Annotated in this window: 81 protein-coding genes and 1 pseudogene (2 of these 82 only partly in view); 18 read left to right on the plus strand and 64 right to left on the minus strand. The window is 41.3% G+C overall.

Annotation, left to right across the window (positions count from 1 at the left end):
• The 11 genes from ACVHUV_RS14395 to ACVHUV_RS14445 form a co-directional block, all read right to left on the minus strand.
• Nucleotides 1–431, minus strand: partial view of an AAA family ATPase gene (locus tag ACVHUV_RS14395; protein WP_462085065.1) — the start only. The gene continues 997 nt to the left of window position 1, outside the view; the window shows 431 of its 1428 coding nt (coding positions 1–431); the start codon lies at nucleotides 429–431; its stop codon lies beyond the left edge, outside the window.
• Nucleotides 421–1335 carry a terminase small subunit gene (locus tag ACVHUV_RS14400; RefSeq protein WP_462085066.1) on the minus strand — a complete coding sequence of 305 codons (915 nt, stop codon included), beginning with the start codon at nucleotides 1333–1335 and terminating at the stop codon, nucleotides 421–423. The genes ACVHUV_RS14395 and ACVHUV_RS14400 overlap by 11 nt, the downstream gene beginning before the upstream one ends.
• Nucleotides 1336–1374: 39 nt before the next feature.
• Entirely contained in the window at nucleotides 1375–1527 is a 153-nt protein-coding gene (locus ACVHUV_RS14405; RefSeq protein ID WP_462085067.1) for a hypothetical protein, read from the minus strand.
• A gap of 37 nt (nucleotides 1528–1564) precedes the next feature.
• Complete coding sequence (locus ACVHUV_RS14410; protein ID WP_462085068.1) at nucleotides 1565–1831, minus strand: hypothetical protein; 267 nt, start codon at nucleotides 1829–1831, stop codon at nucleotides 1565–1567.
• A 170-nt stretch (nucleotides 1832–2001) separates the two neighbouring features.
• Nucleotides 2002–2502: a sigma-70 family RNA polymerase sigma factor gene (locus tag ACVHUV_RS14415; protein ID WP_462085069.1), complete on the minus strand. Its 501-nt coding sequence runs from the start codon at nucleotides 2500–2502 to the stop codon at nucleotides 2002–2004.
• Between the two features lie 290 nt (nucleotides 2503–2792).
• Complete coding sequence (locus ACVHUV_RS14420) at nucleotides 2793–2966, minus strand: hypothetical protein (RefSeq protein ID WP_462085070.1); 174 nt, start codon at nucleotides 2964–2966, stop codon at nucleotides 2793–2795.
• Nucleotides 2967–3152: a hypothetical protein gene (locus ACVHUV_RS14425; RefSeq protein WP_462085071.1), complete on the minus strand. Its 186-nt coding sequence runs from the start codon at nucleotides 3150–3152 to the stop codon at nucleotides 2967–2969.
• Between the two features lie 60 nt (nucleotides 3153–3212).
• The gene (locus ACVHUV_RS14430; protein WP_462085072.1) at nucleotides 3213–3413 is read right to left on the minus strand and encodes a hypothetical protein; all 201 of its coding nucleotides are present in this window, start codon (nucleotides 3411–3413) and stop codon (nucleotides 3213–3215) included.
• 4 nt (nucleotides 3414–3417) lie between these two features.
• The gene (locus ACVHUV_RS14435) at nucleotides 3418–3651 is read right to left on the minus strand and encodes a helix-turn-helix domain containing protein (protein ID WP_462085073.1); all 234 of its coding nucleotides are present in this window, start codon (nucleotides 3649–3651) and stop codon (nucleotides 3418–3420) included.
• Entirely contained in the window at nucleotides 3632–3985 is a 354-nt protein-coding gene (locus ACVHUV_RS14440) for a hypothetical protein (protein WP_462085074.1), read from the minus strand. The genes ACVHUV_RS14435 and ACVHUV_RS14440 overlap by 20 nt, the downstream gene beginning before the upstream one ends.
• The gene (locus tag ACVHUV_RS14445; protein WP_462085075.1) at nucleotides 3982–4161 is read right to left on the minus strand and encodes a DUF6877 family protein; all 180 of its coding nucleotides are present in this window, start codon (nucleotides 4159–4161) and stop codon (nucleotides 3982–3984) included. The genes ACVHUV_RS14440 and ACVHUV_RS14445 overlap by 4 nt, the downstream gene beginning before the upstream one ends.
• Before the next feature lie 109 nt (nucleotides 4162–4270).
• Here ACVHUV_RS14445 and ACVHUV_RS14450 point away from each other — a divergent pair, with 109 nt between their 5' ends.
• Nucleotides 4271–4492: a hypothetical protein gene (locus tag ACVHUV_RS14450; RefSeq protein ID WP_462085076.1), complete on the plus strand. Its 222-nt coding sequence runs from the start codon at nucleotides 4271–4273 to the stop codon at nucleotides 4490–4492.
• 375 nt (nucleotides 4493–4867) lie between these two features.
• On the opposite strand, the gene ACVHUV_RS14455 is transcribed toward ACVHUV_RS14450, so the two are convergent.
• The 28 genes from ACVHUV_RS14455 to relB (ACVHUV_RS14590) all read right to left on the minus strand — a co-directional run bounded on the left by ACVHUV_RS14455 (nucleotide 4868) and on the right by relB (ACVHUV_RS14590) (nucleotide 18387).
• Nucleotides 4868–5293: a class I SAM-dependent methyltransferase gene (locus ACVHUV_RS14455; protein ID WP_462086920.1), complete on the minus strand. Its 426-nt coding sequence runs from the start codon at nucleotides 5291–5293 to the stop codon at nucleotides 4868–4870.
• A 40-nt stretch (nucleotides 5294–5333) separates the two neighbouring features.
• Nucleotides 5334–5849 carry a Holliday junction resolvase RecU gene (locus ACVHUV_RS14460; RefSeq protein ID WP_462085077.1) on the minus strand — a complete coding sequence of 172 codons (516 nt, stop codon included), beginning with the start codon at nucleotides 5847–5849 and terminating at the stop codon, nucleotides 5334–5336.
• The gene (locus tag ACVHUV_RS14465) at nucleotides 5846–6013 is read right to left on the minus strand and encodes a DUF6011 domain-containing protein (protein ID WP_462085078.1); all 168 of its coding nucleotides are present in this window, start codon (nucleotides 6011–6013) and stop codon (nucleotides 5846–5848) included. Before ACVHUV_RS14465 ends, ACVHUV_RS14460 begins: the two co-directional genes overlap by 4 nt.
• On the minus strand, nucleotides 6013–6183 hold the full coding sequence (locus tag ACVHUV_RS14470; RefSeq protein ID WP_462085079.1) for a hypothetical protein: 171 nt from the start codon (nucleotides 6181–6183) through the stop codon (nucleotides 6013–6015). The genes ACVHUV_RS14465 and ACVHUV_RS14470 overlap by 1 nt, the downstream gene beginning before the upstream one ends.
• A gap of 14 nt (nucleotides 6184–6197) precedes the next feature.
• Entirely contained in the window at nucleotides 6198–6377 is a 180-nt protein-coding gene (locus ACVHUV_RS14475; protein ID WP_462085080.1) for a hypothetical protein, read from the minus strand.
• A gap of 208 nt (nucleotides 6378–6585) precedes the next feature.
• Nucleotides 6586–6894 carry a MazG-like family protein gene (locus ACVHUV_RS14480; RefSeq protein ID WP_462085081.1) on the minus strand — a complete coding sequence of 103 codons (309 nt, stop codon included), beginning with the start codon at nucleotides 6892–6894 and terminating at the stop codon, nucleotides 6586–6588.
• Nucleotides 6878–7063, minus strand: coding sequence for a hypothetical protein (locus ACVHUV_RS14485; protein WP_462085082.1), 186 nt, complete (start codon nucleotides 7061–7063; stop codon nucleotides 6878–6880). The genes ACVHUV_RS14480 and ACVHUV_RS14485 overlap by 17 nt, the downstream gene beginning before the upstream one ends.
• Before the next feature lie 35 nt (nucleotides 7064–7098).
• Entirely contained in the window at nucleotides 7099–7542 is a 444-nt protein-coding gene (gene ssb / locus ACVHUV_RS14490) for a single-stranded DNA-binding protein (RefSeq protein ID WP_462085083.1), read from the minus strand.
• Nucleotides 7543–7746: 204 nt separating this feature from the next.
• On the minus strand, nucleotides 7747–8364 hold the full coding sequence (locus ACVHUV_RS14495; RefSeq protein ID WP_462085084.1) for a hypothetical protein: 618 nt from the start codon (nucleotides 8362–8364) through the stop codon (nucleotides 7747–7749).
• Complete coding sequence (locus ACVHUV_RS14500) at nucleotides 8361–8528, minus strand: hypothetical protein (protein WP_462085085.1); 168 nt, start codon at nucleotides 8526–8528, stop codon at nucleotides 8361–8363. Before ACVHUV_RS14500 ends, ACVHUV_RS14495 begins: the two co-directional genes overlap by 4 nt.
• A complete protein-coding gene (locus ACVHUV_RS14505; RefSeq protein ID WP_462085086.1) occupies nucleotides 8525–8668 on the minus strand; it encodes a hypothetical protein in 144 nt (47 codons plus the stop codon). The genes ACVHUV_RS14500 and ACVHUV_RS14505 overlap by 4 nt, the downstream gene beginning before the upstream one ends.
• Nucleotides 8661–8975, minus strand: coding sequence for a hypothetical protein (locus tag ACVHUV_RS14510; protein ID WP_462085087.1), 315 nt, complete (start codon nucleotides 8973–8975; stop codon nucleotides 8661–8663). The genes ACVHUV_RS14505 and ACVHUV_RS14510 overlap by 8 nt, the downstream gene beginning before the upstream one ends.
• A gap of 105 nt (nucleotides 8976–9080) precedes the next feature.
• Nucleotides 9081–9635, minus strand: a complete 555-nt coding sequence (locus ACVHUV_RS14515) for a hypothetical protein (RefSeq protein WP_462085088.1) — start codon at nucleotides 9633–9635, stop codon at nucleotides 9081–9083.
• Nucleotides 9636–9646: 11 nt separating this feature from the next.
• Nucleotides 9647–10492: an ATP-binding protein gene (locus ACVHUV_RS14520; RefSeq protein WP_462085089.1), complete on the minus strand. Its 846-nt coding sequence runs from the start codon at nucleotides 10490–10492 to the stop codon at nucleotides 9647–9649.
• The gene (locus tag ACVHUV_RS14525) at nucleotides 10431–11408 is read right to left on the minus strand and encodes a Lin1244/Lin1753 domain-containing protein (protein ID WP_462085090.1); all 978 of its coding nucleotides are present in this window, start codon (nucleotides 11406–11408) and stop codon (nucleotides 10431–10433) included. Before ACVHUV_RS14525 ends, ACVHUV_RS14520 begins: the two co-directional genes overlap by 62 nt.
• 19 nt (nucleotides 11409–11427) lie before the next feature.
• Complete coding sequence (locus tag ACVHUV_RS14530; protein WP_462085091.1) at nucleotides 11428–12129, minus strand: MBL fold metallo-hydrolase; 702 nt, start codon at nucleotides 12127–12129, stop codon at nucleotides 11428–11430.
• Complete coding sequence (locus tag ACVHUV_RS14535) at nucleotides 12129–13019, minus strand: recombinase RecT (protein WP_462085092.1); 891 nt, start codon at nucleotides 13017–13019, stop codon at nucleotides 12129–12131. The genes ACVHUV_RS14530 and ACVHUV_RS14535 overlap by 1 nt, the downstream gene beginning before the upstream one ends.
• Entirely contained in the window at nucleotides 13019–13198 is a 180-nt protein-coding gene (locus tag ACVHUV_RS14540; protein WP_462085093.1) for a hypothetical protein, read from the minus strand. Before ACVHUV_RS14540 ends, ACVHUV_RS14535 begins: the two co-directional genes overlap by 1 nt.
• Complete coding sequence (locus tag ACVHUV_RS14545) at nucleotides 13199–15178, minus strand: hypothetical protein (protein WP_462085094.1); 1980 nt, start codon at nucleotides 15176–15178, stop codon at nucleotides 13199–13201.
• The gene (locus ACVHUV_RS14550) at nucleotides 15178–15405 is read right to left on the minus strand and encodes a hypothetical protein (RefSeq protein WP_462085095.1); all 228 of its coding nucleotides are present in this window, start codon (nucleotides 15403–15405) and stop codon (nucleotides 15178–15180) included. Before ACVHUV_RS14550 ends, ACVHUV_RS14545 begins: the two co-directional genes overlap by 1 nt.
• A 93-nt stretch (nucleotides 15406–15498) precedes the next feature.
• Nucleotides 15499–15651, minus strand: coding sequence for a hypothetical protein (locus tag ACVHUV_RS14555; RefSeq protein WP_462085096.1), 153 nt, complete (start codon nucleotides 15649–15651; stop codon nucleotides 15499–15501).
• Entirely contained in the window at nucleotides 15651–15830 is a 180-nt protein-coding gene (locus ACVHUV_RS14560; RefSeq protein ID WP_462085097.1) for a hypothetical protein, read from the minus strand. The genes ACVHUV_RS14555 and ACVHUV_RS14560 overlap by 1 nt, the downstream gene beginning before the upstream one ends.
• Nucleotides 15823–16005 carry a hypothetical protein gene (locus ACVHUV_RS14565; RefSeq protein ID WP_462085098.1) on the minus strand — a complete coding sequence of 61 codons (183 nt, stop codon included), beginning with the start codon at nucleotides 16003–16005 and terminating at the stop codon, nucleotides 15823–15825. Before ACVHUV_RS14565 ends, ACVHUV_RS14560 begins: the two co-directional genes overlap by 8 nt.
• Nucleotides 16006–16292: 287 nt before the next feature.
• Nucleotides 16293–16571, minus strand: coding sequence for a hypothetical protein (locus ACVHUV_RS14570; RefSeq protein ID WP_462085099.1), 279 nt, complete (start codon nucleotides 16569–16571; stop codon nucleotides 16293–16295).
• Nucleotides 16568–16852, minus strand: coding sequence for a type II toxin-antitoxin system RelB family anti-toxin (gene relB, locus ACVHUV_RS14575; protein WP_462085100.1), 285 nt, complete (start codon nucleotides 16850–16852; stop codon nucleotides 16568–16570). The genes ACVHUV_RS14570 and relB (ACVHUV_RS14575) overlap by 4 nt, the downstream gene beginning before the upstream one ends.
• Before the next feature lie 150 nt (nucleotides 16853–17002).
• Nucleotides 17003–17671, minus strand: a complete 669-nt coding sequence (locus ACVHUV_RS14580) for a Rha family transcriptional regulator (RefSeq protein ID WP_462085101.1) — start codon at nucleotides 17669–17671, stop codon at nucleotides 17003–17005.
• A gap of 11 nt (nucleotides 17672–17682) precedes the next feature.
• The gene (locus ACVHUV_RS14585) at nucleotides 17683–17973 is read right to left on the minus strand and encodes a helix-turn-helix domain-containing protein (protein WP_462085102.1); all 291 of its coding nucleotides are present in this window, start codon (nucleotides 17971–17973) and stop codon (nucleotides 17683–17685) included.
• Between the two features lie 159 nt (nucleotides 17974–18132).
• Nucleotides 18133–18387, minus strand: coding sequence for a type II toxin-antitoxin system RelB family anti-toxin (relB, locus tag ACVHUV_RS14590; RefSeq protein WP_462086921.1), 255 nt, complete (start codon nucleotides 18385–18387; stop codon nucleotides 18133–18135).
• A 140-nt stretch (nucleotides 18388–18527) separates the two neighbouring features.
• Here relB (ACVHUV_RS14590) and ACVHUV_RS14595 point away from each other — a divergent pair, with 140 nt between their 5' ends.
• From ACVHUV_RS14595 to ACVHUV_RS14610, 4 genes are read left to right on the plus strand one after another with little or no spacing between them, the layout of a single operon-like run.
• Nucleotides 18528–18887 carry a helix-turn-helix domain-containing protein gene (locus ACVHUV_RS14595; RefSeq protein ID WP_462086922.1) on the plus strand — a complete coding sequence of 120 codons (360 nt, stop codon included), beginning with the start codon at nucleotides 18528–18530 and terminating at the stop codon, nucleotides 18885–18887.
• Nucleotides 18888–18894: 7 nt separating this feature from the next.
• On the plus strand, nucleotides 18895–19707 hold the full coding sequence (locus ACVHUV_RS14600; protein ID WP_462085103.1) for a hypothetical protein: 813 nt from the start codon (nucleotides 18895–18897) through the stop codon (nucleotides 19705–19707).
• Between the two features lie 55 nt (nucleotides 19708–19762).
• Nucleotides 19763–20233, plus strand: a complete 471-nt coding sequence (locus ACVHUV_RS14605; RefSeq protein ID WP_462085104.1) for a hypothetical protein — start codon at nucleotides 19763–19765, stop codon at nucleotides 20231–20233.
• Nucleotides 20211–20630, plus strand: a complete 420-nt coding sequence (locus ACVHUV_RS14610; RefSeq protein WP_462085105.1) for a hypothetical protein — start codon at nucleotides 20211–20213, stop codon at nucleotides 20628–20630. The genes ACVHUV_RS14605 and ACVHUV_RS14610 overlap by 23 nt, the downstream gene beginning before the upstream one ends.
• Here the strand turns inward: ACVHUV_RS14610 and ACVHUV_RS14615 are convergent.
• Nucleotides 20627–20923 carry a hypothetical protein gene (locus ACVHUV_RS14615; RefSeq protein ID WP_462085106.1) on the minus strand — a complete coding sequence of 99 codons (297 nt, stop codon included), beginning with the start codon at nucleotides 20921–20923 and terminating at the stop codon, nucleotides 20627–20629. The two genes, ACVHUV_RS14610 and ACVHUV_RS14615, sit on opposite strands and share 4 nt — an antisense overlap.
• 132 nt (nucleotides 20924–21055) lie before the next feature.
• Between ACVHUV_RS14615 and ACVHUV_RS14620 the strand changes: the two genes are divergently transcribed.
• Both ACVHUV_RS14620 and ACVHUV_RS14625 read left to right on the plus strand, forming a co-directional pair.
• Nucleotides 21056–21565, plus strand: a complete 510-nt coding sequence (locus ACVHUV_RS14620) for an ImmA/IrrE family metallo-endopeptidase (protein ID WP_462085107.1) — start codon at nucleotides 21056–21058, stop codon at nucleotides 21563–21565.
• Between the two features lie 15 nt (nucleotides 21566–21580).
• Nucleotides 21581–22735 (plus strand): tyrosine-type recombinase/integrase, encoded by a 1155-nt coding sequence (locus tag ACVHUV_RS14625; protein ID WP_462085108.1) that lies wholly within the window; start codon nucleotides 21581–21583, stop codon nucleotides 22733–22735.
• Between the two features lie 52 nt (nucleotides 22736–22787).
• Here ACVHUV_RS14625 and ACVHUV_RS14630 read toward each other — a convergent pair whose 3' ends face one another.
• From ACVHUV_RS14630 to comGA, 3 genes are read right to left on the minus strand one after another with little or no spacing between them, the layout of a single operon-like run.
• Nucleotides 22788–22892: a prepilin-type N-terminal cleavage/methylation domain-containing protein gene (locus ACVHUV_RS14630; protein WP_462085109.1), complete on the minus strand. Its 105-nt coding sequence runs from the start codon at nucleotides 22890–22892 to the stop codon at nucleotides 22788–22790.
• A gap of 12 nt (nucleotides 22893–22904) precedes the next feature.
• A complete protein-coding gene (gene comGB, locus ACVHUV_RS14635) occupies nucleotides 22905–23960 on the minus strand; it encodes a competence type IV pilus assembly protein ComGB (protein WP_462085110.1) in 1056 nt (351 codons plus the stop codon).
• A complete protein-coding gene (gene comGA, locus ACVHUV_RS14640) occupies nucleotides 23953–24960 on the minus strand; it encodes a competence type IV pilus ATPase ComGA (RefSeq protein ID WP_462085111.1) in 1008 nt (335 codons plus the stop codon). Before comGA ends, comGB begins: the two co-directional genes overlap by 8 nt.
• A gap of 279 nt (nucleotides 24961–25239) precedes the next feature.
• Between comGA and ACVHUV_RS14645 the strand changes: the two genes are divergently transcribed.
• On the plus strand, nucleotides 25240–25482 hold the full coding sequence (locus tag ACVHUV_RS14645) for a DUF2626 family protein (RefSeq protein WP_317942143.1): 243 nt from the start codon (nucleotides 25240–25242) through the stop codon (nucleotides 25480–25482).
• A 43-nt stretch (nucleotides 25483–25525) separates the two neighbouring features.
• On the opposite strand, the gene ACVHUV_RS14650 is transcribed toward ACVHUV_RS14645, so the two are convergent.
• Entirely contained in the window at nucleotides 25526–26161 is a 636-nt protein-coding gene (locus ACVHUV_RS14650) for an MBL fold metallo-hydrolase (protein ID WP_462085112.1), read from the minus strand.
• A gap of 162 nt (nucleotides 26162–26323) precedes the next feature.
• Between ACVHUV_RS14650 and ACVHUV_RS14655 the strand changes: the two genes are divergently transcribed.
• The gene (locus ACVHUV_RS14655; protein WP_317942145.1) at nucleotides 26324–26506 is read left to right on the plus strand and encodes a DUF2759 domain-containing protein; all 183 of its coding nucleotides are present in this window, start codon (nucleotides 26324–26326) and stop codon (nucleotides 26504–26506) included.
• Nucleotides 26507–26555: 49 nt separating this feature from the next.
• On the opposite strand, the gene ACVHUV_RS14660 is transcribed toward ACVHUV_RS14655, so the two are convergent.
• The 5 genes from ACVHUV_RS14660 to rpmG form a co-directional block, all read right to left on the minus strand.
• Nucleotides 26556–27656, minus strand: a complete 1101-nt coding sequence (locus ACVHUV_RS14660; protein ID WP_462085113.1) for a YqgU-like beta propeller domain-containing protein — start codon at nucleotides 27654–27656, stop codon at nucleotides 26556–26558.
• A 137-nt stretch (nucleotides 27657–27793) separates the two neighbouring features.
• Entirely contained in the window at nucleotides 27794–29659 is a 1866-nt protein-coding gene (locus ACVHUV_RS14665) for an LTA synthase family protein (protein ID WP_462085114.1), read from the minus strand.
• 326 nt (nucleotides 29660–29985) lie between these two features.
• The gene (locus tag ACVHUV_RS14670; RefSeq protein WP_371389536.1) at nucleotides 29986–30180 is read right to left on the minus strand and encodes a YqgQ family protein; all 195 of its coding nucleotides are present in this window, start codon (nucleotides 30178–30180) and stop codon (nucleotides 29986–29988) included.
• Nucleotides 30173–30757 (minus strand): 5-formyltetrahydrofolate cyclo-ligase, encoded by a 585-nt coding sequence (locus ACVHUV_RS14675; protein WP_317942149.1) that lies wholly within the window; start codon nucleotides 30755–30757, stop codon nucleotides 30173–30175. The genes ACVHUV_RS14670 and ACVHUV_RS14675 overlap by 8 nt, the downstream gene beginning before the upstream one ends.
• Nucleotides 30758–30817: 60 nt before the next feature.
• Nucleotides 30818–30967, minus strand: a complete 150-nt coding sequence (gene rpmG / locus ACVHUV_RS14680) for a 50S ribosomal protein L33 (RefSeq protein ID WP_317942150.1) — start codon at nucleotides 30965–30967, stop codon at nucleotides 30818–30820.
• 173 nt (nucleotides 30968–31140) lie between these two features.
• Here rpmG and ACVHUV_RS14685 point away from each other — a divergent pair, with 173 nt between their 5' ends.
• Both ACVHUV_RS14685 and ACVHUV_RS14690 read left to right on the plus strand, forming a co-directional pair.
• The gene (locus tag ACVHUV_RS14685; protein ID WP_462085115.1) at nucleotides 31141–31497 is read left to right on the plus strand and encodes a hypothetical protein; all 357 of its coding nucleotides are present in this window, start codon (nucleotides 31141–31143) and stop codon (nucleotides 31495–31497) included.
• Nucleotides 31494–31952 carry a hypothetical protein gene (locus ACVHUV_RS14690; protein WP_462085116.1) on the plus strand — a complete coding sequence of 153 codons (459 nt, stop codon included), beginning with the start codon at nucleotides 31494–31496 and terminating at the stop codon, nucleotides 31950–31952. The genes ACVHUV_RS14685 and ACVHUV_RS14690 overlap by 4 nt, the downstream gene beginning before the upstream one ends.
• A 124-nt stretch (nucleotides 31953–32076) precedes the next feature.
• Here the strand turns inward: ACVHUV_RS14690 and ACVHUV_RS14695 are convergent, their stop codons facing one another.
• The 4 genes from ACVHUV_RS14695 to ACVHUV_RS14710 form a co-directional block, all read right to left on the minus strand.
• On the minus strand, nucleotides 32077–34263 hold the full coding sequence (locus ACVHUV_RS14695; protein WP_462085117.1) for a peptidoglycan D,D-transpeptidase FtsI family protein: 2187 nt from the start codon (nucleotides 34261–34263) through the stop codon (nucleotides 32077–32079).
• Nucleotides 34264–34368: 105 nt separating this feature from the next.
• A complete protein-coding gene (gene sodA, locus ACVHUV_RS14700) occupies nucleotides 34369–34971 on the minus strand; it encodes a superoxide dismutase SodA (RefSeq protein ID WP_317942154.1) in 603 nt (200 codons plus the stop codon).
• An 84-nt stretch (nucleotides 34972–35055) separates the two neighbouring features.
• Nucleotides 35056–35541, minus strand: a complete 486-nt coding sequence (locus ACVHUV_RS14705) for a DUF456 domain-containing protein (protein ID WP_317942155.1) — start codon at nucleotides 35539–35541, stop codon at nucleotides 35056–35058.
• 6 nt (nucleotides 35542–35547) lie between these two features.
• Nucleotides 35548–37179, minus strand: a complete 1632-nt coding sequence (locus tag ACVHUV_RS14710) for a Na/Pi cotransporter family protein (RefSeq protein WP_462086923.1) — start codon at nucleotides 37177–37179, stop codon at nucleotides 35548–35550.
• Between the two features lie 204 nt (nucleotides 37180–37383).
• On the opposite strand from ACVHUV_RS14710, the gene ACVHUV_RS14715 reads away from it, so the two are divergent.
• The 4 genes and pseudogenes from ACVHUV_RS14715 to ACVHUV_RS14730 all read left to right on the plus strand — a co-directional run bounded on the left by ACVHUV_RS14715 (nucleotide 37384) and on the right by ACVHUV_RS14730 (nucleotide 40055).
• Nucleotides 37384–37887, plus strand: a complete 504-nt coding sequence (locus ACVHUV_RS14715; protein ID WP_462085118.1) for a DUF1189 family protein — start codon at nucleotides 37384–37386, stop codon at nucleotides 37885–37887.
• A gap of 44 nt (nucleotides 37888–37931) precedes the next feature.
• Nucleotides 37932–38258 (plus strand): protein YqfZ, encoded by a 327-nt coding sequence (gene yqfZ / locus ACVHUV_RS14720; protein WP_317942157.1) that lies wholly within the window; start codon nucleotides 37932–37934, stop codon nucleotides 38256–38258.
• 89 nt (nucleotides 38259–38347) lie between these two features.
• Nucleotides 38348–39471 (plus strand): annotated as a pseudogene (ispG, locus tag ACVHUV_RS14725) (flavodoxin-dependent (E)-4-hydroxy-3-methylbut-2-enyl-diphosphate synthase).
• Nucleotides 39468–40055: a 5' nucleotidase, NT5C type gene (locus tag ACVHUV_RS14730; protein ID WP_462085119.1), complete on the plus strand. Its 588-nt coding sequence runs from the start codon at nucleotides 39468–39470 to the stop codon at nucleotides 40053–40055. The pseudogene ispG and the gene ACVHUV_RS14730 overlap by 4 nt, the downstream one beginning before the upstream one ends.
• A gap of 53 nt (nucleotides 40056–40108) precedes the next feature.
• Here the strand turns inward: ACVHUV_RS14730 and ACVHUV_RS14735 are convergent, their stop codons facing one another.
• From ACVHUV_RS14735 to ACVHUV_RS14745, 3 genes are read right to left on the minus strand one after another with little or no spacing between them, the layout of a single operon-like run.
• Nucleotides 40109–40525 (minus strand): Fur family transcriptional regulator, encoded by a 417-nt coding sequence (locus ACVHUV_RS14735; protein ID WP_462085120.1) that lies wholly within the window; start codon nucleotides 40523–40525, stop codon nucleotides 40109–40111.
• Nucleotides 40522–41388: a metal ABC transporter permease gene (locus ACVHUV_RS14740; RefSeq protein ID WP_462085121.1), complete on the minus strand. Its 867-nt coding sequence runs from the start codon at nucleotides 41386–41388 to the stop codon at nucleotides 40522–40524. The genes ACVHUV_RS14735 and ACVHUV_RS14740 overlap by 4 nt, the downstream gene beginning before the upstream one ends.
• A 2-nt stretch (nucleotides 41389–41390) precedes the next feature.
• Nucleotides 41391–42155: a metal ABC transporter ATP-binding protein gene (locus ACVHUV_RS14745; RefSeq protein ID WP_462085122.1), complete on the minus strand. Its 765-nt coding sequence runs from the start codon at nucleotides 42153–42155 to the stop codon at nucleotides 41391–41393.
• Nucleotides 42156–42302: 147 nt separating this feature from the next.
• Between ACVHUV_RS14745 and ACVHUV_RS14750 the strand changes: the two genes are divergently transcribed.
• Nucleotides 42303–42551 (plus strand): hypothetical protein, encoded by a 249-nt coding sequence (locus ACVHUV_RS14750; RefSeq protein ID WP_371389528.1) that lies wholly within the window; start codon nucleotides 42303–42305, stop codon nucleotides 42549–42551.
• Nucleotides 42552–42616: 65 nt separating this feature from the next.
• On the opposite strand, the gene ACVHUV_RS14755 is transcribed toward ACVHUV_RS14750, so the two are convergent.
• Both ACVHUV_RS14755 and ACVHUV_RS14760 read right to left on the minus strand, forming a co-directional pair.
• Complete coding sequence (locus ACVHUV_RS14755; RefSeq protein WP_462085123.1) at nucleotides 42617–43522, minus strand: deoxyribonuclease IV; 906 nt, start codon at nucleotides 43520–43522, stop codon at nucleotides 42617–42619.
• Complete coding sequence (locus ACVHUV_RS14760; protein WP_371389526.1) at nucleotides 43512–44813, minus strand: DEAD/DEAH box helicase; 1302 nt, start codon at nucleotides 44811–44813, stop codon at nucleotides 43512–43514. Before ACVHUV_RS14760 ends, ACVHUV_RS14755 begins: the two co-directional genes overlap by 11 nt.
• Nucleotides 44814–44924: 111 nt before the next feature.
• Here ACVHUV_RS14760 and vrrA point away from each other — a divergent pair, with 111 nt between their 5' ends.
• Together vrrA and ACVHUV_RS14770 are read left to right on the plus strand one after the other, a co-directional pair.
• Nucleotides 44925–45365 carry a VrrA/YqfQ family protein gene (gene vrrA / locus ACVHUV_RS14765; RefSeq protein ID WP_317942166.1) on the plus strand — a complete coding sequence of 147 codons (441 nt, stop codon included), beginning with the start codon at nucleotides 44925–44927 and terminating at the stop codon, nucleotides 45363–45365.
• Between the two features lie 67 nt (nucleotides 45366–45432).
• The gene (locus ACVHUV_RS14770; protein ID WP_462085124.1) at nucleotides 45433–46413 is read left to right on the plus strand and encodes a 4-hydroxy-3-methylbut-2-enyl diphosphate reductase; all 981 of its coding nucleotides are present in this window, start codon (nucleotides 45433–45435) and stop codon (nucleotides 46411–46413) included.
• A gap of 119 nt (nucleotides 46414–46532) precedes the next feature.
• Here the strand turns inward: ACVHUV_RS14770 and ACVHUV_RS14775 are convergent, their stop codons facing one another.
• From ACVHUV_RS14775 to rpoD, 6 genes are all read right to left on the minus strand, one after another.
• Nucleotides 46533–47654 carry a Nif3-like dinuclear metal center hexameric protein gene (locus tag ACVHUV_RS14775; protein WP_462085125.1) on the minus strand — a complete coding sequence of 374 codons (1122 nt, stop codon included), beginning with the start codon at nucleotides 47652–47654 and terminating at the stop codon, nucleotides 46533–46535.
• Nucleotides 47651–48349 carry a tRNA (adenine(22)-N(1))-methyltransferase gene (locus ACVHUV_RS14780; RefSeq protein ID WP_462085126.1) on the minus strand — a complete coding sequence of 233 codons (699 nt, stop codon included), beginning with the start codon at nucleotides 48347–48349 and terminating at the stop codon, nucleotides 47651–47653. The genes ACVHUV_RS14775 and ACVHUV_RS14780 overlap by 4 nt, the downstream gene beginning before the upstream one ends.
• A gap of 114 nt (nucleotides 48350–48463) precedes the next feature.
• Nucleotides 48464–48841 carry a cytochrome c550 gene (gene cccA / locus ACVHUV_RS14785; protein ID WP_317942170.1) on the minus strand — a complete coding sequence of 126 codons (378 nt, stop codon included), beginning with the start codon at nucleotides 48839–48841 and terminating at the stop codon, nucleotides 48464–48466.
• 138 nt (nucleotides 48842–48979) lie between these two features.
• A complete protein-coding gene (locus ACVHUV_RS14790) occupies nucleotides 48980–50119 on the minus strand; it encodes an acyl-CoA dehydrogenase family protein (RefSeq protein ID WP_462085127.1) in 1140 nt (379 codons plus the stop codon).
• A 99-nt stretch (nucleotides 50120–50218) separates the two neighbouring features.
• Nucleotides 50219–50770, minus strand: coding sequence for a hypothetical protein (locus ACVHUV_RS14795; RefSeq protein ID WP_462085128.1), 552 nt, complete (start codon nucleotides 50768–50770; stop codon nucleotides 50219–50221).
• An 80-nt stretch (nucleotides 50771–50850) separates the two neighbouring features.
• Nucleotides 50851–51759, minus strand: the 3' portion of a protein-coding gene (gene rpoD, locus ACVHUV_RS14800; RefSeq protein WP_371389520.1) for an RNA polymerase sigma factor RpoD. 264 nt of this gene lie beyond the right edge of the window; only the last 909 of its 1173 coding nucleotides appear in the window; its start codon lies beyond the right edge, outside the window; the stop codon is at nucleotides 50851–50853.

A 51759-nucleotide genomic window follows, 5' to 3' on the forward strand; every position in this document is an offset into this window, starting at 1 on the left:
TCGTGAAAACCTTGCATGTTCTCCGGTTTAGTAGCTGTCCTTGCTGTGGCAAACCAACGCTCTTCGTTACCAATCATGTATACCTTTGTCTTGGTCCATTTAAGAAAGTTCTTCACAACAGACGATTCAAGCCACTTGGCTATTTCTGCCCAAAGGACATCGTTCAGCTGCTGCCTTGTTGGTGCCGTACAAACGACTTTAGGATTCGGTCTGCAGCATAAATACCAAATGGCCGCAATAGCTTCTAATCCTGTTTTCCCAACTCCTTGTCCAGAACGAACGGATACGAATGGATGACCCGCCAAATCGTTCAGTACATCTCTTTGCCACTGATCCGGATAGAAGTTAAGAATGTCTTCCGCAAAAGCCACTGGATCCTCCCAATAGACATCGATAAGGTCTACCAGGACGTTATACGGTTTAGTCGTCATTAGCTTTCACCTGCTGTTGTTTTCTTCTTTCAGCCACTTCTTTCAGTGCAGCTACCCAATCATCGCCACCATGACTGTTGTTTTCGCTTGTGAGGTTTTCGACTTCAGCTTTTGTTTTGGCAATATCCATTTTCAACTTCTCTTCTTGTAAGCGTTCTTTATCACTGTCAGATAAGAGGTCAGTGTACTTCGCTAGCATATCCAATGCTTTCATCTTGTCGGCAAGCTTGACTTTGAACATCCCATCTTTACCTTTTGCCAACTCGGTAATTAGCGTTCCGTCAACCTCTTCCGAATGACGCATAACAAACTTTGTATATGTGTATGGGACTGTTTCAGTCTTCTCGGACTTTTTGGAACCATCAGGGTTAAACTCGACAATAGTTTCAGTTGCCTCGGATTCAACTTGTGTAAAGTCAATGAAGTCTGTAATGTCTGCAAAGGCTATATCGATGTACTTTTGTAGTACGTCACGCACATCCAACTTCAATGCATAAGATTGCTCTGCTTTCATCCTATCTATCTCTGTAGAAATGTTAGGATTTGCAAGGGTACGACTGCCTTCAACTCTCGCCGTGGTATAAGCACACCCATAGGCCTTTTGATAAGCCTTCGTCGCATTGAAGTATTTAATGTAGTAAATACAAAAAAGCCATTGCTTATCGGTTAAATCAACCGACTCAACAACAGGCTCAAATTGCTCTTTTTGTGGTTGCATCCTTTTAGGTATGGTTGCAACCTTTTGTGTTTTGGTTGCATCCTTTTTAGACGTATCCCTCGACCACTTATCGCGACTCTTTCTGCTCTTTAATGTCCCGAGCTTCACATCATGCTTCTCAGCTAATGCAGTAAGCGTTATCTTTGTTGTTTCCCATTCTCGTTGTATTTCATCCCAATTCGGCATTTCACATCACCGCCGCCCCCTTATGTGGATTGTTATTAACTATCTAAATTCAATACTGAAAGCAAATACTCCTAAGAAAATATCCAGTTGTTCTTCATCCATGCTCAGGCCTATCATTAGCGAACTTGGAAACAACCAATAGCCTGAAATATTCTTAATCACCCGTATCCCCCCTTTTTGATTTTCAGGCATAGAAAAAGCACCTCAGAAGAGATGCCTAATATTCCCCTTATTCCTCTTGCTGTTTTTCTTGTTCTTTTAAATTCAACAAAATTGCCGCTGCTTCTTCCTCGCCACCGAACCATTTCTCAATCATTGAAGGAGTGTTCAGAGTTAATAAATCTTTCACGAAATGTCCTTCTACATCGTCTTCATCAGGGTAAACATAGCTCTCAAATGTAGATCTCGGCCATTGGTGCTTTCCTTTAAATGATACCAGCGGGGCTAAAAGAACCTTTTGAGCCAGTTTCTCTTTGTCTATATCACTTAAATTCATCATTTTCACCTCCCACTGACACTATTCGCCAAGAAAGGTGAAAATCCTTTATTTATCACTCGTTATGTATGGGGCTATTAGAGGTGGCTGAGTCACTCGAGCGCACCCCTCCTTTAATGGTTCCCCTCATATATGCAGACTTCGTATGACAAAGCGTATGACATACCGCGTCATCCAGCTTCTTGAAATCTTTGTCGAACCTTTGATTTAGCACGGTTTATATGTGTTTGGACAGTGCTCTTGCTGACACCCAATTCAGCGGCAATCTCACCCATGCTCTTTTTATGGCCAACATGTAGGAGATAACAAATCCGCTCTCGTTGTGAGAAGGATGAAAGGATGTCAGCGAGAATGACGCGTTCCTCTTTCGTCATGTACAATTCTTTTGGCTGCTCGCTATTCAGTTGTTCTGCAATGTCGGGAATAAGGTCGATGTTTTCATACGACCGCTTTTGGTACACTGCCTTTTCATCCGCACCTCGATACGTCCCTGGCTGCCGTCCAGTCTTCATCCAATCAAGCGAAAACGACATCGATTCAATCATGCTATTAATCTGCTTCAAGTCTTGCATGTCGATAGGATTGCTCCTATCCAAACGGTCCACACGTCTTTTCAAATCTTGCTTCCCCACTGTATACTCCTGTATCAATTCATCCGCCCAATTCAACATGAAAGCCCCTCCTATCTCTGTCTATAAGCTCCGCCCTTTTTGCGTCCATACGTCGGTCTGTTCGTACCCATAATTTCCGCCCAGTCCCTCGATGTGAGCCGTTCCTCTCGACTACCCCTTGTCCTAACACTCTTCTGTTCTACTTCGCCTGTACGAGTGCGTGAGAGCCATTTTTCGACTATTTCTGTTTGCAACGTTTTCACCCGCTCACCCCTTTTCAAATGAAAAAGACACCAAGTAACAGCGATGCGCCGTTGCTCAGTGTCCGTCGGTTCTTCCGTAGGGACTGTTTATTCTTTTTTTATACAATCATCGCATTGGAAATTATAAGGTCCATAGTTACCTGGCAAATAACTTGTTGCAGGTTTACTGCAGGCGCACCAAAACCTTGATAAAGAATCTCTTAACTGATGAGTTCCGTCTTCATTCACATGAATTTTTAAAGCCCTACCTCTGAATTCCAATCAAATCACCTCCTGCCCCTCTATCCTCATCCGCTGGCTCCGATCTACATCAAGTACTTCTCCGTTTTTCCAGATGATTACGTCTTGCCCGTGTTCCTTCTTGCTTATCTTTGTCAGCTTCCCTCGTTTGACGATGTACACCGCATTCTCTGACAAATCAACCATTGCTCCTAGCTTCTCTCTCATCCGGACCCCTCCTAATGTGCTATTATTAATGTGTCGGGACAGGAGGAATCCTGTCTTTTCTTATGCCATTAATTCTTCTACAGTTGGCCGCCTATATCGTTCTACGAACTTGTCCTCTCGCAATGCAAACTCTGATTCACTGCCCAATTTTTTGCATATCATCTTTTTCTTACCGGAACGAAAACTACCAATGCCAATGACAGTCACGAACTCGCCGGTATCTTTGTGAATATACGAACCTAATCTATTTATCTTGCTCACCCTTTCAATTCCCTAACAACCCACCTGGCCGCGGCTTAATATTCCCGATAATCTCTTGATCTACCACAAGCAATGCAACGGACAATAATTCCACACCAAGCGCTTCAGCTATTTCCTCTCCACTAACACCATCACGCCACATCTGCCGAAACAGATTCATCTCTCGCCTGCTCCAATACCATTTGACGTCTGCACCTTCGAGTAAAATATGAGCTTCTTCAAGTTTTGCTTTGACCATTTGTAACACCTGCCAAAGCTTGACGAGCAGTATTCCCCTCATCCTCGATGATTTTAGGGTGTCCACTTAAAGACATGGATTGATACATGTACTTTCTTTCTTCGGCGTAAAACTCGAGCGCTTCCCGATAACGTTCGTTTTCTGTCCGCATATTTAACCAATCCCTGTGTAGCTCAACAAACTGAATTTGTGTATCGATTGTTTGTTGGGCTTGCTCAATGAGCCATTCAATATCCGAATCACTCAAATTTCGACAAGCGAGACTTTGCCCAACGCCCCATTCATATTGGCCTTTTATTTCCTCCAACCGTTCCGCATTCATATCAATAGTCATCCCATTTCCTCCTTCACAAATCGTTCTGCATACCTCAACTGCTGAAAAATATACGGATCATCATCTTTGCCACCAGAAGCCAAGTGGTCACGTATTCGATTATTTATGTCTTGCAAAGCTACTAGCGGAATGTGATGCGCTATCTTTGCTATTTCTTGAATTGGGTTATTTGCCATGACTACATCACTCTCCTTGCTCTTATGTCTCATTGTTCGCTTTTGTTCCTATGCATCAAGGAAAAAAGATAGTATGCTTGCCTCATAATCTAAAACGGAGGTTGCTGCATTGAAAATTAAACGCAAGATCCACCAATCTGAAATGACCGATATCAACAACCAAATACGCATGATTGAAAGGAACTTTGAGACTCTTCGTGTCCTATTAAAAGAAAAGAAACTCAATGCAAATGAAATTAATAACACGCTAGCCGCAGCAGGACTCACCCTTAACAGTCTTGCGCAAAAAACAATGACAGCTGTTCGAAGTGTCGGGAAAGAGATAGATTGACTGTCTCTTTCCTTCGCTTTAGGATCGAACTGTTGATTAATTCAAGCCATAGAAACCGTTAGTACCTGTTCATCTGTGTAGGTATGTGTCCTAATTTCAGAGACTCTTCCACCTTTAAATTGGACACGTCCTCATCGTGAGTTTCATTCAATACTCGTCTGACATCTTTTTCATTTCGTGCAACCACCAGTGACTCGAAATAACCACCTGTCGCAATACACCCCATAGAATAACTAGTTTTAAATATTCTCATTTACAAGCTCCCTTTTCATTTAACTTTATTTGTCTACTGCACATCACTTTTTCGCATTCAGATAACCCAAGCAATAGGCCGTTATGAAAATCAGTCCTGCTGAAAGATAAACGGTCATTCCCTCACCTGTCTTCCTTCATGAAAACCAACCAATGTGTCTTGCTCCTACGGTTCCCGAACAATGGCTTGTAATCGATAATGTCCAAAATCTCCTGTAGTGCGATTTGGTCTTCATTCCACTTGAAAATTAACGTTCCGTTAGGCCTCAAAACTCGCATGCACTCGTTGAATCCTTGTTTTATGTCGAACTGCCAAAGTTCATCGAGCTTTCCATACTTCTTGGCCAACCATGAATCTTCGCCTGCCTTTATCAGATGCGGTGGATCAAAGACGACCAAGTAAAAAGACTCATCGTCCAAAGGCATTTCGCGAAAATCTGCTATCAAGTCAGGTTTCACTTCTAAAGTTCTGCCATCGCATAACGTGTCCAAAAGTTCCCGATTGTCCATAAACAATACATCGGAGTTCTGCTTGTCGAACCAAAACATTCGACTGCCACAGCAGGCGTCTAATACTCGTGCCACATCCTCACCCCACATGTTTTAAGTAATGCAGTACATACCCCTTATCGCTTTTCACCTGGTCGCAATTCAATTTGAAATCGTCATAGGGAATCGATTTCCTGCCACCCCTCTTGGCGTCCTCCCAAGCCTCCTGTAGCCGACCGAACGGAAGAAGGAATACTTCGTCGAGTTTTGTAAAAGAGACAAGCAGGAAGGCGTGTGCGCCTTTTTGGTGCCATGATTTAAGTAAGTCGTATTGATGCTCCGAGATATTGCTGAGTGGAAAGTTCGTCCTGATAGATGTTTCCTTTGCGTCAAATACAATGGTCCGGCTATCATGAATACCCACGTAATCGACCCACTCGCCTTTTTGAGTGTGACCAGTAATCCTGTTGCCCTGCTGTCCTATGATTTTTACCGGCGTTGGGATCTTACGAATATCAGCCACGCCCTTATTGCGATACTGATTGTTGGTTAAGTCGATTAAATGTTCCAGACCAGCCCCGCGATTAGCGTGCGATCTGCTGTATGTTTTTCTCATCGTGCCATCCGCTCCTGGTAAGCAATTTCCTCATCGATCGTCACTTGCCTTTTCAAAAACTCCGCTTCCGCTTCATCATGTTTTCGCTTGCATACGGGACCAAATCCAACCGCAATGCTTTTCGGCGTTTTCAAGGGTTTGTTACACCGTTTGCACGTCCCCATTAGATCGCCCTCCCTATCGGTATTCCGACTTTATTCCGCTGAACAGCTGGCTTGTCTCGCCATTCGAGCCGCCAACCGTCCTGCTTCAGATCATAGACTTCCTTGCTCGTTAAATGACCATGAATGACTAACTGCTGCCTGCTGACTCGTTTCGACATTGTCGTGAGCATTTCCGCACCTCTTTTCAGTCGTCTTTATCATCCTCAACTTCCCGCATGATTTGGTGATGAAGATTCATGATGTCGCCATCCGAAATGATTAAATCCACTTCTTCAAAGTGCTCATCCCCTGCACCAACAATGAATCGCTTGTCAGTAACAACTGTCTTTCCCATGAACAGATATGCTTTTAATCCTCGCTTCATTGCCACTCCCCCTAAGCCCTTTTCTCCCGCAATTTCTTATGCAGCTTTTTGATTTCACCTTTCAAATATTTGACCTCTTTGTCCGTGCTAGGCTCCAAGCTTATATTCATCACCTGCATGAGCCGCCGTAACTTTGCAACACTAATTGTTTGTTGGTGATTCAAAGCGTGTTCAAACTCCTGTTTGGCTTGGTGGTACTTCAAAGTCATCACCTCTGAACTAAGTCGGATTCTTTTACAAAAATTCCGTTGACCATTTCCCCTTTACGCCCGGCAATCTCGTCATATGCATACTGCAAGCAGTCTTGAAGTTCCAATCCATGTTGCTGTCCTAGAATAATTAGAGTGACCACTACATCGCCAATGCCATCAATTAAAGACAACTTATCACCACGAGCTAACGCTGCAGCCACTTCGCCCACTTCTTCCGATACCTTCAAGAATTGCTTGCTTGAATCTGCTTTGTCCAAACCCTTTTCGATTGACCACTGCTCCACTTGCTTAATTAATTGATCCACTGTCTTCTCTCCTAACCCATAATCCCGCTTTATTTACTAGCCACCTTAAATTTGCTGTGCTAATCGTTACGGTTACATCCCATTCACTTAAAAGCGATACTTCTTCCAACTGCTCCAAGACTTCAACATCCTTTTGCTTTCCGCTGTTTTTCCGACCTCGCTTTTCCACTCAAGATTCCTCCCGTTAGTCATCTATCGTTTGGCTCAAAATGGCAAATCGTCATCCGACACTTCGACTGGAGCATCATTTACAAACGCTGTATTATTCGGCTGCTGATACTGCTGTGTGTTCGCTTGTCCGGATGAACTATTCGACTGTTCCGAACGGTTCCGCGGCTCAAGGAACTGCACGCTGTCGGCAACCACTTCGGTTAGGAACACCCTTTTTCCATCCTGTCCATCGAAGCTGCTCGTTTGAATGCGTCCTTCCAGTCCAACCAACGACCCCTTATCCAAAAAGTTAGCTACATTCTCAGCAGTTTTTCTGAATGTAACGACATTCGGGAAATCAGCTTCTTTTTCGCCTTGTTGATTAGTGAAAGTCCGATTGACCGCTAGGGTGAATCGGCAAACCGGAACACCACTTTGGCTATACTTGATTTCAGGCTTCTTTGTGAGACGGCCAACCAACACGATCCGATTAATCATTCAACCACCGCCCTCTTCTGCCGTTTCGCAAATACACCTTGCATCATTGCAATGCGCTCCTGCTTGAGAACATCTTGCATGACTTCTTTTTCTCTTAGCACCTTTTGCTCATACGGCACTCCAAACGAGGTCAACAAGCACTTGCTATGACAATATAGGTCGGCTCCACGATGCCAGACTCTTTGTCCTTTGCGAATGACCGACTCACATTGAGGGTTGGAGCATACTGTGACTGCATTGCTCATTTGCCATCTGCAGACCGAGTAAATAAGCGATAAATACAGTCGATAATTCTTTTCCGCAATCAGCGATACAACTTGCTGTTTCACCATCAAACCATTCGCAATCAGTATTGTTGTAAGCTGTCCAAACTCCCATGTTTGCAAAATGAGAATGGTCACTCCAGTTCATCGTTGCGAATATCAACTCGTCGTATAATTCCTTTTCAACTCCCTCAAGATGGTTAATACTATCAACGTCACACCAGTCAATAAAATGGTTACTAATTTGCTCCCTTGCAAGCTTGTCATTAAAATCCCACTTCTCCCGAGAGCTGCATGATAGTTTTCCTGTGAAGTAACTGAGATTCACGTCACTAAAGATTTTAATTGTCGCATTCCGTGTCAAGTCGTACACTGCATTGCCAATGTCACCCGAGATAAATAACTTATTGCCGACCATTACGTATTTGACCGCATACATGGATGTTCCAGGCTCTTTCCAGTCAAGAATTGTTACACCTTCATGCTCGGTAATTTTTGCTACGTGATCCTTAAACCAATTATTGCGAATATGCTCGCGTTCTTTTTCGATTCTCTTCATTGCGCCACCGCCTGTTCAACCGCCAGCATGCTGAGCAACGTGTAGTAACTCTCTTTCTGCAATGGCTCACCTTTCAAATTTTCATAGATTCCAAGTTTGTTGAGGTCCCTAATGATGATCTGCTTCTCCGTCTCACGACTGTGATTTACCTTCCGACCAATCATGCCGTCATCCCCTTTCGTTTATGTTTTGCCGCTTCGATTTTTTCGTATAGCTCATTAAGCTGTGCATCCAGTTCCTGCTTGCTGTACTGCTTTGTCGGTTGCACGTAGTAGATGCTGCCGCTTTGAATCCATTCAGGCATTAGAGGCACCCCGTTTCAGTGATTCCTTTAATTCATGCAATTCGGCATAAATACTTCCATGACCGTTTTTGTGAATCATGTTCGACCACTCCAGCTCTTTAATACGCTTGTCTTTGTCTTTCAAATGACGATTCTTTTTGGCAATCGTCTCTTTCAGTTCAGTCTCTAACTCCTGAGCTCGTTCGGCTTGTTCGATGAGCCATTCAAGTTCTACATGGGTAGATGAATACATGCCGCCGTGAAGCCTAGCATCATCTATCTGATACTGGATATGCGCCAACCGCTCCGCATTCGTTTCAGTTGTCATGGCATTCACCATCTTTCTGACAATCTTCACACTTTAAATTGTCATAAGCGGGATCTCCTATATAGACAGTTCTTTCGCAATCCAAGCAGACGTAATGAATAGGCATCATTCCTCCCCACCCCCAAACTCGATGAAGGACTCTGCGGGGAAAAAGCCGATAAGTTTTCCTTTAGAATAGTCATCCCTCAGTTGCACAAGATCATTTCCCTCTACTGCTTTTCGGAAAATATAATTACCAAGAAGACCGTAATCACCTACGTGAAACTCCCCAACTTCTCGACCAATCCTCGCCCACACTCTGCGTTCCTGTTCGGCTTTGATTTCTTCGGGAGTTAATTTTTTTACAATTTCTCTCTTGAATGCAAAGGCTTCGAAATTAGAGCCGTTCCAATATCCCCACACTTTGCTTCCTTCGACTTTCGTGACAATCCCGATGTTTCCGTGATGTTCTTGAAGCCAATCGCCTTGCTCATATTCTTCCTCGACTTCGTAGCCGCGATATAACGCTTCAGCTACCTTGGATGCCGGCCAGTCAACTATGGGGCTGTCTGGTCGCTTCTTATGCGGTTGAATATCAATGGCGTAAGCAATTTCTTTCTCATTTTTGTAACGATCCAACCAATCTGCCTGCCTTTGTGTAACCTTCACTTTTTCAGTCATTCCGCATCCCCCTATTCTCCAAATAATATTTTCTCGAATTCTGCATTCTCCGTGTCTGCCTCTAGATCCCTTATGGATTCTTCGGGCATGTATATCTCCATTGCCATCTTGTTGATTCGCTTATTCACACGGCCGCCAGGATAAATATTTTCTAAGCCCTCAATCGTTACATTAGATGTGAAGATTGTCGGCTTATTGTTTTCCAGTCGATAGTCCATGACATCGTACAGAATGCCCTCTTCGAAGCTAGTTGCGCCTTTCAACGCCAGATCATCCACGATTAACAATTCGACCTTGCGAAACGTCCCCACCACATCGGCAGCATTCGTCTCTTTTGAGCCAAATGTTTTCTTGACCTGACTAATCAAATCCGCTGACTTGATAAAGGCAATGTCTGCCGCATACAGCTTGACCAATGCGTTTGCGATACTGGACGCGAGACGTGTTTTTCCCGAGCCTTTCACTTGGCTGTACAAGTACAACCCCTTGCCGTGCTCCTTCATAATCGGATAGTTTTCAACAAAGTTGACTGCTGCCTTTTTAGCAATTTCAGCTATTTTCCGGTTCTCATCGACTTTGTAAAGCGAGGTATCGAAGGACTGGACAGTCGCTTTGCTAAAAATTAGCGGAATACCGGACAAGTCAAGCTTCTTGTCGATTTCACGTTGCTTGCGTTGTTGCTGATAACAATCACATTCTTTCTTGCACTCGTCCATCACGTTCTTTTCGTGACGCTTCGACCAATCTTTGATCCAGATGAATCCCGAACCATCGCATTTTTTCAAGGGACATTTGTCAGAAGGAACAGTTAGTATCTCGATCGGATTCGATTCCAGCGAGTCTCTTACGTCGTTCATTCGCTGCATCAATCTTGGATTGGATTGCATCATTTCCTGCAATACTTGTCCTATGTGTTCCATATCCGGCTGCCTCCCTTTCGTTTGCGGCTTCATGTGCTTCGACATCTCTCGCTGTTTTCAAATTCCTGCTTTTCCAATTCCGCAGAATCCCATTTAGATAATTAATTAACTTTTTAGGTCGAGCTTCTACGGATTTTTTCAGAGCTAGCAATACGAGTTCTGAATTGTTCTCGTCAACCATGCACTGAAATTCATCAGCGATGTGAGGAATGATTGGCCCAACGTTTTTTTCATAAAATCTGATGATCTCCCCGAAACCTAAATCGACAACGACGGACGACCGATTATTTTTTCTTGGTGTTTCAGGAGGAACTTCTGCAACATCTATTTCCGCTGCATGTTGTTGTTTACTTTCCTCTTCTTTACTTTCCTTTACTTTACTTTGTGTACTTTCTGCATCATTTCCTTCGACTACTTCCCCATTAATGTCTACATTTACTCGATTAATGTTCGCATTAACTATTTTGGAGTCATTTATTAACATATATTGGTTGACGACCGTAATGTTTTTTCTCCTTTTACTTGCTTCGAAGTAACGCTCTTGAATACCATGAGAAGTTAAAATCTTATAAGTTTTGAACAGCTTTTGATCAAACAATCCGTACTTAATGCAATCATTTACTATGTCATTGAGGGCATTAATGTCTACATTTACTCTCCTGCTGAACAGTAATTGTTCCATTTCAGTCCAGTCGTAGTAGTAGCCTTCCTTGTAAATTCGCATCAATAATTTGATCACTACTGCAAATCCAGTTGTTCCATGCAAGGCTTCGACCAGCTGGATCTTGTCATCCTGGTCGATGTCCACGTCTAACGGAAAGTAGTCAAGGCCCAGCTTTTGTGGTCTCGCCATTACAAATTCCTCCTTTTAGTTAAGGCACGTATACAAGCTTTCCTGTAGCTGCCTGTACCTCTCGTTTGAATAACTCTTCATTACTATTACTGTCTGATAGATGCAGCAGGTGGATCTCCTGCACCTCAGATAAGTCGTTAGCCTTCAAAAAGACCAATAGATTTTCTAAACTAAAATGCGACTGCATAACTCGATACATTAGAAACTCTGGAATGCGTCCACTCTCAACATTTTCATTAAGGATTCTTTGTGAATAATTACACTCAATCATCAAGTGAGTCAGTCCAGGAAACTTGTATTTGATGTAATACGTATCAGTGGCAAACAGTAGTTTCTCACCGTCCTGGTTCGCAATTAGGAAGCCGAATGGCTCTGCTGCATCGTGCTGTACGTCAAACGGCAATATAGTCCATGTACCAACCTTGAAGGTCTGCTTGCATGCAACAGGTCGTATACGATGGTGCTGGATGCCGATAGCGTCCGCTGTGCCTTGGGACATATAAATGTCTAGTCCACGATCAGCAACGTCCTTCACTGCCTTGCAGTGGTCTTTGTGCTCGTGTGTGACTAATACGCCTGCAAGATTAGTAGTATTGAAATTTAGTGCCTTCTGGATCGATTTGAATTTGATGCCACACTCCAAGAGGAGCGAGGAATGGCCGTCCGAAATGTGGTAGCAATTCCCCGTACTTCCTGTTGCGAGTGTCTTAATCTCAATCATTAGAAACCAGGCTCAGCTGACATAGTTTGAGCAGGCGTTGGTTGCTCATTCCGAACCGGAACGGGAACGGGTTCGGGTTCAGCTTTTGGACTTTCTGAAGACGGTTCAGCGGTGAAGTCCAGCACTTCCTTGTTTGCGTTTTGGTCAATCTCATGTTGAGGATTGATTTCTTTTCGTTCACGTTCTTCATATTCGTTTTCAGTAGTGTTGTTGATTGACTCAATGAGTAGATCGCTGTCATCACTCGTATTGATGAATGCTTTTGCTGCACGATTGATAACGGTACGTTTCGCCATTTCTTGCGGGAATTTCTTGTGTACCGCTTGGCTTGTTTTGGATTGTCCCCAAGACACTTCAATTTCCTTCCTAGTCATCGCCGTCATGATTTCCTCATCATCCGCAGTCTGAATCACTGCATACGCTCCAACTACTTCTTTATCACGATTTTCAAAAGCCGTTTTATGACTAATTAACTTTTCACGGCCTCGATCGTTCTCGTATTCGAAAACATCATCTTTATAGATTACGTTTGCCCAAATGTCTTTCACACCTGTCAGTCGTTTGAGAACTGCTTGCGTGCCAAAATAGGAGCGCAGTAGCTGTAATTTATTGCCGTACACTACGAAGTAGCATTGTGTTTTCGCCGGGCTTAATCCTTGCACAACCATGTCCAGTAGCGCATTAGCCACTGATTCTTTCGTACAAACTTCTAATGCAGGCTTACCGCTCTTGTCTGTCACTTCTTGTAGTTTGAAGAATGCGCTCTTCAAGGCGTTGCTGTGGCTGTAGTTAGGAGGGAGTGCAAGTCCCTCCGACTGTAACTCGTCGATTTTCTGATTTACTGAATCTGTGATGTCGCGCTGAATGATTGCTAGTTGATTATTTGACATCAGATAGCCTCCTCATTGATATATTTGACCACTCTTTTACCTGCATGGTCAGATAAGATATTCGCTGTAATTCCAGCACCTTGGTATTCATTGCAGAATTCCGTAAAAGCCTTACCTAAGCCAATTTGAATTTGTTCGTCAGTGACATTAGAAATTTCAATTACCATTACATGTTTCATTTAAGCCACTTCGCTTTCTTTACTTGACTGACTCTCAACCCGCAACTGCTTGTCCGGCTCGGAAACTACCAAACTAATAAGCTGTGAATCTGTATCAATCAATCTAGTGACAGCCTCTGCGTTGTCGACAAAAATAGGAGCCTTAATGCCGAAGTGATCAGTAAGAGTGTTGATGATGTCGATTCCAACGTTGATACGAGCAGCGTTGTTAAGACCGGAACTGTATGGTACGCCCTCGAACGTCGTCTCACATACTTCCTGCAGACCGCCGTTGATTTGCGTGTCGAATAATTTGAAGCGTGCGTATTTGAATTTCGAATTGATTTTTTCAGTAAGCAACTCAACTTTTGAACGGATAAATTCTTCTGTCAGGAAGAGTTCGCCTTCAAGTTTTTCGTATTCGGTTGCCAGTTCTTTTTGTTGTTCTTCCAGTTCAATAATCCGCTTCTTCGCTGCTTCGGCTTGTGCTTGTTGGGCAATCAGTGCATTGAGTTCGGCACGTTTGTGACGCAGTTCAGCGTTACTCTTATCAATGTCCCCTATGGCATCCTGTGCGTTCGCCTGTAACTTCTGAATGTCCGCTTGAATGGAAGCCTTCTCGTCCAGTTTGGCGAGGTATTCCGGACTGTCTGTGACGTCCTTCACATTGGCTTGGAGTTCTGCAATCCTTGCTGTCAATTTCTCAATTTCTTTTTGTTTAGCGACTGCCTGATTGTCCATCTTTTCGATTTCATCTGCTAAGCTTTGATTCTCTTCAGACAGAGCCTGACTTTTCGCTGCGCAATCCTTGCCATCCGTTTGGATATCTTCCAACAACTTCGCTTTTGATAGATTAAAATCACTCAACGCTTTATCGCGTGCCTCTTTTAATTGCTCTTCCGGAAGTTCTTGACCGCATGTAGGGCAAGCGCATGCCTCTTTATGATCAAACGCCCTTGCATTGACAGCAGCCCATTTTTCACGAAGACCAACCCGGTCTTTCTCGTACACCGCAATTCGCTGCTCATTCTGCGTCTTTTGCCGCTCGATATTGCCTTTTCTAGATTGCAGTATAGAGAGATTTGACTGTTCCTCCTGCAGCTTCACTTTTAATTTGTTGATTTCAGTAAGCGAATCAGATTCAAAGTTGCGCTTAATCTGCTCGATGTCCATGTCCACTTGGCGAAGCTTCTGCTGACGGTCAACGATGACGGCTCCATTACGGATGTTATTAATCAGCGTCGCGTTTTCGTCGAGTTTTGATTCAATCTCAGTGACTTCATCGGCAATCACTTTTACATCAGTCGTTGTCTCAGGGATGGAGTTCTCGACTTCGGAAATCCTCACCGGAATACGCTCTAGTTCTTTGTTGATTTCTGCCCTACGTGAAGCAATCACCTTGCGATGGTCTTCAATCGTGCGACCTTTCAATATAGCAGGAAGTCCTTTGAGACTTGGATTGAATGAAATGATATCTTCCTCTTCAATGTCACCGCATACTTCCAGTAGCGCCTTCCGTCTGTCTTGCCATTTCATTTGTTCGTTAAAGAACAAGGGGTTTGTCAACAACTTGAATACTTCTTCTTTGACGATGGAACCAACACGCTCCTCGTATTCCTTCTTCTTAACTGGAACGCCATCAATTTCATGGTCTGTCTCATGACCGGTGAATTCTTTGATTGGAGCACCGCGTTTTTTTGTCCATCTTTCCTTGTAAACTTTTCGAAGGCTTAATGGAAGACCGTCGACCGTGAAGTCGGCAGACACCTCGTGTTCCAGATTGTTGATCTCCTTGCCGGCGTCCAGTGTCTTAATAGCGAAGTCAGCACGGTTGTTGCTGTCCTTACCGAAAAGGAGCCAAAGGAATCCATCGAATATCGTCGTCTTTCCAGTACCGTTGTCACCGTAGATTTTCAGATCGGCGCCGTTCATGTCCAAGTCCAGTTTCTTGATGCCTTTGAAATTGCGAAGTTTCAATGTTTGCAGTTGAATGTTTTTCATTATGCTTCCTCCTCACAGTAATAAATCTTTTCAAGTGGTTGATTATTTTTAAAGAAACCTTTATCAATACATTCTTGCCATTCATTTTCGGTGTAATGAAATGCCCAATCCCAACCGAAGTGTCTAACCATCGATTCTCTAGCAGCATCTGCCGTAATTGCCATAATGATTTGGTGCCGTTTAGTGTATGGATGATTCTGTCCAAACGTGAAATAGTGTTTTTCCAACTTGTACCCTCCTTGTCATTTGGGGGGTTCTGCGCTAAAATAGCTGTAAGTAAATGAGGCAGAACCCCGAATCCGCTGCTACCAACAGCGGGTTTATTTTTGTTCTAATTCCTTTTCTACTTCTGCGGTTGTTATCTCGTGATGGCAATCAGCGCATCGTTGTGTGAATCCAATACCTTCGCCCATGTATTCGCCACAAGCTTCACAAAACACTCCATCAAGAGTCATTTCAGCGTACTCACCCATTAGATCGCCTCCTCAAATTCATTGATTACCGCTGCTTTCCGGATTCCATAGACACTGATGTTGTTACCGTATTCGTCTTCGAATGTCTTTGCAGCAGTTGCCACGCTGTCTGTGGCCGTCATAACGAAATACGATTCGCCTTCCATTGGAACGACTTCCCACCGGAATGATTCAATCAATTTCTTCACCTTCTTTCGGCACTCGCCGTGGCTCCCAGTCTTTGATTTTAGACTTCAGAGCAACATGGCATTCGACACAGAACGATCGGTTCTCAATCCATGCGAAGTACACAACTTCTCCCGACTCAAAATCGTTCCTGCATTCACCGCAATACGTTGATCTAGCTGGTTTCATTTGGTCTGCCTCCTTCCCAACCGTTCTACGAGCAGATAAAACATGACGATGTAAGGTAGAACGATGATAATGATGTCAACCTTCTCTTTTAGCGTCAGCATGTTATCACCCTTTCTGATGGATTGAATCCCATCAAGAAACGCCGGGGCTAATGGGGGGTGGACGATAAGTTCTAGGGAGGAACTCTACGTCTTGCCCCGACGCTTCTTGACAGGAGCCAAAGCTCCCGACATGTGTTATAATGTTTTTAGATATCAATTTTCGTTCAGCCGATTGACATTGCCGTGTCAGTCGGTTTTTTTATGCACAAATTTTATTGAATGCGCATTGACTCCCATTGCAGATAGTTTCGCTAGTAAATAGCTGAAATTCCGCTCGTCTGTCTTTGCGTTTTTCATGACGCGCACCCTTTGCATGCATTGGTATAGATGTGTGATTCGCGCTGTCGCTTCATTAACATTGTCTGTCCATATGCACCGCTCAATTGCTTCCAGCTGTTTAAGTGCCATGCCTTTTAATTCAATTACTTCTTCAATGTCTTCCGACTTGTAATCTTGTTCTCTCACAACAATCCTCCTAGTCTTATAAAGCCGATTACTCCAGTTCCAATAGTCGATAAGATACTCGCCAAAATCGTTACACCATCGACACCTAGCAAATATGCAACCAACACATCTTGGGAATTCGTAACCGTCGCCCATTTTTGTAATAACGTCATTCCTGGGTCTTTAACGCTATTCTCATACTTCGATATGTCAGATTGATTCACGTGAAGCGCAAAGGCCAATTCTTCCTGACTCCAACCTTTTCTTTCTCTGCATGCTCGTAAAATTGCACCGTTTTTCATCCTCTTCACCCCCTTATTCCAAATTGGAATACTCTTTATTTGAGGGCTGTTGTACTCTATAGATGTAGCTTCCAAATTCTCCGCAACAACAACCACTTAATCTACTTACTGAAACCTCTTACCTAGCCGGGGTCCCTCCCCCGGCACTCCTTACGCTGCTCTACGTGGTATCCATGCCTCCACATATCTCAAAGTTGCTTGCAAATCTTTCCGAAGAACATCTTTATATGAAGCAACTCCGAACCGGTCTTTGATTTCTCGATAGATTTCTCTAAACAATTTAGGTCGTTCAATCGGATCGGGCGATATTTCATACACCCTCTTACCTACCGCTCTTTGCAGTCTCCGCTGCATGCCGTAATCAAGAGTCATTTGGTTATCAATCTTGTCTTCCAACAGCTCAACCTTACCTTTGATTTCTTCTACTTCTTGAGCTGTTTCGAGCGTGAGTTGCATTGATGCCATGAGTTGTTCTTTTTGTGAAAGCACTTTTGGCCTTTGCAGTTCCTTCTCCATTTCTTCAAAACGCGTGACGTATTCTGCCGTAAACAAGACTCCCTTCTCACCAGTCATCTTGTTGGCTACCATATCGCACCCTTTCCTTGTAATAAGGAAGCAAGGCCGAACCTCTTTCTTGGCATCCTGATACGTATGCGGTATGAAGAAATCCAACGAGCGCAATCCTGCGCCGGTTAATATTCCGATGTAATTCCTGATTGTCCGAAGCAATTCCTTATGCTGTTGATCTACCATTTCAGCTACTAATCTACTTTCCGTGACAAGTTGACCTTCCATTGAAATAACCTTGAGTTGATTCATTGAGCATCCTCCTAGCTTCCGTAGTTATAAACCAAATCGTAATTGCTCCGTTTCTTAATCCATTCCAGCATCTGATCCGTAACAATCTTTGCATGTCCAAAATCATGAGTGACAGGAAATCCTTGAATTTTTGTTGCGCGGTAAACTGTGGTGTAACTTACACCAAGCAACTCTGCTGCATCTTGTATTGAAAGCAAGATTGGTAGTTGGCGCTCTCGCAAAGCTTCCCCTACCGCCTTTTTTACTTCGCTTCCAATGATTTCTTGTAAATCTGCTGCGTTTACTAGAGTTACTTCTGTCATTCTTCTCCCACCTTTCCTCTTGTCCTCTCACACCCATCAACAAGTGCCCGACGTCTTGGCGTGACCTATTGGCGCGGCTCGCTATCGTAATTGATAGGTCTTGGCCTGCTCCGCTCTTTCGGATGCTTGTTGAGAGGTGTGAGGATTTGTTTGTTTAAATCAAATTGCTCTTTTGTTATTATTGATAAGTTTTTTATCATTAACTTCTAAAAAAATATCCGGGAAGAGTTTTCGCATACTAACACCGAAAAAACTTTCATACTTAATCATTGTGGGGAGTCCGGCATTAACATCGCCTTTCTCTATTTTCCTTACATATACAGCTGAAATACCTAGATTATCAGCAAGTTCTTGTTGTGTAAGGTTCTTCTTTAAACGAAGTTCTTTAAGAAGTTTCCGTTCCAATTTTAGCACCGCCTTTTTGATAAGTTTTGTATCACTAACCAAACTATACATGATAAGTTTTTTATCGTCAACACATTTATGAAAAATATTTTATCATTGATACAAATTTTATCGCATAATGTCTATAATGGAGGTGGATTGAGGTGCAAATGACAATGAGCGATAAAAAAGTTCTCGGCAGTAGACTAAAGAAACTCCGTGGTAAAATGACTCAAGAAGAAGTATCGAAGAGACTTGGTCTATCACGCGCAAGATATTCGCATTATGAAAACGACAGAGTAGAACCAGACACTGAGTTACTTAAAAAAATTGCTGACTTTTTTGAAGTCACAACCGATTATTTAATTGGTCAATCAGACGACCCGCGAATGACTGCCGATCAAGAATTCGAAGCATTCGCTAACGATCCTGAACTTGAACGTTGGTATAGGGAGTTGCCAGAAAGCGATGAGGAAGATGTACGTCGACTTCGTGATATGTGGGAGATTATGAGAAGAGATAAGAGGTGATTTTTTATTGAATACCTTAGCCTTTTTACTATTAATTATCAGTTTTATATCACTAGTTGTTTTTTCAATACTATGGTTAGTTAAAGCTATTATCAAAAGTCATTACTCGAAAAAGAAATACGCTATATGCACATCAGCATCGTTTCTTTTAATTGTTTTCTCTATTGTATTAGGTGTTATGACGAATGATGGTGAAAGAGTCCCTTCAAAAATTGCTTCAGGAACAACTAAAACGGAGATTGATCAATTGAAGATATTAGATAGCCACAAAGACGATGAACAATTAGACTCTGCACAGGAAGTAAATGATTCACAAAAGCTACAAGCTTTACCCAAAGAGAAAGATAACAAAGATGAACAGAAGAAAGAACAAGTAGTGACAAATAAAACGACCGAAAATACAAAATCTGAGTTAAGTATTCAAGATCGCGCCAAAGATGCAGCATACAATATATTTAAATTTGGCGACGATGCTATTGACGAGACAGTTCAAATTGTCGAATTGGATGAGGCCGATATGTCACTTTCCATCACCGTCAAAGGCAAAGACGGATGGACTGATAAATCAATTGGATACGGCTTTTATGAAGACTCTATTTCGCTTTATAGAGAACTATCAAATATAGAAAGTTTACAAGAAGTTTGGATTTCAATCACTTTCCCTATGCAAGATGTTTACGGCAATGTAGAAGATGAGGAAGTGATGGGAACCTGGATGTCTCGGGAGACTATGAATAAGGTAAAGTGGAACACATTTAAAACTGAAAATCTATTAGACGTAGTTGACGGTAAAAGAATTTATCCGCAGTTTGTCCAGTAGAAATATCAAGCGCACTAAATACTTTCATTTTTTAGGGGGGAGAATTATTAATAACTTGGTTAAAAAGATCTTACCAACTTTGGTTAGTTTAATTCCCTGGATTCTCCCTTCTATAGGTTGGCAATTAAAATTGATAATTACACTATTCATTCTAATTATTTTCGGCATTACATACTTTATAGCAATTTCTTCAGAGTTAAAGAGAATCAAAAAAACACTTGAAGAAAAAGAAATGGAAAACGAGGATTTAAAAACTCGAAAAAATAAGCTGAATGAGAAGTATATAGATGAGCTGAAAAGACGTGAAAGCCTTGCGAAAATGTACGGAAAATGCGAGCAAGATTCAGACAGCTTCATTAGCGATGTCCGATCGGCAAGGCAAGACCTTTATAACATCTGGTTATTATTCAATCAGATTAAAACAAGAAAAAACGCCGAAGGTGTCGCTGAGTTGAAACGTATAACAGATAAAATTGATTCTATAATAGAAAGGGAGAGTAATCATGGGAGAGAAAGAAGTATTTAGAGTTATTAAAGTTGTCGATGCTTATCATCTAGTAATTAACGGTGGATCTAGCCATGGGCTTTCCGAAGGCGACGAAGTAGAAGTTTTTGTTAAAGGTCCTCAATTGACCGACCCTTTTAATAACGACGAACCATTAGGAACACTCGATTACATCAAAGAAATATTAACCATCGAAAATGTATATCCTAAATTCTCCATATGCGTGAATGAGATTAGGGAAAAAGTAGAAAGGCCTTCTTCTGTTATGCTAGCTAGTTTCGGAGCATTTGCACCACGAACAGAGTATAAATATAGTCACGCTCGATTAAATGTTAAAGAAGAAGACATAACCGGCGGCTTTCCTGAACATGACAAAAAAATCCTTATCGGGGACACAGTTAGGTTGCACAGAATTTAATAGTATTCCGGTTCCCACTCACCTTTATAAAAGTCCTTCTCTAATTTCTTGTTCAATATTAACAATGAAACTTCTTCATTATATGAGTGCGCGCATTTAGAAGCTTCCTTCAAAAGAGTTATGAGCAGTTGATGTTCATGAATCATTTGATTAAAACATTCGTCTGAAACCGAACTTGTCGACAAAAACTTTTGTATAGCTTCTACATGAGTCTCTAATTTATCCAAAAGCGCAACGCCGCGAAGGAACCGAGATTCATAATACAAAGTAAATGGTTTTTTAATCTCTTTCATATTTAACCAACCCCTCTTTTTAAATAGATTATAGAATATGCAATACCAGAAGTCCAAATCAATCATTAGCCTGTTAATAGGCTTTTCTTTTAACCGCAAAACAGAACATATGTTTCAAATACAACTTAGTAGGTGATTATCATTTACGTTTACAGCCACTTAGAAGATTATATCATCGACCTATACAAGGAAATAGGAATAAGCCGCCCTAGCCAACTGAATATAGCTCTTATCGCAAAAAGATTAAACATTATCATCTACCCTATTGGTTGGACAAGTGAAGCAATCTATGTGAATGGCCGCCAGTATATCTATCTCAATAAGCATTTAACAACGGAACAAAGATGGCAAGATTTTGCTCACGAGCTTGGACATATACTTCGCCACTCAGGTAACCAAAGGAAGTTGCATCCCCTCTTTGTTGAGTTGCAAGAATGGCAAGCAGATAACTTTATGTATCATTTTTGTGTACCTACATTTATGTTGCGTCGAATTAGACTACCACCTGATAAGGATACCGCTATTTGTCTAATAGCCAGAACTTTTAATGTCGAGTTTGAATTTGCTGAAGAACGATTAAAACGATATTTAAACAAACTTGATGCAAGTAATTGCCATTACAAAATAAAACAGTCGGTTTGAAAGGAGAAATTAGCTATGTATTGTAGAACTTTAGATAATGGTAAGTGGGTTTGCACCGTGGACGCTACCCCTAACCCACTGACAGGAGAAAGAAGACAAGTCACACGACGTGGATCTACGAAAAAGGAAGCTATGAAACGTGCGCAACATGCAGCTGATGAATTATCGAAAGAAAGACAAGCAACACAAAGATCTGTAAAAGAGGTATATGAAGAGTGGTTGGAAGTGTACAAAGAGACTGTTAAAGCCTCTTCAGTAAAAACTAGAATGGTAGCAATGAAGCCTTTTATCAACAAGCACGGAAAACATTATATTAGCAAACTACAAATTAATGATATACAAAAATTCTTGATTGAACGTCGTGACACAGGCATATCGTATCACCATCTCGCAGGAACGCGTACATCTATTAATTTGATGTTTGAGTTTGCAATTAAAAATGACTATATCGAGAAAAATATCGTTAAAGATACGATTGTACCGAAAGCGAACAAGACATCAAAGTTACTTATTAACGCAAAGAAGAAATACCTTGAAAAGGATGAGATTCAGAACTTCCTGGCAGGTGTCAAATCATCCGGCAGAAGGAACGCCTATCCCTTAGCCCTCACAATGCTTTCTACGGGCTTACGTGTTGGTGAGTCATTAGCGCTCACTTGGAATGATATCGATCTGGACAAGCGTGAATTAGTGATCAGCAAGACATTGTTTGAAAAGCCTGCAGGCGAAGGTGGTTTTGAATTCATGCCACCGAAAACCGAAGACTCCAATCGCACGGTATCATTTAACCAGGAGTTGGCAGAGGTATTGAAAAAAATGAAGGTCCAATACAATAAAGAAAAGTTGATTGGCCTACGTGATTCCAAATCAGAGTGGCGTGATTTAGTATTTACCGGAAAGCATCAACAACCTATTCGCGCTGTAACGATCAGCAACGTTTTTAACAAGATATACAAAGCTTATGGCATTAAAAATGTTAACGGTACACACATATTGCGCCATACGCACATCACTATGCTTGTTGAAGCTGGTGTGGATCTTCCTGTCATAATGGAGCGTGTTGGTCACTCCAACATAAATATCACCTTGGACATTTACACTCATGTTACGAAAAAAATGCAGCAGCAAAGTGACGATAAAATCAACGAGTATTTCCTCCAATTTATCTAAATCAAAAATAAATGTGGTTTTTCTGTGGTTTTCTGATTGGCTCAACTGCCGTTTAATCCCTACAAACATTGTAGTTGAGCCATCTTTGGTTTTGCGCATTTGAAATGATCATCATTTCAATTAACGTAAAACCTTTTTGTGATTTTATCGTAAACATTGGTTTCCTCCCTTAAAAAGTGTTAAATAAATCGTATACGGGTAATAGTAGCGCTAAATAAGCAGCTAAAATACAAAGCGCTAAAATCGTAAAAAGGGAAGGCTGTAACAAGGACAGCCACTTTGTTAACTCCTCTTCTATCGTTTGATGCAGGTGGTCACTGTAGATCAGCAACTCTTTCCCTAAGTGTCCTGTATCTGCACCATGTTTCGCATAAGCACTTAATTCTTTACGTAAACCATTGGTAAGTCGAATCGCTTGGTCAAATGGTTCTCCATAAATGACATAGCCTTTTAATACTTTAGCCATTTCACTTACTAACACATCCACTTCTTGATTTGCGAGTATTGCGAGTGCATCTTGCATGGATATGCCGGAGTCTAGAAGACTACCTATTTCACCGGCAAAGTCCCTCGTCTTAATTTTAGAGATTAGCGAACCAATAATAGGTAGTTTCATGATGAAGAGTATCTGCTTCGCTGGCGACATTCGGCGATAAAAGACCAACACGACACAAACGACGAAAATTGTAGTGATACTACTCGCAATAACAATATCCGGCATTTTCGAAACAATGATGGGTAATACTGAAACGAGTCCAGTTGCATCATCATTTCGAGTCATGGACAACAGTTGCATGTTCGGCAAGAAGTAATTTCTAAAAGCTACTAACAACACCGCCATGAAAAAGAAGAGTACGAGTGGATACAAAAGAATGCTTTTAAGTTTCTTCCTTCGTTGCTCTACCATTTGCAACCGAACTGCAATGCCTTCTAGCGCTTCCGCTAATCTTCCGTCTACTTCTGAAATGACGATTGGCAAAAGGATACTTTTCGAAAACCCTAAACGGGAAAGAATAGTAGAAACTTCCGCTCCTTCTTTTAAGTCGTTTTCTATTGAACGTAGCAATTCATCGTATTCTTTATGGTGGTGTGGGATTAACAAAATTAGACCTTCATGAAACGTGTAACCTTCCTTCAGCAAGCTGGCTAAACGTTTCAGAAAAACCGATTGATTGATAATTTGTTTAGTCGGTTGGCTGATTCGTCTGAGTACGTGTTTATTCATAGAAGTCCCGCTTGTCTGTTGAGTATTTTTCCATGACGGCTTCCAATCTGATTTCAGGAGGAACAGCTACCTTTTCTCCATTCACAATACTATCAGCCATTTTTTCTAACAATGCTCCTTGTACAATTTCAAAGATTGCTTTCGTTTGGCCATTCGGTTGTTGAATTAAACGCTGCGAAGAAATACAGACAATTGTTTGCCTCAATTCTTCCGCCGTAATGCCGAAGTCCATCAAACGGAAAAAACAGCCTTCAGGATCTTTCGCATGCACTGTCGTTAACACGAGATGACCTGTCAGAGACGCTCCAACTGCCGTTTTTGCGGTTTCAGCATCTCGGATTTCACCAATCATAATGACATCTGGAGAATGTCTTAAGATTGCTTTTAGTCCTGCCGCATACGTCATGCCAGATTGCTCGTTCACTTGAATTTGCAACAAGTGGGAATGATTATTCTCAACGGGATCCTCCAATGTGATAACGTGTCTCTCCAATTGATTGACACAATGTGCAGTCAAAGAATAGATGGTTGTCGTCTTTCCGCTTCCTGTAGGACCCGTCACTAAAATAAGCCCTTGTCTTTTTTGAATGGCTGTTAGCAGATGTTGGGCCCAAATCGGATCCATACATAACTCATCTAAACCGACAATATTATCATGTTTCTGTAGTCGTATGACCACACTTTCTCTAAGGTGTACTGAGGGAATGGTAGACACGCGGAAAGAATAATTTTGTCCATGAATTTTTTTATGAAATGAGCCACTTTGAGGTTTTCGTTTATCACTTATATCGAGAGAGGAAAGGAATTTGTAAAAGGAGATCATCCGTGCTGCTAAATGCGGGGGATATGTGTCAAATTGGTGTAGTTTGGAATTTTTCTTGAAACATACATCATAGTGGTCTTGCATAGGAACAAGGTGGATGTCGGTTGCTTCATTATGAATGGCTTTTTCCAATAAGGTAAAGCACTTGTCCTCAATGAAGTTATCTTTCTTTTCCATTGAACACCCCTCTTTCTATAGATGTTAGGCCGCATAACACCTTAAATTGAGTATACGGACAAACAACGAAAAAGTGAATAGTTTGACGTAAGTTCAATTTTTGGAGGCTAAAATGCAGGCAAATTCCGTTATTGATGACTGCTAATGTGTTGTGTCGATTATTCGCAATCCATTGTTTTGTCACAATGTCGATTTGATAAGAGTTTACTTTTGCCGTTCCTATCCATTATAATAAATGAGAGAAGTTTGTATTGTTTGATGGTAAGGAGGGACGCACTTATGGATAACATGTTCAAGCTATGTGGTTTTTGGACTGGTATTTTCGCTGTCATGTTTTTTGTCGGTGGGATGATACCAGCTTCCGTCATCTTCATCGCTAGCACTATTTTCTTCCTGTTACTTGGATTCTTGAATCTGACTGAGCGTATGTATATGTACATGTTCGGTGCTTACTTGATGATTTTCATGGTAGGATTCAGCTACTATGCAACATTCATTCACGTACCAGGTGCAGGACACTAATGCTCTAAGCAAAAAACAGCCCTCCGGCTGTTTTTTTAATTCTTTAAAATCCATTCAAAAAGGGATTTTGATCCTTTTCTTCCCCTGGAGTCGTCGGTAGTCCGTGACCGGGGTAAATGATCACTTCATCATCCAGTGATAATAGCTTTTCGTGGATAGAGTGAAGCAGTAATTGTGTATCTCCTCCCGGCAAATCCGTTCGACCGATACTTTGTTTAAAAAGCGTGTCTCCCACAACCGCAATTTGGGCATCATGAAAAATGAATGAAACGCTTCCTGGAGAATGTCCTGGAGTGTGGCGCACCTCAAAACGAAATGGACCGATTTTCATTTCCCCTTCTTCCAAGAAATAATCAGCTTTTTCGTTACGAACAAGCGGCAAACCAGGGTATCTGGAAGAACCGTTCAAAGCAGGCTCCATTAGCCAATCCTTTTCCGCTTCATGAATGTACACCGGAATTTGGTAAGTGCGTCGAATTTCTTCAACAGCACCAATGTGATCGAAATGTGCATGAGTTAAAAGGATCGCCAAAGGTTTTCCTTGCAACTTTTCCAATTCAGTTCGTATTTTTTGCCCTTCCTCGCCAGGATCGACAATTAAGTATTCTCCTTTATCATTTCCTACAAAATAACAATTTGTTTGAATAGGTCCAAGTGGATAAGTCTTTATTTCCAACATCCTATAACACCTCCTATAAATGATAGTAATGAATTAATACGCCATTTTCAAACAATCGTCACTTATAAACCTCGACAAATTGTTTAGGAAACAGTACAATGGAAGAGGAATAATTGCTAATTCGGCATTCATTTTTTCTATGTTGAAAGGAGTGTCTTCCGCATGAACTTATTAATGGTGATTTTTGGGCTCGTTGCGATCCTATCTGTTATCGGTACAATCCAAGGATTCAAAGAGCGAAACGTACTTAGTATCGTGTTCAATGTTGCTTCTGCTGTCATATTTGGCGGCTTTACAATTGCAACAATCGTATTCCAAGGATATCCACCAGTGCTCGTACATTGATGAGCCAAGCATAAAAACATCCTCTGTCACATTTCTACAGAGGATGTTTTTATTTTGTAAATTCAATCCATCGGTAACGCTTGCTTGTCTCCATGTCTACAAGCTCTTCTGACGTATGATCAATTAAACATTTATTTCCTGAAGGTGAACATTTCAACGGTGCATTATCGAGATCATGTAACTTCTTTTGTAACTGACCTTCAGTAATCAAATAAAGGCTATACTGTCCAGCCAAGTCATCTAGTTGACCTTCTTTTTCGCCCCCCGTTAGCACGACAGTCGTTTCATTAATCCATTCAATTTCAGGAACTACCCACTCTGAATAATTGCTTACTGCAGGCATTTTCCATTCTGTAAAATCAGTCCGATTTGCCGACTGCAGTTTATACGTATAGAAGCCGTCAACCGGTGCTTCGACAAAAAGAATGGAGTCCTTAAATGTATCCATATAAACAATATGGTTTTCACTAAGCATTTCTCTTTCGCCAGTTTCTACATGAACCCTTTCCACACGCGCTCCATCCAGTGGATGATCATTCAACTTGGCTGCAACAATATGTTTTTCACCAAACCACTTCGGAAAAGGATCCTCCACATTGACAATCTTTAAATCTTCAAGATGTCCGTCAAATGCAAATATATCAAAGGACCAATCTTCATGGAAAGCTGTAAAAAGGATTTTTTGAGGGTCTATCGAATTCCATTGTACTTCTAACTCTGTCGACGCAATTTCAATTTCATGGAGCACTCGACCATCCAACGACAGCATCTTTACAATTGCAGCATCATACTGATCACTCGTATGAATTAACAAATATTCCTGCGATGGGTGAACCCAAACATTTATGACAAATGCGTCATCTTCAAAGATAACTTTACGTTGTCCCGACTCAATATTGAAGCTCTTCACTTCGTATTTGCCTTCATTTTTTTCAACATACAAAATTTCGGTATCGGTAAGCCAATCAGCAATAAAATGAAAAACGGAAGGATCTGCTTGCAATCGCTGTTCTGCGACTTCATTAATAATTTCTTTATCCTGTTCAATTTTTTCATCTTCGGTTATCTTTTCATCTAAGTTGTCGGTTGTCTTAGAACACCCAGCAAGTAGTACGCATAATAAAAAACAGATAGATGCATATTGTTTCACAGCGACCCTCCTCCGAATTCAATTTTTCATTGCTTAATTAGTATGTACCATCAAATCTACAACACGTGTGCAATTCATTACAAAAAAATAGCCTGCACGGGAAAAGAACCCGTGCAGAACTTCATCAATACAACCTATTATTGATCTTCCTCAGTAAATCTGAGTAAGTCGCCATTGATAATCAAGTCTGAATAGCCAAGTTCAGTTGTAGCACGTTCAATATAAGGCTCACACGCACCACTATCAGTTGGTTCTCCTGTCTTCTTATCATAACACACTTCATGTGCATAAATCGTATTTTCCGTCACAAATCTTCCATCTCTAAAAATAACGAATGGTTCATGATCTGGAGAGAAAATATCAGATCCCATTTGCATATCTTCTTTTGTATCAATGCCGAGTAAGTGCAAGACAGTTGGTTTAACATCCATTTGACCTGCTAGCTCATCTGACACTTCACCTTTTCCATAACCTGGAATATGAATGAATAGAGGAACTTTTTGCAGTTCAACATTATCAAATGGTGTAATTTCCTTCTCTAAATACATACCCATCGCTTTATTATGGTTTTCGGATATTCCATAGTGGTCTCCATACATGACAATGATTGAATTGTCATAAAGACCGCTCTCTTTCAGATTGTTAAACAGGACTTTAATCGATTCGTCCATGTATCGGACAGTTTGGAAATATTGGTTCAAAGTACGTGAATTTGAATCATAAGCTGGAATCATCATATCTTCTTCATCCAATGTAAATGGGTGATGGTTTGTCAATGTAATCAAACGTGTTGAAAACGGTTGTGGCATTTCTTTCATCATCTCTACAGACTGCTCCACAAAAGGAATATCTTTCATACCCCAGTTGACAGCATCGCCTTCACCGATTTCATAACTCTCTACATCATAGAATTTGTCGATTTTAAGCGCCTGATACATAATATCACGATTCCAGAAGCTTCGGTTATTCGCATGCATCACACTTGTGAAATAGCCGTTATCACCTAGTTTTTCAGACATTGAATTGTACGTGTTACCACTGTTCGTAAAGAATACCGCGCCACCATTGCGTCCATACAAAGAGTTTTCAACAATGAACTCCGAATCAGAAGTTTTTCCTAGACCCGTTTGGTGATAAAAATTATTGAAGTAAAAAGTATCCGGATCCTTTGTCAATGAATTGAGGAAAGGGGTAATTTCGTGACCTTTCATATCATTGTTAATAACAAAACTTTGAAGTGATTCGAGTGAAACAAAAATGACATTCCGACCTTTCGCAGCACCAAACATTTCTGGATTCGGCTCAGCATAGTTCGCATTAATATAGTTCGCCACTTCCGTTAACTCACTGCCATCTGCCAACGCACGTTGTGCATGCGTCTTTGACTGGATGAACAAATCATAAATATGATAGTTGTACGTACCAATATTTTTAACAAGCAATTCCCGATCGAAACTTCTTGTTAGCAATTGCGGTCTTTGTGCTTCTGATAACCCCAAGTTGACCATTAAGATTGTCGCAGCTACGACAAAGTAGAGCTTACGTCCAATTTTACGCTGGCTTGTTGAAGTTTGTGCTTCATTCACGAATTTAATCGCCAATCCGACAATTACAACATCCGTAAAGAAGAAAATATCTGTAACATGCATATTTGCAAAGACAGACGATGATAAATCCCCAAAATTACTTGTTTGAAATAATACTGGCAACGTGATGAAATCACTGAAAAAACGATAGAACACAGCATTACTAAACATAATAATTGATGTAATCAAGCTGATTGAAAACAAGTAGATATTCCGTTTTTTTGTCGTCTTAATAAATAATGTAGCGCCATAAACAAACAACAAAAAGCTAAGTGGGTTCATGAACAATATAAATTCTTGCATCACATTATCGATTTTCAAGCTGAAACTAGTCTTATAACCAATATAAGTTGTTAGCCAAGTTGCAATGATGGCAATCACAAGTATGGCATGTTTTGGCCAATTTATTTTTTTCATTTTTGTTCTCTTCCTTTCGTAAATCAATCAAAACAGCTTACCATTCTATTTATCGTTCTTTTGCAAAAGAGTATTGCTGCGCCTTTTTTTGACCAGCATGAATGAACCGTTTTTGAGTTCCCTGTCCATGTTGGACGCGTCATTTACTGACATGCCATCAGCGGGAAATCCCTATCCAGTCTATTATGTTAATGCAAGGACTGTTTGTACGTATGACAAATCTGTTTTTCAGCATCTCGTCTTGCACTACATATAATAGACGGATTTGGGACAAGAAAGTTTCATTTTTTAATATGAGAATTTCTGTAAATCCTACGATAAACCTATCAAGAATTAATTTTACCCAGCTCATTCCGTAAGATAAGAATCGCTTGTAAGTAGTCTTCTTTCATCAGTAGGCCACTTTCATGCAACTCTTTCACTTCCGCCATCATAAGCTCTATATCTGTCTTCTTTTCACCTGTATAAATGTGAATGCCAAACCGTTTTAGTAGTTGCAATACAGTCAAGTAGTTAGTCATTCTCTTCACGCACCGCTTCACAATCTATAATAGCTGTTTCGGTAATAATTTTTCCCACAGGTTGATCATATGTTTCAATCGGTATTTTTTCGACTACTTGCAAATCAAAAGCTAATGAAAGCGTGTTACCTTGAAAAGCACATAGATAGCGATCGTAATACCCGCCACCATAGCCGATACGATAACCATCCTTTGCAAATACGACGCCCGGAACAACTTGCAAGTCAATTTCGTCCGGTCTAACCGATACCGATCGATCAATAATTGGTTCCTGTAAATTCATATACACAACTTCAAGGTCATCGTACGAGTTGATGATTCTGAAGTCCATCTCTTTTGTGGATGGATTGCATCGAGGTACAGCAACTCGTTTTCCCAATGCCCACGCATGTTCAATAATCGTTCTTGTATCAATTTCAGGATACCTGGAAATCGTAATACCGACTGTTGAAGCCGCCTTAAAAACTTCTGTCAAACACAGTTGTTCAAAAATTTTTCTTGATTGATCGGCATGCGCCAATCTATCTATATCATTCATAACTTCTAGTATTTGTGTTCGCGTAAATTGTTTCCCCATTTAGTATTCCCCCATTTTGAAATAAAAAACCAAAACCGGTAAAGGTTTTGGCATGAGCGATTATTTTGTTTCACGGTGCAAAGTTTGTTTCTTTTCACGTGAGCAATATTTTTTCATTTCAAGACGTTCCGGATTGTTACGCTTGTTTTTCTTTGTAATATAATTACGCTCTCCACAATCTGTGCAAGCAAGTGTAATATTTACGCGCATTGTTGTCCCTCCCACTCATTGGCAATTAGATAAATTAAATATGAGCATGATTTATACGACTTATTTATTGTATCATAACATACGTGTATGTAAAGAAGAAAGTTTCAAATTACATTCAGATGCTCCTTATGATACTATGGGAAAAAGCAATCTATTTTCGGAGGCGTATTGAAGTGAATGTTACAGAAATTTTATTAATCATCGGAATCATATGTATTATCGTTTCCTTCTTCTTTAAAAATTCACGTAAACAAGCAGATGAATTAGAAGATATCTCAATTAGTCTACATCAAGAAACAAATCAATTGAAAAAAAGACTGCGAGCAGTTGAAGAGGAATTGCTCATTGACGTCAATCCTATCAGCCCTTCAAAACAACTCAAAACAAAGCCAATACACGAAATTATCGTTAACCAGATCCTTTCCCTTCATGCACAAGGCTATTCTATAACCGATATTGCGAAACGCGCTTCGTTAACCAATGAAGAAGTTATGCATGTACTGCAGACACGAGGTGTATCATCACGATGAAAGACGTATTCAGAAGTATTGGCATCGGTTGTATCCTCGCTGCGGGTATCTTGTATTTTACACAGGATGCATCTACACAAGCGGACGATTCATCTTACAAAGACAATTTAAAAGCAGTTACGGCTGAATTGGAACGGGTAAAAAAAGAGTTAGCGATTGCTCAAACCAACTCTATGGCAGATCAACAGCAAAGCAAAGCATCCACAAACAAGAAGGACGATTCGAAGCCAAATGATTCAGTGCAACAAATTACGAAAACAATTTTAACGATCGAACAAGGCTCTACTTCTACGAGTGTCGCAAACAAACTTGTGCGTGCTGGCATTATTGAAAACAAGAACGAGTTGGAACATTATTTAAGTCAAAACAAACTATCCGGTCGGATACAAATCGGGGAATACGAAGTCGATTCATCGATGGACATCCCACAAATTGCAAAGTTAATAACAAATTAGTCTCCTTGCGAGCTGCTAAAAAGGCTGTCCAGAAGCCAGTAACAACTGAACTTCTGTGACAGCCTTTTATTACGATCATAAATTGATCGAACAGCTTCCTATTCATCATTTCAAACCAAATAAATTATTCGTCAGTCCCCTCATCCTCCACAACACGCTCAATTTGCGGCGTTGTCGTTTCAATCGGGTTTGCTTTCATACGCTTCTCTTTCAACTCAAAATACGTATCGACCGAACTTCTAACGAACAATTTCATTGCATCACTGGCGTAACGATAATCATCACGTTGGGTGGATCCGTAAGGAATAACAACCGCATAGGCAACTTCAGGATTTTCCGCAGGAGCAAAGCCGACATGCGTTAAATTGACAGAAGGCGTCCCATATTTACTTCGGTCATCTCCGTAATAAAACGATTGGGCTGTCCCGGTCTTGCCTGCTGCCTTGTACGATGCGCCGTCAAAAATACCACGTCCCGTACCATTCGGGCCATAATAGACGTATTCCATCCCTTTTTTAACTTGCTCAATTTCTTCAGCTGTATTGTTAATGCGATTTAGGACATTTGCTTCCGTTTCTTGTAACAACACACCTAATGTCTTTCCATCTTGAGACGGTTCACGGATTTCCTTGAGCACTTTGGGTGCAACTCGATAACCACCATTTGCAATAGTAGAGACATATTGTGCAAGTTGCAACGGTGTATACGTATCAAATTGACCAATCGCGAAGTCTAACAACTTTCCTGATTCAGTGACAGTTTCTCGGCCTGTAACCCCCGTATACTCTCCAGGCAAATCAATTCCAGTCTTTACGCCCAGACCGAATGAAGCATAGGAGTTCCTTAATTTATCGAACCCTTCCATGTCAATCGGTAACGGCATATGTGGACGATATACTGCATTTCCTAACGACATTGCAATACGGAACATATACACGTTTGAAGACCGACCAATGGCTACAACGTCATTCAGTTGAACACGTCCGTTCTGATTGAATAGGGAACGTTTTGTCGACCCTCTCAAATAAATCGGCTCATCGATTTTTGTCTCATTAATTGAGAGAACTCCCTCACTATATCCCGTTAATACAGTTGCCAACTTTATAGTAGAACCTACTTCGTAAGCAGACGTGAAGGTACCATAGGCATAATCACGTACTTCCCATTTGCCGGTGTCTTCATCCTTCACTAGTCGTTTCCCAACCAACGACAGGACTTCACCGTTATTCGGATCCATCATTACTACAAATGCTCGATCCAACAAACCAGCCTTCGGGTCTTTTTTCATCTCAAGAAGTTTAGATGACACTACATCCTCTACTGACTCTTGCAACTCACTGTCCATCGACAACACAAGGTCCTTACCTGGTTCCCCTTCGCGTACAGTTTTCGTTTCAATGACAGTACCCGTTCGATCCTTAACGTTTTTCACGATTTTTTTCTCGCCATTTAGCAGTTCTTCATAATACTGTTCAAAATAACTTCTACCTACCCGGTCATTCCTGGAATAATCCCTTGCCAAATAGTAATCCAAATGGGACCTCGGTATGCCTTCGATCGGGCTTGTTGTTGTACCAAGAATTGTACTATCGGAGAATTTCACACGTTCCCAGTCAGTTGTCGTATTCACACCTTTAAACTCATCAAGTCGTTCTGAGACGGCTGCAAACTCTTCTGGTGTCACATTCCCGCTCTTAATGATTTGCGGTGAATACGCGTAACCTGACATCATTTCTCGATAGATCGCCAGTACTTCCAATTCATGATCCGTAAAAGAATTCAACTCTTCGTCTGTAATTCGTTCGCGTGTAAGGCGATTAATCTCTCGTTGGATTTCTTTTTTCGATACACCGTCTTCACTAATTTGCTCAATCTCTTTACGACTTACTTTCGCCTCCGCTTCTTCACTGTGCAATAAAATCCAGAAATCCCGCTTATCACCGAGTGTGACCCGTTTCGTATCTTGCTCAATTAATTGTGATAGCTTTTCAGCGATTTGGTACATTTCCTTTGCTGTTGTGGAGGAGGTTTTTGTATATGTAATGGCATTCATCGGATGATTATCCACTAAGACTTTACCTGTACGGTCATAAATTCTTCCTCTAGGTACACTCGTGTTCACTGATATTTCTTCTTTTTGTTCTAAGCCTCTTCTATAGTCATCCCCTTTGACAATTTGTAAATAGCCAAGTCGGAAAATGAGCAATGAAAATAGGACGAATATCGAAAAGAACAATAGATTCATCCTGAAAGCAATATGTTTACGTTGTCGGATTTTTGCTTGATCCGTTTTGCGCATCGACTTCTTCATTGGTAATCCCCTTACATAATAAGTTCATTATGAATTATAGCATTCAAAATATAAAAAAGCATACATCCTGACGAAAAGGATGTATGCTTGGTTGCCGATTAACAATTATTTTTGATAGTTTTTCGCGACTTCATCCCAGTTTACAACGTTCCAGAACGCTGAAACATAATCAGGACGACGGTTTTGATAGTTTAGGTAGTATGCATGCTCCCAAACATCCAATCCAAGAATTGGCGTTTTTCCTTCCATTAACGGAGAATCTTGGTTTGGTGTTGACATGATTTCAAGTTCTCCATTGTTGGAAACAAGCCATGCCCATCCTGAACCGAAGCGCGTTGCAGCAGCTTTTGCAAATTCTTCTTTAAATGCATCAAAACTACCGAATTTCTTGTCAATTGCTTCTGCAAGTTCACCAGTTGGCGCACCGCCACCATTTGGAGATAGAATTTTCCAGAAGAATGAGTGGTTTGCATGACCGCCACCATTGTTACGGACAGCTGTACGAATGTTTTCAGGCACTGCATCCATATTCGAAATGAGTTCTTCAACAGATTTAGATGCTAAATCTGCATGTCCTTCCAATGCATTGTTCACATTCGTTACATACGTATTGTGGTGTTTCGTGTGGTGAATGTTCATTGTTTCTTTGTCGATATGAGGCTCTAATGCATCATATGCGTATGGTAGCTCAGGTAATTGGTAAGCCATTTGTCCATTCCTCCTCGATAGATTGGTTTTTATCCTACAATGTTAACGATAGCAAAATTTCTAAAGCCATTCAATTCAAATGAATTATATGGCAACAAAGAAGATAAAAATCCCTATCATTAGGAGCATAATCGCACCTTTCGTGACAAAAGATGTTAAAAAGCCAACCAATGAGCCAATCCCTGTTAGGAGTGATTGTTTCAGTCCAGACCTCGAAACAATCAGTTCAGCAAGTACAGCACCGATAAAAGGACCAATTAGGATTCCAGCAACCGGTATGACAAATGGACCGACGAGCAAACCAATCGTGCTTCCCCACATCCCTGCCTTCGACCCACCGAACTTTTTAACACCGACAAGATTCGCAAGTGTGTCTGCGCCAAAAAGTAAGATGACAAATAGAATTTGAATCACCCAAAACAACCAAGTAAGTTCTTCAAACGATACAATCCATCCGTATAATAGAAATCCAGCGATGATGAAAATTACGGATGGAATGATCGGATAGACTAATCCCGCAAAAGCAACGATAAACATAACGATCGTAACAATCCAGCCGATCACTTCCATTGTCGTTTACACTCGCTTTCCTAAAATTGCTTCCGCAATGTTAACGGCATGGTCTCCGATACGCTCCAAATTGGAAACGATATCGACAAATACAATACCTGCCTGCGCAGAACAATTTCCACCATTCAAACGCACAATATGATTTTTTCTAAATTTGCGTTCCATCTTATCGATCAAGTCTTCTTGTTCAGCAACGGTCTTCGCAAGCTCAACATCATTCATATCGAGTGAACGAATCGCTTTGTCCACAGTTTCAATTGTCAATGTAAACATCTCTGTTAAATCTTCTAATGCATCCGGCGTCAATTTAACACGGTTCACTTCACGGAAATCAATCAGTTCAATAATATTTTCAAAATGATCACCAATTCGTTCAATGTCACGTACCGTATCCATGAGCATAACGTGGCGTGCTGATTCAATTGGTGAAATATTCACAGCTGAAATATCAACGAGATAATCCGTTATTTTTCGATCTAAATTGTTAATGGCATCTTCTATTTGATAAGCCGTTTCTGCATGTCTTTTATTGCTTGTCTTTAAATATTCAAATGTCTCTTGCATTCCTTGGACCGCAAAATCACCCATTCGGATAATCTCTTCTTTCGCTTGTCCAATCGCAACAGAAGGTGATTGGTTGATGAAGTTCGGATCTAGATGCTTCGGTTTGTATTCGATCGTTACATCTTTACCTGGAATAATTTTTGTTACAAATAAAGCCCACGCTCCAATTAATGGAAATTGGATTAATGTGTTAATGACGTTGAATGTTCCATGTGCAAATGCAATTTGCATTTTACTTTCCAAGTTTAATACGCCTGAAATCCATTCGATATACAATGTGAACGGATGAAGTAGCAACAGGAAAATAATCGCGCCGACAACGTTGAATAGTACGTGTGTAGCAGCTGCTCTTCTTGCAGCTACGGATGCTCCGATAGCAGCTAAAATTGCAGTTATCGTTGTCCCGATATTATCTCCGAACAAAATTGGAAGTGCAGCATTGAGGTCTACAAGGTTTTCTGCATATAACCCTTGCAAAATTCCTACCGTTGCGCTTGAACTTTGGACAATTAAAGTAAACACTGTCCCTGCAACAACTCCGAGTATAGAATGCTCACTCATTGCAAGTGTAAAGTCTGTGAACACTTCAAGTGAACGAAGTGGTTTCATCCCTGCACTCATCAGTTCGAGACCGAGGAATAGTCCACCGAATCCAAAAATGACTTCCCCCAAGTTTTTAATGCTGTTCTTTTTTATGAAGAAGATGAGAAATGCACCAACTGCCATGATTGGCAATGCATATGCGCCTACATCCAATCCAATGATAAATGCAGTTACAGTCGTACCGATATTGGCACCCATTATGACACCAATCGCTTGTCGTAATGTCATGAAACCAGCACTTACAAGACCTACAGTAATTACGGTCGTTCCAGAACTAGACTGGATTAAGATTGTTACAATGATCCCCACAAGTACGCCCATGAACGGATTCGTTGTAAAGCGATCCAAAATAGATCGTAATCTGTCTCCAGCAGCCTTTTGTAGACCGTCTCCCATATATTTTATGGCGAATAGGAAAATCCCAAGACCTCCTACAAATTGAAACAGCATTTCTTGCCAATTCACTTCCATCAAACTGTCAACCTCCATCATGCTTAATAATACGCACCCTTATTATGTTGATATTATTAACGAATTGTAAATAGTCGTGCGCAAATCTTTACATTCCCTTAACATTCGACTCAGAAATTGTCATCATTCTGTCGAATCTGCCAGCCAACAAACGAGTTACTGAAGGTGGTAAACTGATAGTAAACAGAAGGAGGTAGCACCATTGTGACATTTCGACATTTGTTCCTTGCAGGCGTGTCTGCACCAAAGAAATTAGCAGCTTTCCGTCTGCTTCCAATTGGCCGTGTAATCCGGTATATTTTTTATTTCATTTTTACGATGACGCTGATCTCTTTTATACGATACTTGCTCGGAGATGGTGGTTTATTTGAAGCATCGCCTGAATTGGAAGCATACAGTCAAACGATCGGTAGTTTGCTTTATCCAATTGCGATTGTGTTTCAGTTCGTCATCGCGACTTTTTATGTATTTGTCAGAATTAGTCTGTTCGCCGCATTCGGCATGTTGCTTGGGATGTTGTTTCGCAGGAGAGTGGAATATCGTTTCATATGGCGAACGACTGCCGTAGCCATTACCCTTCCCCTTTTACTGACAATGATTCTTGATTTCTTTCCAATGACCGAAACTTTTAGTGCATGGCTAACGTCCATCATTCATATAAGTTATATCGCCTTTGCACTCAAGTATTATCCAAAAACAGTAAAATGAATACTTCCCTCTTTGACGCATATAGTGTAAAAGGAGGGATGTTCATGCGTACATTTGGCATTGCTGTCGTGTTGTTTATTATTTTTCACATTATACGTGTTGATTTGTTTGATGGGACAATCACTCTCGCTTCCTTTTTTGGCGATGAAGTACCGTGTCAAGAAACAACCGTAGACTATATTCCCGTCAAGACAATTGAAGGTGATACAATTGAGACCCTCTTTGCGATGTACCCAGATGGCGACGTATCCTTTGTTGAAAGGTTATCAATTTTCTATTCCCTTAATCCGCATTTACAAAACCAAGATCTTGTAGGTGGTTTATCCATTAAGCTCCCACTTACAGAAACACACCTAACAAATTGCAAATAATGGGCATTGAGCGGTCTCTCTTGTCTTTTCAACACATTGATTGGTAAAATAGATTCTAGTATTATCGTTTTTTTAAGGAGAGAATGTTGATGAATGAAATGATACACAGATCGAAGACCCGTCCAGTCCGTGTTGGTAATTTGACAATCGGTGGCAGTGACGAGCTTTTTATTCAAAGTATGGCGACGACAAAAACACATGATGTCGACGCAACGGTTGAAGAAATCTTACGCCTCGAAGAAGCAGGTTGCCAAGTTGTTCGTGTCGCTTGTCCTGACGAGCGTGCTGCATACTCAATCGGAGCAATTAAAGCGCGCATTAACATCCCTCTTGTAGTGGATATCCATTTTGACTACAAATTAGCGTTAATTGCAATTGAACAAGGTGCTGATAAAATCCGCATTAATCCCGGCAACATCGGCCGAAAAGAAAAAGTGGAAGCGGTCGTTCAAGCTGCAAAAGAAAAAGGAATCCCAATACGTATCGGTGTAAATGCAGGATCCTTGAGAAACATATTTTGAAGAAATACGGCTATCCAACAGCGGACGGTATGGTGGAAAGTGCTTTGCATCACATTAAGATACTAGAAGATCTTGATTTCCACGATATTATCGTATCTTTGAAAGCTTCTGACGTGAATTTGGCAGTCGAAGCCTATAAAAAAGCGGCGGCTGCTTTTGATTATCCGCTCCACTTAGGCATCACTGAGTCAGGAACGTTATTTGCTGGATCAATTAAAAGTGCTGCCGGGCTCGGAACATTATTATCTGCAGGTATTGGGAACACACTCCGCGTATCATTAAGTGCGGATCCAGTCCAAGAAGTTAAAGTTGCCCGTGAGTTGTTAAAAGTATTCGGTCTCTCTTCCAACGCAGCAACACTTATTTCATGTCCAACGTGCGGTCGAATTGAAATCGATTTAATTTCCATTGCAAATGAAGTTGAAGAGTACATTTCAACGATTAAAGCACCACTTAAAGTAGCGGTACTCGGTTGCGCAGTTAATGGACCAGGAGAAGCACGAGAAGCGGATATCGGCATTGCAGGCGCACGTGGGGAAGGTTTACTTTTCATGAAAGGGAAAACAGTTCGGAAAGTGCCTGAAGAAACAATGGTTGAAGAACTGAAGATGGAAATCGATAAGCTAGCAGAGGAATACTTTGAAAAGAAACGACAAGAAGAGCTACTTCTACAAAGCGGAGCAACTGAATGAGGAAATTTCGTTTCGGCATTGATATTGACGGAACTGTCACGTGCCCGACGTCCCTGTTACCGCATATCAATGAGCAATTCGGCTGTAATCTTGTGTTAGACGATATCGTTGAATATGATTTAACAAAAGCTTTTCCTATCACAGAAGAAGAATTCTATACGTGGTACAAGCAAGCGGAATCTACCATCTATGCGACATCACCTGCTCAGGAGTATGCAAAGATGATATTAACCGACTGGCAACAGCATTACGAGTTGTATTATATTTCTGCTCGCGGTGAAAATGTCATGGACTGCACACATAACTGGTTTCAACAGCAAGCGATTCCTTTCGATCACATCGAACTCATTGGCAGTCATCACAAAGTCGAGACGGCGAAAAAGTTCAACGTGGATGCATTCTTCGAAGATAAGCACGATAATGCCGTAGATATCCACGAGGCACTATCGATTCCGGTGTTGCTTTTCGATACACCTTATAACCGTCAACCGATTCCTGAAGGTGTCATTCGAGTACACAGCTGGCAAGAAGCAGATGAATGGATTAAAAAGCACTTTCCAACCGAACAACTTATGAACAAATAAAAAAAGTAGAGAGCGGCGTAATTGTCCGTTCTCTACTTTTTATTGTTCACATACTATGCTTCTATACATAATGGGCATTTTCCGTAAATCTCGAATTTATGCCCTTCAACTGCATAACCAGGTAGATTGACAGAGATCTCTTCCATCGGACAATGTGGAATACTTCTCGTTTTGCCACAATCCGTACAAATGAAGTGATGATGATGGACACCGTGATCGCATTGCATACGAAAGTGCCGCTCGCCGTTCAATTCCGTCTCCTCCAAAATGCCAAGTTCCGCAAAAGTCGTCAAGTTTCGATAAATCGTGTCATAACTAATTCCAGGATTATCGATTGCCATAAAATTCCGAACTTCCATCGCTGTCAAATAGCGATCTTTATCCGCAAAAAATTCTAAGATCGTTTCCCGATTTTTCGTTCGTTTAAATTGGTTTGCTTGTAAAATTCTCCATGCCTCATCAAGTGTCATACAAATTCCCCTCTCACTTTCCGAGTTGGCTTCTTCCCTTTGAATTTATTCCAACCCAGCACTAGTAATAATAGCACAATGGAGGTGACTACAATCGTTCCTCCTGGTGCAATGTCCAGATGATAGGCTGCAAAAAGGCCGATTAAAACAGATAACTCTCCAATCACGATGGAATACAACATAGCCCCTTTGAAACTTTTCGCTAATTGAATCGCTGCGGCAACTGGCAATGTCATTAGTGAAGAAACAAGTAAAATCCCGACTATTCTCATTGAAGCGCCAATGACAAGCGCCACAATTATCATAAACACCGTTTGAATCACTTTTCCATTCACGCCCGAGACACGCGCATACTCCTTATCAAAAGATAATGCAAACAACTCTTTGTAAAAGATCCAAATAAAAGCGATGACGACAACTGCAATAATTAGAACGATCCCTAAATCTTGTCGACTCACTGCCGAAACGGAGCCAAATAAATAACCGACTAAATCAGAGCCGAACCCTTTAGCCAGTGAAATAAAGATTGCGCCGAACCCAATGCCTGCTGAAAGGATAATCGGAATTGCAAGTTCTTCAAAGTTTTTATAAGCCCCTCTTAACCTTTCGATTAACAAAGAGCCTCCTACCGCTGTAGCCATTCCTAAATAAATTGGATTCAATGGAGCAAAGAACAGCACCGTCTGACTTAAATAAAGGCTACCTGCAATACCCGCCAGCGCAACATGACTTAATGCATCCGCAATGAGCGCAAGTCTTCTGACGACGATGAACAAGCCTAAAAGTGGTGCAATCACCCCAATAATTAGCCCAGACAAGAAAGCATTTTGCAAAAACTCATAGGATAATATAGCTGAAAGCATCGTCAAGCCTCCTTCTTCGACGAATGAACACGACGAACTGGATGCCCATACCAATTTGAAATTTCTCGATTATCCATCTGCTGATAAGCCGCTTGAGGACCATGAAAATGAATTGTTCGATTGAGGCATGCAACATGGGAAGCAAGCTCTGTCACTAAGTCAATTTCATGTGTCACGAGTAGGATTGCAATACCGTGTTCACGGTTTAAGTCATTGAGCATAGAATAGAACGAAGCAACATTTTTTTGATCGATACCCACAGTTGGCTCATCCATAATGAGTAATTCAGGATTGCCGACTAATGCACGTGCGATGAAAACTCGCTGCTGCTGCCCACCGGACAATTCGCCGATACTTGATGCAGCGTAGGCATCCATCTTAACAATTTTCAAGGCTTCCAATGCCTGCTTTTCGTCTGCCTTCGTGAAGTTTTTAAACAAACCTACTTTACGCGTAAGGCCACTCTTGACGACTTCAAGTACTGTCGCTGGAAAACCAGCATTAAAAGAATTGGATTTTTGGGAGACATAACCAATCTTTTCACGCTGTCTAAAAGAAGCGGCATCTTCCCCATACAGTCTTACACGCCCTTGATCCGGTTGTAATAACCCTAAAATGATTTTGATTAAGGTAGATTTTCCAGAACCATTTGGACCGATGAGCGCCCAAAACTCCCCTTCGTTCACTTTCAAGGAAATAGAATCGAGAACTGTAGATTGTTCATAGGTAAAACTAATATTTGAGCATTCAATAATTGTGTTGGTCATGCGATAACCCTCTCTATCTTACTCCTCATTTAACGCAATTCGCTCGAATCACGTAACAGCTTGCTAGTAAACAGGAACGATTACTATTACTTGTAAAAGTATAAACGAAGTTTCTTATGTATACAAATATTTGAGAAGGAATGATGGATGTTGGACTATTTGCAATTTGTAAATGAAATTAAAATGAAAAGTGATGCAGAGGCAAAACAGTTAGCAGATCGATATGGTATTGATTTATCGATCAGAGAAATACAAGCTTTACGGCCATTGCTAGACGAAATTTCTTTTCATTGGTTGTTTACTGGCGTTCCGGAGAGCTTCATCTCAAAAGTGAAGGCTGCTGTCGGAGATAAAAAAGGCGAGGAATTGTTCAGGCAATATTTAGACAGGATTTGAACTACTAGTCGAATGTAAATTGGATTGACACCTCACGGAACGAGTGAGGTGTCAATCCATAAACATTAAACGAGTAGAAGTTCCCGTAATTCCGGTTGGAACTTTTTCGCTTTGAGCATAGCGATTTCCTGTTCATATGGAGCACGTTTGTTTTTTGCATCCGTACCGACAAATGGTGTTTCCAGGATCTTCGGTATGTGCTTGAAATCTGGATGATGGACAATATACGATAACGGTTCAAAACCGATATACCCATGTCCTATATTTTCATGTCGGTCTTTCATGGCACCACGTTCATTTTTACTGTCGTTGACATGGATGACCGAAATACGATCTTTACCAACTATCTCATCAAATTGTGCAAGTACACCTGCGAAGTCATTGACAATATCGTAACCTGCATCATGGACGTGACATGTATCAAAACAGACAGACAAGCGTTCGTTATGCGTTACACCATCGATAATTTTTGCAATCTCATCAAAGCTTCTACCACACTCACTACCCTTACCCGCCATCGTCTCCAAAGCAATTCGAACGTTCGCATCTTCAGACAGTACTTCGTTTAATCCTTCGATAATTTTAGCAATACCTGCATCAGCCCCCGCTCCGACATGCGCACCTGGGTGAAGGACGATTTGATCTGCGCCAAGTGCAGCTGTTCGTCTAATTTCTTCTTGTAAGAAATCCACACCCAATCGGAAAGTTTCGGGTTTCGTCGTATTGCCGATATTGATAATGTAAGGAGCATGCACGACGATATTGGCCATGCCATTTTCCTGCATATGACGCAAGCCTGCATCAATATTCAGTTCTTCAATTGGTTTTCTTCTTGTATTTTGCGGAGCACCCGTATAAATCATAAATGTGGATGCCCCATAACCGAGTGCCTCTTCACTTGAACCAAGCAACATCTTTTTGCCACTCATTGAAACATGTGATCCTAACAGTAGCGGTTGATCATTTCCCATTTTTCCGTTTCAATCTCCTTTCCCTCTTCTTAAATTTCTCCATCTCTTTTGTCATTTTCTTTTTATAGCCCGGCTTTACTTTGTCAGGTTTACGTACATAAGATGCAGCTTTACGGTCCAATTCGTCTGTTTCTTTGACACGCTTTTTACGAGCATTGCGTTCTTTCACTTCAAACCACTCGCCGTTTTTGACATCTTCATGCACAAACGGTATGCCGAGTTTTTCAATTTGAACGATTTTATCATCCTCGGATGGCTCATAAAGTGTGATGGCATTGCCTTCCAATCCTGCACGTGCAGTACGCCCTACGCGGTGAATGAAAAATTCCAAGTCATCGGGTAATTCGTAGTTAATGACATGGCTGACACCCGGGATATCGATTCCACGAGCAGCAAGGTCAGTCGCCACAATAAATTGATAGTCGAGATCACGGACTTGTTTCATCATCCGTGTCCGTTCACGAGGTGATAAATCACCGTGAATTCTGCCTGCCTTAATGCCTTGATCGGCCAAATAATCGGCAAGTTGATCAGCGTTTTGTTTTGTGTTCGTAAATATAATCGCCAAATAGGGATTAATCGACTGAACGATATGCAACAGTTTCTTTTTTCGATCCATACTTCTCACGGGAACGAGTGAGTAGTGCATTCCTTCTGTTAAAGGTTTTTTATCACCTATTTGTACATGCACAGGGCTTTCCATGTATTTTGAGAGGAAAGGTTTTAGTTTTTCTGGAATCGTCGCAGAAAACACATACATTTCTAAATCAGTCGGCATTTTCGAAGCAAATTGATCGATATCTTCGATGAATCCCATGTCAAAAGCGAGGTCTGCTTCATCGATGACAAGAATGGAAGCCGTATGAATCGCTAATGCTTTATTTTCAGCCATATCACGGATACGTCCTGGTGTACCGACAATAATATGCGGATTTGACTTTAACTTATCCATTGCACGCTGCTTATCCGTGCCACCAATCAACAGCGAACTTTTAATAGCAGTCTTAGCAATCATCTTATTCAATTCCTCAAATAACTGCATTGCCAGTTCTCTTGTAGGTGCAGTGATAACCGCCTGTAATTCATCCTTCTGTTCATCCAGCCGTTCTACGATTGGTATGAGGAAACTGTGAGATTTTCCTGTTCCGGTATGGGCTTGTCCAATTGCATTCGTGCCTTTTAGGATCAATGGAATCATTTCTTTTTGTATCGGTGTAGGGGATGTGAAACCTAATTGTTCAATTGCTTCACGTAAAAACGGTTTAAATTGATAATCTGTAAATTTAGACATTGTATGCCTCCTAACGTTTTCTTATTGTATCATGATTCCGTTCCGTCGTATGCGATTTTGGCATAGTATATATTGTGAAAGATCACAATGACGAATAGAAAGGGGTTACCTATGAGATACGAATCTTTTTATCCATTTGCTTCAAATCAGTCTCCTCCCGTTGCGATGAGGCAAACCATTCCGTACGGACCACAGCCTATCCAAAATTACGACATGCCGCAAAGACAATTCTATGGGGCTCCAACTGGAAACCAGTTTGGCCCGCCTTCACAAAATGCCGGTCAAAAGAATACAAACAAAATGGAAATGTACATGCAAACGGCCAATCAGTTCTTAAACACTGCCCAACAATTCGCACCACTCGTCCAACAAATGGCGCCAATGGTTCAAAACTTGCCGGCAATGTGGCGATTGTACAAAGGCTTCCAGTCATTACCGAACGCAGGCGCTACACCAGCTAGTGGGACGCCAAGCAGTGCATCAGCGGCAGGATCTGCATTAAGTAATCTGGCAGGCGGTTCAGGCCCTCGCATTTTTCAGCCACCTAATTAATAACTTTGAATCAGTTCCTCAACTCCGCTATAATGGAGACAGATCCCTGTTGAGGAGTGTGGAATAAATGAAAGTAATGAAGATTTCCCCGCGCGGCTATTGTTACGGGGTTGTCGATGCAATGGTCATTGCAAGAAATGCGGCACTCGACAAAACGTTGCCGAGACCTATTTATATACTAGGCATGATTGTTCATAATAAACATGTAACAGACGCTTTTGAAGAAGATGGAATCATTACACTCGATGGTCCAAATCGATTAGAAATACTTGAACAAGTGGAGACAGGTACTGTTATTTTCACGGCACATGGCGTCTCACCTGAAGTACGTGAACTCGCTCGGCGAAAAGGACTCGTTTCTATCGATGCGACGTGCCCTGACGTAACGGTTACACATGATCTGATTAGAGAAAAAACCGCAGAAGGTTATCATATCATTTATATCGGAAAAAAACACCATCCTGAACCTGAAGGTGCGATTGGTGTTGCACCACACGCAGTCCATCTCATTGAGACGATGGAAGACGTTGAGCAACTAAATCTCCACAATGAGAAACTCCTCGTTACGAATCAAACAACGATGAGTCAATGGGATGTTGAGCACATCATGGATGCGTTAAAAGAGAAATTCCCACACATTGAAGTGCACAAAGAGATCTGTCTCGCCACGCAAGTTCGACAAGAAGCCGTTGCTGAACAAGCAGGAGCATCAGATCTTCTCATCGTAGTTGGCGATCCGAAGAGTAATAACTCGAACCGGTTAACACAAGTTTCTGTTGAAATTGCGAATACACCATCCTATCGAATTTCGGATGTCTCCGAGATTGATATTGCCTGGTTAGAAGGAGTAGAAACTGTTTCTGTCACTGCTGGGGCTTCTACACCGACACTCATCGTGCGTGAAGTGATTAATTTCCTTGAACAATTTGACCCGGCAGATCCAGCGACACATATTCCAGAAAGAAAATTCACTTTGAACCGGATTTTACCAAAAATCAAAAATCCTGAACCTGTCAAACGAATTGAACCTTATGTATCAAACGAATGATACAGAAGAGCTGTCCCTACGGTGAAATACCGACGGGACAGCTCGTTTTTATGATTACGTAACAACGTCATGTCATTCCATATCGTTCCAATGATTCTATTTCATCGGTTTAGAAAGATTTACTGAAGGAATGTAAAAGGTTCAGTATCGATGGCTGATTGGATGAACCTTACGTCAAATCCTTTATCAGTGCATTCCTTTTGCATTCTCTTTGCGACACCTTCAATCATTACTTTTTCTACGTGGTGGCCTGGATCGATAATTCCTAAGTCCATTAATTCGGCATCTTGTGCGCTATGAAAATCGATATCACCCGATACGAAAACATCCGCGCCTTTCCTTTTAGCAGCTCGAATATATTTACTTCCACTGCCCCCTAATACGGCCACTTTCCTCACTTGTTTGTCTGGATCACCAACAAGCCGGATCGCTGGAACATCTAGTACACTTTTCACATAGCTCCCGAACTCTTTAAGGCTCATTGTTTCCTCCAATACACCGACCCTGCCTAAACCTAGTTGCTCCGTTCGTTGATCGAGCACGAAGAAGTCGTAGGCAGGTTCTTCGTAAGGATGTGCAGCGAGCATTGCTTGTAATACTTTGTTTCTTATTGGTCCAGGAAGTATGACTTCAATTCGTTCTTCCGCGACACTTTCACTTTTACCGACTTTCCCAATGAATGGATCTGCACCGGTGATCGGTGTAAATCGACCTATACCTGTCGAACTGAAGCTGCAACCAGCATAATCTCCTAGTGCGCCCGCACCGGCATTGCCTAACGCTTCCCGCAAATCATCCGCATAATCCGCTGGACAAAATACGGCTAATTTGTACAATGGATCTGATACGGTCGGCTTCATCACCTCTAACTGGCGTAATTGGAGCTTATGCGCCAACAAATCATTGACCCCACCAGGTGCGACATCCAAATTTGTATGTGCTGCATAAACAGATAGATCGTTTTTTATACATTTTTCGATTAATCGACCTTGGGGTGTGTCTGTCCAAATATGCTTTAGCGGCTGAAAAATTGGTGGATGGTGTGCAATGATAAGATTTGCCCCTTGTTCGATCGCTTCATCAACAACTGCTTCATTGACATCTAACGTTACTAATACTTTCTGAACAGTTCTGTTTAACTGTCCAATATGTAAACCAACAGGATCCCAGTCTTCTGCATACCGTTTTGGCGACCATTGCTCAAAGAGGGAAATGATTTCATGCCCATTCACTTTTTTCATCGTGACAGTACACTCCTCACCAAGTCAATTTTAGTTTGTAGTTCGCGCTTTTTCATTAAAATGTTGGAGCTTTCTCCAGCTTGTTGTAATTCTTGAACGATCCGTTGCCACTCCACAAGTTCCCGTTCCCATTTTTCCAAAAAGACAGATGATCTTTTTTTCGCTAGAAATGGCCCTACAAGCATTTCTGCCTCATTATAGGAAGCCTCACCTCGTTCAAGGACAAGCACTTCATAGATTTTATGATCTTCCTTAATAATTTCCTCATCAACAAGCTTCCAGTTGTTTTTTATTGCCCATTGACGAATCGCCAACGCATGAATATTTGGTTGTGCAATAATTCGGGAGACCGTTTGCAATTGGGAAGAGCCTTCCTCTAAAATCGAAGCGATTAAAGGACCACCCATACCAGCAATCGTCACTGTGTCAACAGCGTCCGCCTCTTGAATTGCATGCAAACCATTTGCTAGACGAACGGTAATTGCATTGTCCAAACCGTTTTTCTTCACATTTTTCACAGCGGATTCATAGGGACCTTTTACAACTTCACCCGCTATTGCTTTATTGATTTTGCCGGCATTCACCAAAAAACATGGCAAATATGCGTGATCGCTTCCAATATCTGCGACAATCGCTCCCGATTCGACGAATGATGCAACGGCCATCAATCGATTTGATAACTTTTCGGAATTCAAATGATCCCCACCTTTCCAATGCTCTTATTGTAAGGCATTTAGCTGTGTAATGCCAGAAATGAAAAAGCTAGCGGGACTGAATGGAATTCCAGTCCTGCTAGCTCTTACATAGGCTTATTTAAGTGTTAGGATATACTCAGCCAATTGGTCGATTTGCTCGTCTGAGATTTTACCTCCGAACGGTGGCATTCCACCTTGACCGTTTTTAATGATGTCATGAATCTCTTCTTTGGAATCTGACAGACCGACTAGGCTAGGTCCCATACCACCAGCTAAATCGCCACCATGGCAGCCGATACATTGTCCTTGTACGAAGGTTTCAGGATCAAAATCTTCAGAAGCTGCTCCATCATTGCTTTCTTCCGTTTTTCCTTCTTCATCTGCTCCAGCGATCTCTTCTTTCTGCTCGATACCATAAAGGGACATGAAGAAAATTAGGCCCAATCCTAGTGCGAAAATTAGGATATAAGGTACAACAGGATTGTTTTTCATCGAATTACCCTCCTTTTTCAGGATTTATTCTGTAAAAGTATACAGTGCACATCTAACATTGTACTGTATAGTGAGAAAAACTGAAAGAGTTATCACTGTACATTTAATTGTTTGTGACAATTTGGACAAACTTTTTCCTTAACAACCAATTTGTCGAGCAATTACCATACGTTGCACTTCTGACGTTCCTTCACCAATCTCTAATAATTTGGCGTCACGCATATATCGTTCCACTTCATATTCCTTCATATACCCATAGCCACCATGTATTTGAATTGCTTCGTCTGCGACTTCCATTGCAATTTCGGAAGCATACAGCTTACACATCGCTGCTTCTTTCGTGAATGGTCGGCCTTGATCTTTTAACCAAGCCGCTTTATAGACCAAATTTCGAGCCAATTCGATTTTCATCGCCATATCTGCAAGTTTAAATTGCGTCACTTGGAATTCCGACAACGTCTTTCCAAATTGTTTCCGTTCCTTAGAGTAGCGGAGCGCACGTTCATAGGCAGCTTGAGCAATTCCTACAGCCATAGCGCCTATTCCAATCCTGCCGCCATCTAATGTAACGAGGAATTGTCTAAATCCATGACCCCGTGTACCTAATAAGTTCTTTTTCGGTACACATACATTGTCTAACACTAATTCAGTTGTATTGGATGCATTCAAGCCCATTTTTTCATAGTTATCAATAACCGTGAAACCTTCTGCATCCGTCGGTACAATAATGGCACTGATTTCTTTTTTACCGTTGGTGTTGTCAGTGATCGCAGTAATTGCTAAATGTTTGGCGTAACTCGCGTTTGTAATATAGACTTTTGAGCCGTTAATGACGAAATCATCGCCATCTTCTTTAGCAGTCGTCTGTGTCCCCCCCGCATCAGACCCAGCATTCGGTTCAGTCAATCCAAAAGCTCCAAATGATTCACCTTTACAAATTGGCGCCAAGTACTCCTGTTTCTGTTCTTCCGTGCCAAACAAGTGAAGAGGCGCACCACCTAAAGATATATGCGCAGAATACGTAATGCCAGTTGAAGCACAGGCTCTACTCAATTCTTCTGTGACAATTGCGAAACTTGTTGTATCCGCACCGCCTCCCCCATATTTTTCAGGAAACGGAAGTCCCATCATCCCCATTTTAGACAACTCTTTAAAAATATCGACAGGAAAATGTTTCGTTTTATCCCGTTCGATGGCCCCCGGAGCAACTACTTCGTCTGAAAACTCCCTCATCATCTTTTTAATCATGAGCTGTTCATCTGTCAAATCGAAATTCATCGTACAGACCCCCTATTTGTTAACGCTTACATTTCTATTATACCGAAAATTGCAAGTGATTCACAATCATTCTTTCGAACGACCGGAACACTTGCCTATTTACAGTAGTTTCATAACATAAAATCCGACAATGAATGCTAATCCAACAGTGCCCGAAAGTGTAAAATAGACTAATCTAAAAAATTTTCCTGCTAGAAGCCAAAGCACACAATTTAAACTTAACAAAATGATTAACAAGACGTTTTGCCCCTCAAAAAACAATAACCAAATTTTCACCGAAACGCCTAATACCAATAAAGCGGATAATATGTATACAATTGATCGATTGATAGATTGATGTTGAAATAGCCTCTTTGCCACCATAAGCAATACAATCGTCGATAAAATGGCTACGCTTATCGTAACGAGTGGAATCGTATTTAGAAAGAACAAGCTTGCACCTATGAGACTTACAAAGAAAACAATCCCTAGCAAACTTGCCGTCTCACTCTTTTTTTCTTTCACGAGAATCGCATCATTGACATCGACTGCTTGTTCTTCCCCTTGTGTATACAACGTAAGCAAAAAGTCACAATAGTGTTCAGGTAATAACTTGTTTTGTTTCCAATAATGGATTTCAGCCATGATGATCTTTTTCCGTTGAGCATTCATGTTTTCACTCGCTCCTACTCATGATAACTGCACGAATAATGAAGAAAACATCGGCATAGTCAGTATGCCGATGCCCAGTTTTACTCTAAGAAATCTTTTAGACGTTTGCTTCTTGAAGGATGTCTTAACTTACGAAGTGCTTTTGCTTCAATTTGACGAATTCGTTCACGTGTGACGCCAAACACTTTACCTACTTCTTCAAGTGTTCTTGTTCTACCGTCATCTAAACCGAAACGAAGACGTAACACGTTTTCCTCACGGTCTGTCAATGTATCTAATACATCTTCAAGCTGCTCTTTTAACAATTCATATGCAGCGTGGTCCGATGGGGATTGCGCTTCGGAGTCTTCAATGAAGTCTCCTAGATGGGAATCATCCTCTTCCCCAATTGGTGTTTCAAGTGAAACAGGTTCTTGAGCAATTTTCAGGATTTCACGGACCTTTTCAGCAGTCAAGTCCATCTCTTCTCCGATTTCTTCTGGAGAAGGTTCACGACCTAGGTCTTGTAACAATTGACGTTGAACACGAATCAGTTTATTGATGGTCTCCACCATATGCACAGGGATACGGATTGTACGGGCTTGGTCCGCAATCGCTCGCGTAATGGCTTGACGAATCCACCAAGTCGCATACGTACTGAATTTAAAGCCTTTCGTATGATCGAACTTTTCGACGGCCTTAATAAGCCCCATATTTCCTTCTTGAATTAAATCTAAGAAGAGCATGCCACGACCAACATATCTTTTCGCAATGCTGACGACAAGACGAAGGTTCGCTTCAGCAAGACGTTTTTTTGCGTGCTCCCCTTTATCAACAATTTCCAGTAATTCCGGATCAGGTGTTTGCATTTCTGCAAGTTTCTCTTCAGCGGCTACGCCATCTTTAATAGCAATCGCCAACTTCACTTCTTGATCACCTGTCAACAAGTCGACACGTCCGATTTCTTTCAAATACATCCGGACAGGGTCATTAATTTTCACACCTGGGGG

This window comes from Sporosarcina saromensis (assembly GCF_054901285.1).

Excerpts from the sequence above, each read along its gene's own strand:
- ACVHUV_RS14790 (WP_462085127.1), bottom strand. The coding sequence starts at position 50,119 with ATGAATTTCGATTTGACAGATGAACAGCTCATGATTAAAAAGATGATG.
- ACVHUV_RS14795 (WP_462085128.1), bottom strand. The coding sequence starts at position 50,770 with ATGAATGCTCAACGGAAAAAGATCATCATGGCTGAAATCCATTATTGG.
- ACVHUV_RS14565 (WP_462085098.1), bottom strand. The coding sequence starts at position 16,005 with ATGAAACCAGCTAGATCAACGTATTGCGGTGAATGCAGGAACGATTTT.
- ACVHUV_RS14740 (WP_462085121.1), bottom strand. The coding sequence starts at position 41,388 with ATGCTTTCAGCTATATTATCCTATGAGTTTTTGCAAAATGCTTTCTTG.
- ACVHUV_RS14545 (WP_462085094.1), bottom strand. The coding sequence starts at position 15,178 with ATGAAAAACATTCAACTGCAAACATTGAAACTTCGCAATTTCAAAGGC.
- ACVHUV_RS14645 (WP_317942143.1), top strand. The coding sequence starts at position 25,240 with ATGGATAACATGTTCAAGCTATGTGGTTTTTGGACTGGTATTTTCGCT.
- ACVHUV_RS14445 (WP_462085075.1), bottom strand. The coding sequence starts at position 4,161 with ATGGCAAATAACCCAATTCAAGAAATAGCAAAGATAGCGCATCACATT.
- ACVHUV_RS14770 (WP_462085124.1), top strand. The coding sequence starts at position 45,433 with ATGAAAGTAATGAAGATTTCCCCGCGCGGCTATTGTTACGGGGTTGTC.
- ACVHUV_RS14625 (WP_462085108.1), top strand. The coding sequence starts at position 21,581 with ATGTATTGTAGAACTTTAGATAATGGTAAGTGGGTTTGCACCGTGGAC.
- ACVHUV_RS14435 (WP_462085073.1), bottom strand. The coding sequence starts at position 3,651 with ATGGTCAAAGCAAAACTTGAAGAAGCTCATATTTTACTCGAAGGTGCA.
- ACVHUV_RS14750 (WP_371389528.1), top strand. The coding sequence starts at position 42,303 with ATGTTGGACTATTTGCAATTTGTAAATGAAATTAAAATGAAAAGTGAT.
- ACVHUV_RS14585 (WP_462085102.1), bottom strand. The coding sequence starts at position 17,973 with ATGACAGAAGTAACTCTAGTAAACGCAGCAGATTTACAAGAAATCATT.
- ACVHUV_RS14580 (WP_462085101.1), bottom strand. The coding sequence starts at position 17,671 with ATGAATCAACTCAAGGTTATTTCAATGGAAGGTCAACTTGTCACGGAA.
- ACVHUV_RS14530 (WP_462085091.1), bottom strand. The coding sequence starts at position 12,129 with ATGATTGAGATTAAGACACTCGCAACAGGAAGTACGGGGAATTGCTAC.
- ACVHUV_RS14500 (WP_462085085.1), bottom strand. The coding sequence starts at position 8,528 with ATGATTGGTCGGAAGGTAAATCACAGTCGTGAGACGGAGAAGCAGATC.
- ssb (WP_462085083.1), bottom strand. The coding sequence starts at position 7,542 with ATGATTAATCGGATCGTGTTGGTTGGCCGTCTCACAAAGAAGCCTGAA.
- ACVHUV_RS14655 (WP_317942145.1), top strand. The coding sequence starts at position 26,324 with ATGAACTTATTAATGGTGATTTTTGGGCTCGTTGCGATCCTATCTGTT.
- rpmG (WP_317942150.1), bottom strand. The coding sequence starts at position 30,967 with ATGCGCGTAAATATTACACTTGCTTGCACAGATTGTGGAGAGCGTAAT.
- ACVHUV_RS14675 (WP_317942149.1), bottom strand. The coding sequence starts at position 30,757 with ATGGGGAAACAATTTACGCGAACACAAATACTAGAAGTTATGAATGAT.
- yqfZ (WP_317942157.1), top strand. The coding sequence starts at position 37,932 with ATGCGTACATTTGGCATTGCTGTCGTGTTGTTTATTATTTTTCACATT.
- ACVHUV_RS14760 (WP_371389526.1), bottom strand. The coding sequence starts at position 44,813 with ATGTCTAAATTTACAGATTATCAATTTAAACCGTTTTTACGTGAAGCA.
- ACVHUV_RS14425 (WP_462085071.1), bottom strand. The coding sequence starts at position 3,152 with ATGAGAGAGAAGCTAGGAGCAATGGTTGATTTGTCAGAGAATGCGGTG.
- ACVHUV_RS14525 (WP_462085090.1), bottom strand. The coding sequence starts at position 11,408 with ATGGCGAGACCACAAAAGCTGGGCCTTGACTACTTTCCGTTAGACGTG.
- ACVHUV_RS14705 (WP_317942155.1), bottom strand. The coding sequence starts at position 35,541 with ATGGAAGTGATCGGCTGGATTGTTACGATCGTTATGTTTATCGTTGCT.
- ACVHUV_RS14440 (WP_462085074.1), bottom strand. The coding sequence starts at position 3,985 with ATGACTATTGATATGAATGCGGAACGGTTGGAGGAAATAAAAGGCCAA.
- ACVHUV_RS14495 (WP_462085084.1), bottom strand. The coding sequence starts at position 8,364 with ATGAAGAGAATCGAAAAAGAACGCGAGCATATTCGCAATAATTGGTTT.
- ACVHUV_RS14695 (WP_462085117.1), bottom strand. The coding sequence starts at position 34,263 with ATGAAGAAGTCGATGCGCAAAACGGATCAAGCAAAAATCCGACAACGT.
- ACVHUV_RS14730 (WP_462085119.1), top strand. The coding sequence starts at position 39,468 with ATGAGGAAATTTCGTTTCGGCATTGATATTGACGGAACTGTCACGTGC.
- comGA (WP_462085111.1), bottom strand. The coding sequence starts at position 24,960 with ATGGAAAAGAAAGATAACTTCATTGAGGACAAGTGCTTTACCTTATTG.
- ACVHUV_RS14515 (WP_462085088.1), bottom strand. The coding sequence starts at position 9,635 with ATGACTGAAAAAGTGAAGGTTACACAAAGGCAGGCAGATTGGTTGGAT.
- ACVHUV_RS14610 (WP_462085105.1), top strand. The coding sequence starts at position 20,211 with ATGGGAGAGAAAGAAGTATTTAGAGTTATTAAAGTTGTCGATGCTTAT.
- ACVHUV_RS14520 (WP_462085089.1), bottom strand. The coding sequence starts at position 10,492 with ATGAACGACGTAAGAGACTCGCTGGAATCGAATCCGATCGAGATACTA.
- ACVHUV_RS14690 (WP_462085116.1), top strand. The coding sequence starts at position 31,494 with ATGAAAGACGTATTCAGAAGTATTGGCATCGGTTGTATCCTCGCTGCG.
- ACVHUV_RS14745 (WP_462085122.1), bottom strand. The coding sequence starts at position 42,155 with ATGACCAACACAATTATTGAATGCTCAAATATTAGTTTTACCTATGAA.
- ACVHUV_RS14555 (WP_462085096.1), bottom strand. The coding sequence starts at position 15,651 with ATGGGTGAGTACGCTGAAATGACTCTTGATGGAGTGTTTTGTGAAGCT.
- ACVHUV_RS14475 (WP_462085080.1), bottom strand. The coding sequence starts at position 6,377 with ATGAAGCGAGGATTAAAAGCATATCTGTTCATGGGAAAGACAGTTGTT.
- cccA (WP_317942170.1), bottom strand. The coding sequence starts at position 48,841 with ATGAAAAACAATCCTGTTGTACCTTATATCCTAATTTTCGCACTAGGA.
- ACVHUV_RS14460 (WP_462085077.1), bottom strand. The coding sequence starts at position 5,849 with ATGAGAAAAACATACAGCAGATCGCACGCTAATCGCGGGGCTGGTCTG.
- ACVHUV_RS14650 (WP_462085112.1), bottom strand. The coding sequence starts at position 26,161 with ATGTTGGAAATAAAGACTTATCCACTTGGACCTATTCAAACAAATTGT.
- ACVHUV_RS14415 (WP_462085069.1), bottom strand. The coding sequence starts at position 2,502 with ATGTTGAATTGGGCGGATGAATTGATACAGGAGTATACAGTGGGGAAG.
- ACVHUV_RS14710 (WP_462086923.1), bottom strand. The coding sequence starts at position 37,179 with ATGGAAGTGAATTGGCAAGAAATGCTGTTTCAATTTGTAGGAGGTCTT.
- comGB (WP_462085110.1), bottom strand. The coding sequence starts at position 23,960 with ATGAATAAACACGTACTCAGACGAATCAGCCAACCGACTAAACAAATT.
- ACVHUV_RS14615 (WP_462085106.1), bottom strand. The coding sequence starts at position 20,923 with ATGAAAGAGATTAAAAAACCATTTACTTTGTATTATGAATCTCGGTTC.
- sodA (WP_317942154.1), bottom strand. The coding sequence starts at position 34,971 with ATGGCTTACCAATTACCTGAGCTACCATACGCATATGATGCATTAGAG.
- ACVHUV_RS14400 (WP_462085066.1), bottom strand. The coding sequence starts at position 1,335 with ATGCCGAATTGGGATGAAATACAACGAGAATGGGAAACAACAAAGATA.
- vrrA (WP_317942166.1), top strand. The coding sequence starts at position 44,925 with ATGAGATACGAATCTTTTTATCCATTTGCTTCAAATCAGTCTCCTCCC.
- ACVHUV_RS14755 (WP_462085123.1), bottom strand. The coding sequence starts at position 43,522 with ATGGGAAATGATCAACCGCTACTGTTAGGATCACATGTTTCAATGAGT.
- ACVHUV_RS14595 (WP_462086922.1), top strand. The coding sequence starts at position 18,528 with ATGACAATGAGCGATAAAAAAGTTCTCGGCAGTAGACTAAAGAAACTC.
- ACVHUV_RS14410 (WP_462085068.1), bottom strand. The coding sequence starts at position 1,831 with ATGAATTTAAGTGATATAGACAAAGAGAAACTGGCTCAAAAGGTTCTT.
- ACVHUV_RS14630 (WP_462085109.1), bottom strand. The coding sequence starts at position 22,892 with ATGTTTACGATAAAATCACAAAAAGGTTTTACGTTAATTGAAATGATG.
- ACVHUV_RS14540 (WP_462085093.1), bottom strand. The coding sequence starts at position 13,198 with ATGAAACATGTAATGGTAATTGAAATTTCTAATGTCACTGACGAACAA.
- ACVHUV_RS14505 (WP_462085086.1), bottom strand. The coding sequence starts at position 8,668 with ATGCCTGAATGGATTCAAAGCGGCAGCATCTACTACGTGCAACCGACA.
- ACVHUV_RS14665 (WP_462085114.1), bottom strand. The coding sequence starts at position 29,659 with ATGAAAAAAATAAATTGGCCAAAACATGCCATACTTGTGATTGCCATC.
- ACVHUV_RS14465 (WP_462085078.1), bottom strand. The coding sequence starts at position 6,013 with ATGGGGACGTGCAAACGGTGTAACAAACCCTTGAAAACGCCGAAAAGC.
- ACVHUV_RS14510 (WP_462085087.1), bottom strand. The coding sequence starts at position 8,975 with ATGACAACTGAAACGAATGCGGAGCGGTTGGCGCATATCCAGTATCAG.
- ACVHUV_RS14470 (WP_462085079.1), bottom strand. The coding sequence starts at position 6,183 with ATGCTCACGACAATGTCGAAACGAGTCAGCAGGCAGCAGTTAGTCATT.
- ACVHUV_RS14775 (WP_462085125.1), bottom strand. The coding sequence starts at position 47,654 with ATGAAAAAAGTGAATGGGCATGAAATCATTTCCCTCTTTGAGCAATGG.
- ACVHUV_RS14535 (WP_462085092.1), bottom strand. The coding sequence starts at position 13,019 with ATGTCAAATAATCAACTAGCAATCATTCAGCGCGACATCACAGATTCA.
- ACVHUV_RS14735 (WP_462085120.1), bottom strand. The coding sequence starts at position 40,525 with ATGACACTTGATGAGGCATGGAGAATTTTACAAGCAAACCAATTTAAA.
- relB (WP_462085100.1), bottom strand. The coding sequence starts at position 16,852 with ATGAAAAACGGTGCAATTTTACGAGCATGCAGAGAAAGAAAAGGTTGG.
- ACVHUV_RS14405 (WP_462085067.1), bottom strand. The coding sequence starts at position 1,527 with ATGCCTGAAAATCAAAAAGGGGGGATACGGGTGATTAAGAATATTTCA.
- ACVHUV_RS14455 (WP_462086920.1), bottom strand. The coding sequence starts at position 5,293 with ATGTTTTGGTTCGACAAGCAGAACTCCGATGTATTGTTTATGGACAAT.
- ACVHUV_RS14670 (WP_371389536.1), bottom strand. The coding sequence starts at position 30,180 with ATGACTAACTACTTGACTGTATTGCAACTACTAAAACGGTTTGGCATT.